Origin of the sequence: Tumidithrix elongata BACA0141, assembly GCF_036349135.1 — a bacterium.
GTDB classification, from domain to species: domain Bacteria; phylum Cyanobacteriota; class Cyanobacteriia; order Pseudanabaenales; family Pseudanabaenaceae; genus Tumidithrix; species Tumidithrix elongata.
Genome location: NZ_JAZBJZ010000004.1, coordinates 1 through 56,948 on the forward strand (window position 1 = coordinate 1; position 56,948 = coordinate 56,948).

54 protein-coding genes, 2 tRNA genes and 1 pseudogene (1 of these 57 running past the window's edge) are annotated in these 56,948 nt (G+C 45.6%); 24 read left to right on the plus strand and 33 right to left on the minus strand.

What is annotated here, in order from left to right:
* Positions 1-31 precede the first annotated feature (31 nt).
* From V2H45_RS01695 to V2H45_RS01710, 4 genes are all read right to left on the minus strand, one after another.
* Positions 32-1,102, minus strand: coding sequence for a hypothetical protein (locus V2H45_RS01695; RefSeq protein ID WP_330481875.1), 1,071 nt, complete (start codon positions 1,100-1,102; stop codon positions 32-34).
* A gap of 133 nt (positions 1,103-1,235) precedes the next feature.
* Positions 1,236-3,968: a CRISPR-associated helicase Cas3' gene (cas3, locus tag V2H45_RS01700; protein ID WP_330481876.1), complete on the minus strand. Its 2,733-nt coding sequence runs from the start codon at positions 3,966-3,968 to the stop codon at positions 1,236-1,238.
* The gene (locus tag V2H45_RS01705) at positions 3,965-4,939 is read right to left on the minus strand and encodes a helix-turn-helix transcriptional regulator (RefSeq protein WP_330481877.1); all 975 of its coding nucleotides are present in this window, start codon (positions 4,937-4,939) and stop codon (positions 3,965-3,967) included. The genes cas3 and V2H45_RS01705 overlap by 4 nt, the downstream gene beginning before the upstream one ends.
* 124 nt (positions 4,940-5,063) lie before the next feature.
* Positions 5,064-5,621: a Uma2 family endonuclease gene (locus tag V2H45_RS01710; RefSeq protein ID WP_330481878.1), complete on the minus strand. Its 558-nt coding sequence runs from the start codon at positions 5,619-5,621 to the stop codon at positions 5,064-5,066.
* A 150-nt stretch (positions 5,622-5,771) separates the two neighbouring features.
* On the opposite strand from V2H45_RS01710, the gene V2H45_RS01715 reads away from it, so the two are divergent.
* On the plus strand, positions 5,772-6,629 hold the full coding sequence (locus V2H45_RS01715; RefSeq protein ID WP_408648694.1) for a helix-turn-helix transcriptional regulator: 858 nt from the start codon (positions 5,772-5,774) through the stop codon (positions 6,627-6,629).
* A 3-nt stretch (positions 6,630-6,632) separates the two neighbouring features.
* Here V2H45_RS01715 and V2H45_RS01720 read toward each other — a convergent pair.
* A tRNA-Val gene (locus V2H45_RS01720) sits at positions 6,633-6,705 on the minus strand.
* Positions 6,706-7,042: 337 nt separating this feature from the next.
* Here V2H45_RS01720 and V2H45_RS01725 point away from each other — a divergent pair.
* Positions 7,043-8,605 carry a glycosyltransferase family 39 protein gene (locus V2H45_RS01725; RefSeq protein ID WP_330481880.1) on the plus strand — a complete coding sequence of 521 codons (1,563 nt, stop codon included), beginning with the start codon at positions 7,043-7,045 and terminating at the stop codon, positions 8,603-8,605.
* Positions 8,606-8,746: 141 nt separating this feature from the next.
* On the opposite strand, the gene V2H45_RS01730 is transcribed toward V2H45_RS01725, so the two are convergent.
* Positions 8,747-10,060, minus strand: coding sequence for an RNA-guided endonuclease InsQ/TnpB family protein (locus V2H45_RS01730; RefSeq protein WP_330481881.1), 1,314 nt, complete (start codon positions 10,058-10,060; stop codon positions 8,747-8,749).
* A gap of 123 nt (positions 10,061-10,183) precedes the next feature.
* On the opposite strand from V2H45_RS01730, the gene V2H45_RS01735 reads away from it, so the two are divergent.
* Positions 10,184-11,980, plus strand: coding sequence for a cation:proton antiporter (locus V2H45_RS01735; RefSeq protein ID WP_330481882.1), 1,797 nt, complete (start codon positions 10,184-10,186; stop codon positions 11,978-11,980).
* A 24-nt stretch (positions 11,981-12,004) separates the two neighbouring features.
* On the opposite strand, the gene V2H45_RS01740 is transcribed toward V2H45_RS01735, so the two are convergent.
* From V2H45_RS01740 to V2H45_RS01755, 4 genes are all read right to left on the minus strand, one after another.
* Positions 12,005-14,554, minus strand: a complete 2,550-nt coding sequence (locus V2H45_RS01740) for a hypothetical protein (protein WP_330481883.1) — start codon at positions 14,552-14,554, stop codon at positions 12,005-12,007.
* Between the two features lie 243 nt (positions 14,555-14,797).
* On the minus strand, positions 14,798-15,277 hold the full coding sequence (locus V2H45_RS01745; protein ID WP_330481884.1) for a DUF4079 domain-containing protein: 480 nt from the start codon (positions 15,275-15,277) through the stop codon (positions 14,798-14,800).
* Between the two features lie 69 nt (positions 15,278-15,346).
* Positions 15,347-15,928, minus strand: a complete 582-nt coding sequence (locus tag V2H45_RS01750) for a late competence development ComFB family protein (protein ID WP_330481885.1) — start codon at positions 15,926-15,928, stop codon at positions 15,347-15,349.
* 34 nt (positions 15,929-15,962) lie between these two features.
* Positions 15,963-18,221: a glycoside hydrolase gene (locus V2H45_RS01755; RefSeq protein ID WP_330481886.1), complete on the minus strand. Its 2,259-nt coding sequence runs from the start codon at positions 18,219-18,221 to the stop codon at positions 15,963-15,965.
* Between the two features lie 58 nt (positions 18,222-18,279).
* Between V2H45_RS01755 and V2H45_RS01760 the strand changes: the two genes are divergently transcribed.
* Positions 18,280-18,912 (plus strand): DUF192 domain-containing protein, encoded by a 633-nt coding sequence (locus V2H45_RS01760; protein ID WP_330481887.1) that lies wholly within the window; start codon positions 18,280-18,282, stop codon positions 18,910-18,912.
* 168 nt (positions 18,913-19,080) lie between these two features.
* Here the strand turns inward: V2H45_RS01760 and V2H45_RS01765 are convergent.
* From V2H45_RS01765 to V2H45_RS01775, 3 genes are all read right to left on the minus strand, one after another.
* Positions 19,081-19,154 (minus strand) — tRNA-Pro (locus tag V2H45_RS01765).
* Positions 19,155-19,370: 216 nt separating this feature from the next.
* Positions 19,371-20,291: a lipoyl synthase gene (gene lipA, locus V2H45_RS01770; RefSeq protein WP_408648695.1), complete on the minus strand. Its 921-nt coding sequence runs from the start codon at positions 20,289-20,291 to the stop codon at positions 19,371-19,373.
* 167 nt (positions 20,292-20,458) lie between these two features.
* Positions 20,459-20,980: a hypothetical protein gene (locus tag V2H45_RS01775; protein ID WP_330481888.1), complete on the minus strand. Its 522-nt coding sequence runs from the start codon at positions 20,978-20,980 to the stop codon at positions 20,459-20,461.
* A 231-nt stretch (positions 20,981-21,211) separates the two neighbouring features.
* On the opposite strand from V2H45_RS01775, the gene V2H45_RS01780 reads away from it, so the two are divergent.
* The 7 genes from V2H45_RS01780 (at position 21,212) to V2H45_RS01810 (ending at position 28,980) form a co-directional block, all read left to right on the plus strand.
* Positions 21,212-22,048, plus strand: a complete 837-nt coding sequence (locus V2H45_RS01780; RefSeq protein WP_408648696.1) for a tetratricopeptide repeat protein — start codon at positions 21,212-21,214, stop codon at positions 22,046-22,048.
* A 311-nt stretch (positions 22,049-22,359) separates the two neighbouring features.
* Positions 22,360-23,691 carry an APC family permease gene (locus V2H45_RS01785; protein ID WP_330481890.1) on the plus strand — a complete coding sequence of 444 codons (1,332 nt, stop codon included), beginning with the start codon at positions 22,360-22,362 and terminating at the stop codon, positions 23,689-23,691.
* A gap of 41 nt (positions 23,692-23,732) precedes the next feature.
* Positions 23,733-24,989: a hypothetical protein gene (locus V2H45_RS01790; RefSeq protein ID WP_330481891.1), complete on the plus strand. Its 1,257-nt coding sequence runs from the start codon at positions 23,733-23,735 to the stop codon at positions 24,987-24,989.
* A gap of 44 nt (positions 24,990-25,033) precedes the next feature.
* Positions 25,034-26,146: an alpha/beta hydrolase family protein gene (locus V2H45_RS01795; RefSeq protein WP_330481892.1), complete on the plus strand. Its 1,113-nt coding sequence runs from the start codon at positions 25,034-25,036 to the stop codon at positions 26,144-26,146.
* Positions 26,147-26,357: 211 nt separating this feature from the next.
* Positions 26,358-27,467: a serine hydrolase gene (locus tag V2H45_RS01800; RefSeq protein ID WP_330481893.1), complete on the plus strand. Its 1,110-nt coding sequence runs from the start codon at positions 26,358-26,360 to the stop codon at positions 27,465-27,467.
* 94 nt (positions 27,468-27,561) lie between these two features.
* A complete protein-coding gene (locus tag V2H45_RS01805) occupies positions 27,562-28,578 on the plus strand; it encodes an SDH family Clp fold serine proteinase (RefSeq protein ID WP_408648697.1) in 1,017 nt (338 codons plus the stop codon).
* Positions 28,579-28,767: 189 nt separating this feature from the next.
* Positions 28,768-28,980, plus strand: coding sequence for a DUF2997 domain-containing protein (locus V2H45_RS01810; protein WP_330481895.1), 213 nt, complete (start codon positions 28,768-28,770; stop codon positions 28,978-28,980).
* Positions 28,981-29,059: 79 nt separating this feature from the next.
* Here V2H45_RS01810 and V2H45_RS01815 read toward each other — a convergent pair whose 3' ends face one another.
* Positions 29,060-30,334, minus strand: coding sequence for a peptidoglycan-binding domain-containing protein (locus V2H45_RS01815; RefSeq protein ID WP_330481896.1), 1,275 nt, complete (start codon positions 30,332-30,334; stop codon positions 29,060-29,062).
* A gap of 241 nt (positions 30,335-30,575) precedes the next feature.
* Between V2H45_RS01815 and V2H45_RS01820 the strand changes: the two genes are divergently transcribed.
* The gene (locus tag V2H45_RS01820; RefSeq protein ID WP_330481897.1) at positions 30,576-30,893 is read left to right on the plus strand and encodes a hypothetical protein; all 318 of its coding nucleotides are present in this window, start codon (positions 30,576-30,578) and stop codon (positions 30,891-30,893) included.
* A 16-nt stretch (positions 30,894-30,909) separates the two neighbouring features.
* On the opposite strand, the gene V2H45_RS01825 is transcribed toward V2H45_RS01820, so the two are convergent.
* The 9 genes and pseudogenes from V2H45_RS01825 to V2H45_RS01860 all read right to left on the minus strand — a co-directional run bounded on the left by V2H45_RS01825 (position 30,910) and on the right by V2H45_RS01860 (position 38,298).
* Complete coding sequence (locus V2H45_RS01825; protein WP_330481898.1) at positions 30,910-31,185, minus strand: MoaD/ThiS family protein; 276 nt, start codon at positions 31,183-31,185, stop codon at positions 30,910-30,912.
* 166 nt (positions 31,186-31,351) lie between these two features.
* Positions 31,352-31,705, minus strand: coding sequence for a four helix bundle protein (locus V2H45_RS01830; protein ID WP_330481899.1), 354 nt, complete (start codon positions 31,703-31,705; stop codon positions 31,352-31,354).
* A gap of 151 nt (positions 31,706-31,856) precedes the next feature.
* Positions 31,857-34,373: an N-6 DNA methylase gene (locus V2H45_RS01835; protein WP_330481900.1), complete on the minus strand. Its 2,517-nt coding sequence runs from the start codon at positions 34,371-34,373 to the stop codon at positions 31,857-31,859.
* Positions 34,374-34,529: 156 nt separating this feature from the next.
* Positions 34,530-34,793 (minus strand): Txe/YoeB family addiction module toxin, encoded by a 264-nt coding sequence (locus V2H45_RS01840; protein WP_330481901.1) that lies wholly within the window; start codon positions 34,791-34,793, stop codon positions 34,530-34,532.
* Positions 34,790-35,032 carry a type II toxin-antitoxin system Phd/YefM family antitoxin gene (locus V2H45_RS01845; RefSeq protein ID WP_330481902.1) on the minus strand — a complete coding sequence of 81 codons (243 nt, stop codon included), beginning with the start codon at positions 35,030-35,032 and terminating at the stop codon, positions 34,790-34,792. The genes V2H45_RS01840 and V2H45_RS01845 overlap by 4 nt, the downstream gene beginning before the upstream one ends.
* 68 nt (positions 35,033-35,100) lie before the next feature.
* Positions 35,101-35,277 carry a hypothetical protein gene (locus V2H45_RS01850; protein WP_330481903.1) on the minus strand — a complete coding sequence of 59 codons (177 nt, stop codon included), beginning with the start codon at positions 35,275-35,277 and terminating at the stop codon, positions 35,101-35,103.
* Positions 35,278-35,292: 15 nt separating this feature from the next.
* Positions 35,293-37,437: a DEAD/DEAH box helicase family protein gene (locus V2H45_RS01855; protein ID WP_408648698.1), complete on the minus strand. Its 2,145-nt coding sequence runs from the start codon at positions 37,435-37,437 to the stop codon at positions 35,293-35,295.
* A gap of 51 nt (positions 37,438-37,488) precedes the next feature.
* Positions 37,489-37,854, minus strand: a pseudogene (locus V2H45_RS25505) (type I restriction enzyme HsdR N-terminal domain-containing protein); the annotation flags it as partial.
* Between the two features lie 186 nt (positions 37,855-38,040).
* On the minus strand, positions 38,041-38,298 hold the full coding sequence (locus tag V2H45_RS01860) for a hypothetical protein (protein ID WP_330481905.1): 258 nt from the start codon (positions 38,296-38,298) through the stop codon (positions 38,041-38,043).
* A gap of 200 nt (positions 38,299-38,498) precedes the next feature.
* Here V2H45_RS01860 and V2H45_RS01865 point away from each other — a divergent pair, with 200 nt between their 5' ends.
* On the plus strand, positions 38,499-39,650 hold the full coding sequence (locus V2H45_RS01865) for an ATP-binding protein (RefSeq protein WP_330481906.1): 1,152 nt from the start codon (positions 38,499-38,501) through the stop codon (positions 39,648-39,650).
* 7 nt (positions 39,651-39,657) lie between these two features.
* On the opposite strand, the gene V2H45_RS01870 is transcribed toward V2H45_RS01865, so the two are convergent.
* Both V2H45_RS01870 and V2H45_RS01875 read right to left on the minus strand, forming a co-directional pair.
* Complete coding sequence (locus tag V2H45_RS01870) at positions 39,658-39,918, minus strand: type II toxin-antitoxin system RelE family toxin (protein WP_330481907.1); 261 nt, start codon at positions 39,916-39,918, stop codon at positions 39,658-39,660.
* A complete protein-coding gene (locus V2H45_RS01875; protein ID WP_330481908.1) occupies positions 39,911-40,189 on the minus strand; it encodes a hypothetical protein in 279 nt (92 codons plus the stop codon). The genes V2H45_RS01870 and V2H45_RS01875 overlap by 8 nt, the downstream gene beginning before the upstream one ends.
* Before the next feature lie 271 nt (positions 40,190-40,460).
* Here V2H45_RS01875 and V2H45_RS01880 point away from each other — a divergent pair, with 271 nt between their 5' ends.
* Both V2H45_RS01880 and V2H45_RS01885 read left to right on the plus strand, forming a co-directional pair.
* Positions 40,461-40,616 (plus strand): hypothetical protein, encoded by a 156-nt coding sequence (locus tag V2H45_RS01880; protein WP_330481909.1) that lies wholly within the window; start codon positions 40,461-40,463, stop codon positions 40,614-40,616.
* A gap of 16 nt (positions 40,617-40,632) precedes the next feature.
* Entirely contained in the window at positions 40,633-43,161 is a 2,529-nt protein-coding gene (locus V2H45_RS01885; RefSeq protein WP_330481910.1) for a DUF5682 family protein, read from the plus strand.
* Between the two features lie 59 nt (positions 43,162-43,220).
* Here the strand turns inward: V2H45_RS01885 and V2H45_RS01890 are convergent, their stop codons facing one another.
* Together V2H45_RS01890 and psbN are read right to left on the minus strand one after the other, a co-directional pair.
* Positions 43,221-43,667 carry a molybdenum cofactor biosynthesis protein MoaE gene (locus tag V2H45_RS01890; protein WP_408648699.1) on the minus strand — a complete coding sequence of 149 codons (447 nt, stop codon included), beginning with the start codon at positions 43,665-43,667 and terminating at the stop codon, positions 43,221-43,223.
* Between the two features lie 20 nt (positions 43,668-43,687).
* The gene (gene psbN / locus V2H45_RS01895; protein WP_330481912.1) at positions 43,688-43,819 is read right to left on the minus strand and encodes a photosystem II reaction center protein PsbN; all 132 of its coding nucleotides are present in this window, start codon (positions 43,817-43,819) and stop codon (positions 43,688-43,690) included.
* A gap of 80 nt (positions 43,820-43,899) precedes the next feature.
* Here psbN and psbH point away from each other — a divergent pair, with 80 nt between their 5' ends.
* From psbH to V2H45_RS01920, 5 genes are all read left to right on the plus strand, one after another.
* A complete protein-coding gene (gene psbH / locus V2H45_RS01900; protein WP_330481913.1) occupies positions 43,900-44,094 on the plus strand; it encodes a photosystem II reaction center phosphoprotein PsbH in 195 nt (64 codons plus the stop codon).
* A 160-nt stretch (positions 44,095-44,254) separates the two neighbouring features.
* A complete protein-coding gene (locus V2H45_RS01905) occupies positions 44,255-44,563 on the plus strand; it encodes a TatA/E family twin arginine-targeting protein translocase (RefSeq protein WP_330481914.1) in 309 nt (102 codons plus the stop codon).
* 39 nt (positions 44,564-44,602) lie between these two features.
* Positions 44,603-45,208, plus strand: a complete 606-nt coding sequence (gene pth, locus V2H45_RS01910; RefSeq protein WP_330481915.1) for an aminoacyl-tRNA hydrolase — start codon at positions 44,603-44,605, stop codon at positions 45,206-45,208.
* A 49-nt stretch (positions 45,209-45,257) separates the two neighbouring features.
* Positions 45,258-46,118 (plus strand): ABC transporter ATP-binding protein, encoded by an 861-nt coding sequence (locus V2H45_RS01915; protein WP_330481916.1) that lies wholly within the window; start codon positions 45,258-45,260, stop codon positions 46,116-46,118.
* 27 nt (positions 46,119-46,145) lie between these two features.
* Positions 46,146-47,288 carry an NDP-sugar synthase gene (locus tag V2H45_RS01920; RefSeq protein WP_330481917.1) on the plus strand — a complete coding sequence of 381 codons (1,143 nt, stop codon included), beginning with the start codon at positions 46,146-46,148 and terminating at the stop codon, positions 47,286-47,288.
* A gap of 8 nt (positions 47,289-47,296) precedes the next feature.
* Here V2H45_RS01920 and V2H45_RS01925 read toward each other — a convergent pair whose 3' ends face one another.
* Complete coding sequence (locus tag V2H45_RS01925; RefSeq protein WP_330481918.1) at positions 47,297-47,557, minus strand: hypothetical protein; 261 nt, start codon at positions 47,555-47,557, stop codon at positions 47,297-47,299.
* A 280-nt stretch (positions 47,558-47,837) separates the two neighbouring features.
* Here V2H45_RS01925 and V2H45_RS01930 point away from each other — a divergent pair, with 280 nt between their 5' ends.
* From V2H45_RS01930 to V2H45_RS01940, 3 genes are all read left to right on the plus strand, one after another.
* Positions 47,838-48,152 carry a 2Fe-2S iron-sulfur cluster-binding protein gene (locus tag V2H45_RS01930; protein WP_330481919.1) on the plus strand — a complete coding sequence of 105 codons (315 nt, stop codon included), beginning with the start codon at positions 47,838-47,840 and terminating at the stop codon, positions 48,150-48,152.
* Positions 48,153-48,431: 279 nt separating this feature from the next.
* Positions 48,432-49,025 (plus strand): phycobiliprotein lyase, encoded by a 594-nt coding sequence (locus tag V2H45_RS01935; protein WP_330481920.1) that lies wholly within the window; start codon positions 48,432-48,434, stop codon positions 49,023-49,025.
* Between the two features lie 46 nt (positions 49,026-49,071).
* On the plus strand, positions 49,072-49,284 hold the full coding sequence (locus V2H45_RS01940; protein WP_330481921.1) for a hypothetical protein: 213 nt from the start codon (positions 49,072-49,074) through the stop codon (positions 49,282-49,284).
* A gap of 127 nt (positions 49,285-49,411) precedes the next feature.
* On the opposite strand, the gene V2H45_RS01945 is transcribed toward V2H45_RS01940, so the two are convergent.
* From V2H45_RS01945 to hemH, 3 genes are all read right to left on the minus strand, one after another.
* A complete protein-coding gene (locus V2H45_RS01945; RefSeq protein WP_330481922.1) occupies positions 49,412-49,948 on the minus strand; it encodes a phycobiliprotein lyase in 537 nt (178 codons plus the stop codon).
* 236 nt (positions 49,949-50,184) lie between these two features.
* On the minus strand, positions 50,185-50,391 hold the full coding sequence (locus V2H45_RS01950) for a hypothetical protein (protein ID WP_330481923.1): 207 nt from the start codon (positions 50,389-50,391) through the stop codon (positions 50,185-50,187).
* A gap of 284 nt (positions 50,392-50,675) precedes the next feature.
* On the minus strand, positions 50,676-51,827 hold the full coding sequence (hemH, locus tag V2H45_RS01955; protein WP_330481924.1) for a ferrochelatase: 1,152 nt from the start codon (positions 51,825-51,827) through the stop codon (positions 50,676-50,678).
* 574 nt (positions 51,828-52,401) lie between these two features.
* On the opposite strand from hemH, the gene V2H45_RS01960 reads away from it, so the two are divergent.
* Complete coding sequence (locus V2H45_RS01960; RefSeq protein ID WP_330481925.1) at positions 52,402-53,589, plus strand: phycobilisome linker polypeptide; 1,188 nt, start codon at positions 52,402-52,404, stop codon at positions 53,587-53,589.
* Between the two features lie 122 nt (positions 53,590-53,711).
* On the opposite strand, the gene V2H45_RS01965 is transcribed toward V2H45_RS01960, so the two are convergent.
* Complete coding sequence (locus V2H45_RS01965; RefSeq protein ID WP_330481926.1) at positions 53,712-54,287, minus strand: NUDIX hydrolase; 576 nt, start codon at positions 54,285-54,287, stop codon at positions 53,712-53,714.
* Positions 54,280-56,948, minus strand: partial view of a DNA gyrase subunit A gene (gyrA, locus tag V2H45_RS01970; RefSeq protein ID WP_330481927.1) — the 3' portion only. The gene runs 70 nt beyond the window's last position; 2,669 of the gene's 2,739 nt are visible here — the last part of the coding sequence; its start codon lies beyond the right edge, outside the window; the stop codon is at positions 54,280-54,282. Before gyrA ends, V2H45_RS01965 begins: the two co-directional genes overlap by 8 nt.

Here is a 56,948-nt window from a genome sequence, read left to right on the forward strand (position 1 = left end):
TTACTTTATCAGCTTTGCTGCTTTTGTCAATTTACCTAGGTTGAGCAATTACCAATAAAGTTGTGTAGTCATTAATATCCTCCTTGCTATTTGGCTGAATCCAGTTCGGCAAACCCAAACTAAAAACCTCTTGAACCCCATATACTTGACCTTTAGAGCCAAAATGAGTACCACTAAAACCAGAGACAAACTCTCGAATTGATCGACCTCTCAACCGAGAACGTTTCTTCGGTATATCTTCGCTGATTTGACTATTATCCTTTGCTGGATGATGTTTAAGTAATTCAAGTGAGAAGTTCAGTACCATCTCTGCATCAAATCGCGCAACACCATAAGCCCCACTTGGAGGGTTAAACTTTCGGAGTTGATCTAAAGTCTCACCGTATTGATCGAGGTTAATTTCCTGCGGTTCCAGTGCAACAACACGCCAGTCATAATCCCTATCGCTAACTTTAATGCGCTCAGAAATTCCATACTGGTGGAGTCCTGCGGCAATTAGCCATAGAGTTAACCAGTCTTCTTTTTGTCCACTTCCTACTTGATTGCTATCTGACTTGATGCGGTTAACACCCTGAACAGAAGTAGGTAGAAAAATCTTAACTGCACTAGCAGGAGTAGGCAACGCTTTACCCGTGAGATCTTTGAAGTGCTTGGCAATAGTATCAACTTCATTACCTAAAATAACTTCTTCAGTATTTCCAAACCCTTTAAGCACCGCAACTGCAAAGGCTCCAAAATCCTCTCGCAATTCTTGCGCTTGTCCCCAGAGTCCATTGTGGTTACGATCGTGCCGCATTGAAGTCAAGATTACGCCATTCTGAGTGCAAGCATTAGGTTCCGTTGGAATGTCTTCCTCAGTCATTTCTCCTTTTCCCTTTTCTTTTTTCTGCTGGCGATTATGTTCCAGCCATCGCTTTCGCTTTTCTGCATGAGAGACAGTATCAAAATAATCTACTTGCTCCCACGCAAAACCTGATATATTTTCCGTTTTAGCACCTTTAACGGGATGAAATAACTGCTCAAACTTAACTTTTGTCTCGGCTGAGTCTAAGTCAATCGCTTCAGCCAATCGAATTTGATAAGTTGCACCAAGATCTTGCAAATGTAGTTTTTTCTTCCGAATTAGTTGAAATTGAATTCTATAGATGAACTGTGCCAGCCCCAATAGAAAGAAGGTATCTGCGGAGGTGCCAAATCGTTTAGGAACTCTGAGGGTAGTAATCATAATCAGTAAATTATCCTCTTTGAAGTTGAACAGATCTACCGTCGCAAATCCTGAGTGCTCGGACAATCAACCAATAAAGTTGCTGATATTTCACATCATCTGGCTCAATTTGTCCTAGTCGAAATTCATCTAGCTGATGAGTTTGCTGAAGTTCAGGTAACTGTTCAGGTAAAACAAATCTTGAAGGCATCATTTTCCGCAGGCTCCTCCAACTGCGTGCAACTTCTATATTTGCCCCTCTGTGAATCTGAATCTTTTCGCTCGATTTAGCTCCATCCCAACCCTTTGCCCAAGCAGAATGATGTCTACCTGCCGCCATCTGGATACTGTGAGCTATATTTAGCAGAACTTTCTCATCATCCTCATTAAAATGATCTTCTAAAACGGGGAATAATACCTCTTCAAGGATTTCCTCACTCAAGAAAGCACTTTCAACTGCATGAGAAGGTCGAGGATTTTTTTGAGTGTAGTCATCATACGCTTGTTTGAAAACTGCATGACTTGGTTGGTGATCTGTGTGCGCTAAAAGTTGATCTTTAGGATCGATCACTTGAAAATTTGGCTTTGGTTCGAGACCGCAATAAAGTTCATAGGCTGTCTTTTGCCATCCTCGCATTGCCTTTTGCCACTCTACTTGCAACTTACCTAAATCATGAGTCAAAATAGAAAAGCATACCAATAGTTCAAAAAGTCCTGTTGCATCATCGAGTGAAGAATTGGGGAAAATTCGCTGATGAATAAATCGACCTCCTGCTTTCAATAACTCACTCTGTGAACTAATCAGTTTGACAGTAGTTGGTTTTCCCTGAATCATTAAATCTCCATCAAAGTCATTCAGCCAGCATTTCCCAATATCAACTAAATGCCTCACATAAGTATCCATGTGATAGCTGTATTCCTTATATAATTTTGGCTTTGCTTGCTTCTGCTGAGATTTGTAATTGCCCTCAACCTCTGCTCCAAGCCTTAATCCCACTTTTGAATCGTAGTCTGCATATTTGGGATTGACAATAATCTGAATACTCTCGGCAATTTGCTTGCAATTTTTAATCGGTATCGCATTAGGTATCTCATATCTCTCACCCGACTTATCTTCTGGGGCTTTAACCTGTTTAAAAAGCCAGTTTTTGTTTTGACTCTGCTGAAATTTCCAGAAAATGCTACAAAGTGTACTCTTAGGAATAGAAAAGGCTTGTAATTGTTTTAAGTCAATTGATTGTGTATCTGAATCAAAGATTACTTGGTCTTCCATCATAAAAATGCTGCGATTATCTACAAATCTAATCAAATCATTGGCAACTGATCGCTTACCTCTAAATATAGCTTCATCAAATTGCTGTTCAAATGAGCTGCGATTTTCAGCCCTCTTACCTGCTTGGGATAAATCCTCCTTGGTATGGACGTGATTAATCCATTTCTCTTCAATCTCAAACCCCACGGACTTACTAACTTCATCCTCGGCGCGATCGCTCAGCACATCCCAAGTCAATTCACAGGAAAGATTTTTATAAGGTAGAAATCTTTGCTTTTTAGATTGTTTTTGAGGCTGTTCCACAGCATCTATGAAATCATCTTCATCTTCTAATTCAATCCATTTTTCTGCATCGTCTCCAACTTTTACTTCACGATAAACTTTAACTAAGCCGTTCTCATTAGCAAATCGCGCACAGCGTCCTGCCCGTTGAAGTAGCGAGTTAGCAGGGCATAGCACCGTATGCATCACCTGACAGGTAATATTTATTCCTGCTTCAATTACCTGTGTAGAAATCAGAACCTGACATTGTTTGTTACCGATCTTCCAATCTTTACCAAATACATTCTCTAGTTGAGATTCCTTAGATTTGCGATCACTTGGGAGAAATCGAGAGTGCAGCAAAGTAATTGATACGGAATCTTTTTTGCAGAGGTTTTCTAAGTCCTGATAGAGTCCTTGAGATTGCGCCACCGTATTACAAATTACAATTACACGCTGACGATCAAATAACTGGATATCCTGCCAGATTTCATAAGCTGATAGAGGCTCAGTCATGGTTTGAAATTGGCGAACACGCTGACCTTCAATCGCTTCAAGATCTTTCCCCGCAACATTCACCAATTGCAGTGCAGTCTTATCTGAGTTTCCCAGTGTTGTAATTTCTTGGCAAATTTGCCCTGCGAGTTCGTGAGTTAGGGTTGCAGTCATTAGTAAAAATGGTGAAATACCTTGTACTTGCTCTAATAACTTCAAGGTTGTTACAAAGCTTCGATCTGGATCGAGCAAATGTAACTCATCGAACACCAAATATGATGCAAACACCACACCTGCATTCACATTCGCTGAACCACGCCCTACTGAGTAGGGAATACTTAGAAAGCTACTGAGCAATTGATCGATGGTGCAGAAAATGATGTCACCTTCAAAGCGCGGATCTTCAGGATTTTCGCCTGTTTGTAAGGTCACAACTAGCGATCTCTTTGGTGGATACTCCTTTTCCCATCGCCTAATCAGTTCTTGAGTTCGATCGCGTAAACTCGTTGCCAAAGTCCTCAGAGGTACAATGTAAATCAACTTATTGGGGAATTCAATCTCCATTTGTTTAGCAAATAAATATGCAGCGATCGCTGTCTCGGTTTTACCTGACCCCGTAGGAGCGCGGAGCAAAATATTTTGACCTTTCAAGATCGCTGCGATCGTCGCTGACTGAAACTGCCTCGGTTCAAAAGTCGTTAACTGTTGAAAGCACTCCTGTATAGCCTTCGTCATAATTTATCCTCACTATAAATGTTTGACATACTATTGATTTCTGAATTGATCATCGTCACAAGTTCTGGTGGTGATAGCACCTTTGCACCCTTGCCATAAAATAAAACCCAGCGTTTAACTTCGTTTAGCCCTCTTACAACAAAATGTAGCTTCAGCGAACCATCAGCTTGTTCCTCAATTTGTTGCGTGGGATGCCAACGTCGTTCGCGAATATAAGGAGCCGTTGCCGTATCGAACCAAATAGAGATCTGCGTGGGAATACCACCCACCTCATGCTGAAAAGCCAGTTCAAAATGTTCTTTAGGGTCGAAAGTCGGATCGATTTCAAAGGTTTCATTCAAAACCTCCAACGATTGAATCCGATCTACACGAAACCAGCGTGGTTCCTTCCTTGTGTGACAGTAACCAGTCACGTATGGATTGTTGCGAGAAAAATGTAGAACGTAGGGATCGAACTTACGTTCGGAGTATGAATTTCTACCCGCCGTGTAGTAACGCATTAGAGTGCGTCGCTTCTGCTGGCAAGCCGTTTCTAATTTGTGCCAGATTTCAGGATCTAAATCGATCTCAGCTCCTGCACGAAAGATCACCTGCTCGTTGGATAATCCTTGCAGATTTACCCAAGTTGTCTCAGGAATACGTCGGCTGAGTTGCTCGATCGCGGATTGAAGCTCTTTCTGATAAGCTGATCCTGCAAAAGCTGCCAGCATTCTTGCTCCCAAGGTCAGAGCAAACAGTTCTCCTTTAGTCAGGGGAACGCTATCTAATCGCCAGTTTGGATCGCCATAGTAGTAGCCTCTTTGTCGATCGCTTTCAATCGGGGCTTGATATCGATCTTTCAAAAAATCTAGATCGTTCCTGACGGTGCGCTCAGATACCTCTAATGCTTCAGCAAGCGTTATTGCTGTGTGACGTTCGGGCGATCGAAGCAGTCGATCTATTTCCAATAGGCGTTCTAGATGTCGAGACATACCATTGCAAGATTTACTTTAGGTACATCTTATGAAGTGTACCCTGCAAAAAACTTGCAGTCTTAATAGTAAAACTTAAATTGCAGCAAATATTCGTTAAATAGTTTAGATTGTTAACCCTTAGTCAAAATTCCACATCTTCATAAATCTCAGATAGCGCGATCGCTAAATCGATTGATCCTAAATGGAGCGTATCGCCTGCATGCAAAGACTGAACCAACCACTTACCATCAGCATCTTTGCGATATAGCTCAACCTGCATTTCCGATTGGGAAACTAAAACGTATTCCTGCAAAGATGGTAGCTTCTGGTAATTGAATAACTTCTCACGCCGATCCAGCAACGCCGTAGATTGAGACAGCACTTCCACTAACAAACAAGGTTTCTGCTTCACATAAGGATCGCTATCTGTGCGATCGCATACAACCATCACATCAGGATAGTAAGTGGCATTATCTGCGGCAGCAACCGTAAGTTTCATATCAGAGGGAAACACGCGACAACCACTACCTCTTAAATGCGGACGAATACCGGCAATCAGATTCCCTACAATAACGTTATGCGTTTCACTAGCTCCCGCCATCGCAAAAGCTTGACCATTGACAAACTCATGCTTGATCGAGCTTTCTTGTTCGTAGCTAAGATATTCCGTATAACTAATAGCACTCTGTTTGGCGAACATAGGTTCTCTCCCAAAACGGATTAGTTGGCTTGTATAGTGGGGCTTCAAAAAATCTGTACTTAACTTGTTGCACTGGATTATTCTGCCATGATTAATTATGAAATACAAGATACTGTACTTATCAAGTGTACGTACACTTACGAGATGCTCATGGGAAGAAAAGGAGACTCAGTTACACTATCGATCGGCGATCGCGATAAAGCCCAGCTAGAAGCGATCGCCCTAGAATTTGGCATGACTTGGGGCGATCGCCCCAATATCTCTAAATTAGTCGAAGCGATCGCACGCCGAGAACTGATCGTTGCGCCTAACCACGATTGGAACAAAGAGCGAATTGATGCCCTAAATCGAGCTAGGACTGCTTTGGTTGATGTAGGCGAGATTGAGATGGCAGTCGCGATCGCTCTTTTGTTGTTAGAGCGTAGCGAACTAACCATTCCCCTCAGAGCAGAACTAGAAGGTTTCGTCACCGAACCCGTGCGCCCTTGGCGATTAGAAGTAGAGCGCTATATTCGCCGTCAGAAACCGTTTCAGCTATCCTATCAAGATGCCGCCGAACGCATTTGGAACTTTACAATTCGCTATGCCGAAATTGCCAAGCATGAAGACCGTCAATACCTAGACTGTTGGTGCGAAGAAACCACAAACAATCAAGATTTACCAGAACTAACCCATAACTGGTGTTTGAGACTCGATCGCATTACAGATGCATCCGTTACACCTGTAACAGGGACGTGGCATTGTGGGTTAGCCACGATTCCCATAGAAATGCACCTATCGGGAGGATTAGCCTTTGCCTATCGCAGCAAATCAAATCAAGACGAGACAAACGAATGGTTGAGCGAACCTCCCCAAGTACGACGGGTAGTACGACGGGTAGCAAATACGTTTTGGTTTACGAGAGAAGTATTGCGATATGGCAAAGACTGCAAAGTTGCATCTCCGCAAAGCGTGCGCGATCGCATCCGACAAGAGATCGAAAATATGCAAGAACTTTATAAGGAGTAGTGATGGGCGCTGAGGGACTCGAACCCCCGACATTCTCGGTGTAAACGAGACGCTCTACCAACTGAGCTAAGCGCCCTTGCTTTTCAGCATTTACAATAGTAGCAGGTGTTATTACTTTCGGCTAGCAAATCCCCAGAAATAATTTTTACCTGTAAATTTCCCATTGCTACTAAACGTTCTGTTAGGGGAGACCTCCTGTGCCTGCCCCTAGATATCTGGGCAACCACAGGGTTCGATCCCCCTGCCCTATCGGGCATCCCCCTTACAAAAGGGGGACAAATAAATTCTCCCCCCTTTTTTCAAGGGGGGCTGGGGGGGATCCTTGGGATGTATAGCGTTTCAGGTTTTCTTATCCTAAACTGACGTAATTTTAGACAAGATGTGATGTACTGAAACATTGCCCTAACCCCTGTATGTCGCAGAGCCTAATCTTCCTCATCCCAGCCTTTCTTTACATTGCCCTCCGCACGATCTTTTGGTTCAACGCCTTTCCTAACCCCGACGAAGCCTATTACTGGTTATGGGGGCAGCATCCAGACCTGTCTTATTACGACCATCCGCCTCTATTGGCTTGGGCGCAGGGAATATTTACCCGCATACTGGGGCAGTCATTCTTTACCCTGCGATCGCCCAACCTTGCCAGTAACTGCGTTTTTTTCTACACCTATTTTCTAATCGCCAAATATCTCTATCGAGGCATCGCCAAACTGCGACTGTGGCAATATTTTGGCGCGATCGCCCTCGCCATTGTTAGCTCTCCTTTATACTTCGTGATGCTATCCCTAGCATGGCACGACCACCTGATGATGACGCTGTCCCTCGTGTCCGCTTATCTGATGGTTACCTTTTTGGATGGTTACGCCAAAGATGGCAAAGGAACAAACTGGCGACTCTACTGCGCCGCGATCGCGATCGCCCTCGCCTGCCTTGCCAAATACAACGCCCTCTTCATGGGTCTAGGCTTTATTGCCGCGATCGCCACCAGTCCCAAACACCGTCCCCTATTTCGCGATCCGCGATTTTATCTGAGCGTAGCGATCGCGATCGGCGGATTTTTGCCCGTGCTGTTATGGAATTTTGGCAATGACTTCCAATCCTTGCGGTTTTATCTGAGTCGGAGTGTCGATGCTGGGACTCCCCTCATGCGCCTTACGGAACCGATAGGATTTTTACTGCTTTCAGTGGTGATGGTTTCGCCCGTAAATTGTTGGCTGTTGTGGCAAGGATGGCAGCGATTCCCGATTTCCCTTGGAAACCCTTCGCGATCGGGGGGTATACCCACGCCACAGATACTTCCCTCGGATTCGATTTATCGATTGCTGGCTGGTTGGACATTCGCGATTGGCACGGGCTTATTGACGGGCATCTCTTTCTTCTCAACTGCCCTCTATTACTGGAATATCACGGCTTATTTGCTGTTATTCCCATTGATTCCTTCTGTTTTATTCGAGGCTCAAGGGAGTGCAGTGGAACCCATCCTCAAGGGAACCGCGAAGCGACTCTTTATGGGTGGTCAAGCCTACGGACTTCTGTTCGCAATTCTATTTGTAATTAATTATAGCTTTATACCGATCGCGGCACTGCTCAGCCCAGATGCCGACCAAGAATCTCGGATTGTGTTTGGCTGGAACCAAGTTGCCCCAGCAATTCAACAGGCTTCAAACCAAGATTTGGCGAAGACTCCATTTCTCACTACCACCGATTATCGTTCTGCCTCCCTGTTGGCTTACCAGTTAAAAGATCGGCAAGTTACAGCCATTTCTCCGCGCATCAGCCAGTTCACTCTATGGAATCTTCAGCAAGAACGTATGGGTCAAGATGCGATCGTGCTTTCTGATGATTGGTATCCTCTGACAGCAACGGTGAAATCAAAATTTGCACGCATGTCCGAGCCGCAAACCGTACCCGTTTCCCTATTTGGCATCTGGCTCAAAAATTACTACCTCACTAAGGGCTACGGATTTAAGGGCTTTTAGGTGCTCAAAGTAACTTGATCTCTTCCCCAACCTCTTCTCCGACACGGAGACGGGGAGCAAATTCAAACCATAGATTTTTCGTGACGGTAAAAAACTAAAGGGTGTTGATGATAACTGCTCTAAATATTAAGTATTCATGAACTACCCCGCACTCCGTAAACTTCGTGACAGGGTTTCTGAATACCCGTCACCTGAGAGTGCGTGTTTTTGACGCTTCTTTGAGCCTAGTTGCTTCATCGATCCACAATATGCAGCCTTTGAAGTAGCGCTTTGCTCTCCACGTTTGACGATGTTCGTTCCAAACACCGCAGAACCATATAGAACCCAGTTGAGCATTACTTGACTGGCGGCTACATCCCTATCGGTTGTATATCCACAATTTCCGCAAATATGTTCGCGATCGCTGAGTTCTTTCTTCTGTTGATGTCCACAGATAGGGCAAGTCTGGGATGGCTTTACTTTCTGAGTAGGGATCTCGATATATTGTCCACCAGATTCAGTCGCCTTGTACTGAATTGCCGATTTGAGCATACCTATCCCTACATCAAGTATCGAACGGTTGAGTCCAGTTTTCTGAGCTTTGCGTTTGCTACCCTTCTTTGCCTTACGGGTCATCCCCTTAAGATTGAGTTGCTCAGTACAAATTAGGCTGTTACCGCTAACTATCTTTGTACTGACTTGATGCACCCAGTCTTGTCTTTGTCTCGCCGCTTTGCGAGTCAGTTTAGAAACTTTGGTTTGTGCTTTTTTCCATCGTTTTGAAGCTTTGAGCTTTTTCTTGTGGTTGGGAGCACGTCTTTTGCGTTTCTGCTTACTTGCCTTTTTGATCTGTTTGGCGGTTTTAGCCAAGAATTTTGGGGCATCAACGATCTCACCATGACTTGTGGCGATCGCATGATGTACGCCAAAATCTAAGCCGATTGCGCCTTCTCCTGTTTCTCTGATTACTTCGCAGTTCACAGTAATCGATGCATACCATTTACCCTGTCGGTTTAGGATAGTGCAAGTTGTGGGGATTCCCCATTGTCTTGCTTGTCCGCGCATCTGAATCTTACCTAGATTCGATAAGTCCAAGTAACCATTTGAGCCGTTAGTCAAGGCTTTCCACCCTGAAATTGCAGGATATGTCCAACCTGAATAATGGCGGATGGATTTGAATCTTGGATAGGCTCCTTTTCCTGCAAAGAATCTTTGATAGGCAAGGTCAACTCGTTTTAGGGTGGCTTGCAGTGCTTGTGAGCCGAGTGTTTTATACTCAGTCCACACTTCTTTGAAGGCGGGTAGTCGGTTTTGTTGATCTAGGTAGTTTACGGATTTACCTTGGCGTTGGTAACTGTCTCTACGATCTGCAAGGGCTGAATTGTAAAGATAGCAATGCAATCGCCTCCACTCATAGAGGGTTTTCTCTTGAGCTTTGGTGGGGTAAAGTCTGTATGTAATCCGCCGTATTACCATATAGTAACTATACTATGGGAATCCCAAAATCCCTACCGAGCTTGCATCCCCGCGCCACGGGTGACGGGGACTTCCCGCACGGAAACGTTAAAGAAGATAGAAATAACAAAGCTGTAAACAACTGTGCAAGAAGATTTCAGATTGATTGTCGATTTGGTAACAGTACTTGCTGCTGCTTCTCTAGGAGGCTTATTGGCAGCAGGTTTGAGGTTACCTGTCATTTTGGGCTACTTGCTGGGCGGCATTGTCGTCGGTCCTACTGGGTTGGGTCTGATTAAAGAGCTGATCCAAGTAGAAACCTTGGCACAATTTGGCGTAGCCTTTTTGCTATTTGCTCTGGGCGTTGAGTTTTCATTGACGCAGCTCAAAAAAGTGCAGGCGATCGCCCTCGGTGGTGGACTCTTACAAATTTTATTAACGATTTCGTTAACTGCTGCCCTATCGGTCTTTGTGGGCTGGGTAAAAACCCCTGTACAGGGTATCTTTTTAGGCGGAATTTTGTCCCTCTCCTCAACCGCTGTGGTGTTGCGCAGTCTCATGGAAAGCAACCAAACCGAGTCGGTACAGGGGCAGGTGACCCTAGGGATTCTCATTATTCAAGATTTGGCGTTGGGCTTAATGTTGGCGGTTTTGCCTGCCCTCGACCACCCCGATGCGGTGGGGATGGCAGTGGCAAAAGCCTTACTCGTCACGGCTTTATTTGCGGGTGGGGCGATCGCGGCTGGAATTTGGCTAATCCCGCCATTTTTACACTGGGTTGCCAGTACAGAGAGCCGCGAGTTATTCCTGCTCAGCGTCATTGTCTTGTGCTTGGGGATTGCGCTGCTGACCGAATATATGGGCTTGTCGATTGAGATGGGCGCATTCGTGGCGGGTTTGATGATTTCCACGCAGGTAGAATATGCCGATCAAACCCTCTCCTATATGGAGCCATTACGGGATGTATTTGCCACCCTATTTTTCGCATCGATCGGGATGCTGATCGATCCTGTGTTTCTCTGGCAAAATCTCGATTTGATTTTGGGGCTCGTCGCGATCGCTATGGTCGGCAAGTTTTTAATCGTCGTGCCCCTGGTGCGGCTATTTCGCTATCCTCTGCGCTTAGCAATCTTTACAGGGTTTGGCTTGGCTCAGATTGGCGAATTTTCCTTTGTATTAGCCAGTGAAGGGCAAAAATTGGGTTTGGTATCTCGCCAAGTTTACTTGCTAATTTTGGGCACAACCGCCGTTACGCTGATGATCACGCCCTTTTTACTCAAGGCAACCCCCCAGATTTTGCTGCTGATGGAGAAGGTTCCTATCCTTAAAGACTGGCTCAATCAAATGGATATCCCACAGGAAATTTCAGATACTGCCGCGCTCAATAACCATGTGATTGTCTGTGGCTACGGACGTGCAGGTCAAAACATTGTCGGTCTGTTGCAGTCGAGAGGCTATCCAGTCCTCGTGATCGAGCAATCCGAGGCGAAGATCCAACTCTTGCGCAGTCAGGGCATTCCTTATTTGTATGGAAATTGTGCCAGTCCACTGGTGTTAGAAAAAGCCGAAGTGGAAAAAGCAAAGTCAATGGTGGTGGTGATTACGGATGCTGGCTATACCCGCCTTTGCGTACAACGCGCGATCGCGATCGCGCCCGAACTAGATATCGTCGCAAGGGCTTCTAGGGATGCAGAAATTGATACGCTCTATCAATTGGGTGCGAGAGAAGTCGTGCATCCTACCTTTGAGGCGAGTTTAGAACTCTCAACCCACCTCCTGTTGAGTTTGGGCGAAAGCCGACAAATGGTGCAGTCAGAAATTATGGCGGTGCGGCAAAGTCGCTATGCCGAGTTACGTCCTGATATTGCTTGCAGTTTGCCCTTAATTAGCCCAGTCGTGAATTCTAACAATGTGATTGAGTTTGAGAGTAAAGCTTCGTAGCACTATCCATTTTCCAGCCTATTGCTAAAGCGCAATCTCAAAGTCCAGATCGTTCCCTCGATCGAGGTTGGGTGGCATAACCGAACGGGTAATCCGAGTTTTATGGCTTTCTCGTTGGGTTTGTACTTCAATCGTGACCGCTTCTAAGGCGACTTCCATGCTGCCGAGAGGTATGGAAATTTGCATGGTTGTTTCCACAAACTCAGACTCGGTTTCAGGTTTAAAATCGACCAACCACCGAGGCCCATCAATGGTGGCACGGGTTTGGCAATCCTTGATCCAAAATTTGACAAACAGTTGCGGTGCGATCGCGGGCAATTTAATTCTGGCTGGAATCGGTGTCCCCGCCACCAGATTGCCTAGGGGAATTTCGACGATCGGCAGAGGAATCGGTTCCTGGGGAGCCAAGGTAGGAAGATTTTGGGCTGGTGCTGGCGCACTAGCAGGATTTTGGGTAGCTCCTCTGCCATCATCGTAAATCTGACCCGTTCCCTGTCCGTAATTGGGATTAGCCAGATCGGGGGAAAGCGCAGTTTGTCTCTGCCTCAGTGCCTCGTTGTATTCTTGGTTGAGAGCTTCGCTCAATTGTTCGTTGGGATCTTGCCAGAGCCGCTCTGCCTGTGGACTACCCGACTCGGACGATGACAGCAACTGTTCTAATTCTCGATCTAGATCGGCAATGGCATCCGTTGGCGCTGGGGGACTACTGACAATGGGAGGATCTGTGGGAGTGGTTGGGCTAATTTCTTCGGGTTTTACTGGTTCTGACTCCACAGGATCTGAGCTAACCGCATCGTCTTCTGCTTTCTCAGCGATCGCATCTAAAGACAGATTTTGCAGCTTACTTAAAAAGCGATCGCCGATATTTAATGCGCCCAACAGGGAAGGTTGCTCGCTACTAGGAGATTCCTCAAGCATTTGCTCGTAGTTGCTGGGCAAATCCTCTTCAAACAGGTAGAGCAAGTCGGGCTCATCGGCGTCAGAGATTTGAGCGCTCTGAGAAGATGGAGGATATTTGACATCTGAGTCTAATAGCTCTGACTCAAAAAGCTCGTTAAACTCATCGTAGTTTTGAGGTGGATTTACCTCCTCTTGCGGTTGAACGCTTGCAATTTCTGGCTGTAAATTCTCTGTCAAAGCAGGTTGAATGGGGGGCGGCAGATTGGGCAAACTTGGCGACTTACTCGCCGTCGCAGGTTGAGAGGGCTTAGAGGGTGCAGAGGGTGCAGACTTTTTCGTGGGACTTGATATGGGAGAAATGGGAGGCAACTCTAAAGCAGGCGTATTCTTCGCTGAGGCTTTTGAGGCAGGTTTCGCTTTGCTGGAGGTTACTATGGTCGCCGAGGTCTCTGCCATAGAGTTGGCGATCGCTTCCATTTCTCTAGCAACATCTGCAAGTAGGGTGGGAGATTGGTAGGTAACTGTAATCGCTTGACTGAGCTGATAGGTTTGTTCGTCCTGTAGCGAATCATCGGTCGGATAAAGCCTGATTTCGCCGATCAGCACCTGCGGACGGGATTGGTGAGGGATATTAACAATGTGCTCAAAAGGGAAAACGTTAGAACTGAGAGAATCTGTCGCCTCTTGAGGTACAAAATGGCAAACATTGACCAAGATTTCGAGATTCTCAGGGTTTTTGAGCGTGATTTCTAACTCACCTGCGGTGTATGCTTCGCCTGCGATCGTAATGTTGCTTTGCGCCGAGACTAAATATTGGGCTTGACTGAGGTTGAGTAAAACCTGAGGGAGTGAGGAATCTGGAGACGCACTGGATTCCTCACTTTGGGGCTGGACTGGACTAGATATGGCTGGCGCACGAACGGGTTCGTCCACTGGGGCGGGATTTTCTGACCCTAGGTCGATCGCTGAATCGCCCAACTCGTCCACAAAGTCATCATCGTCAAAGGGGGAAAACTCATCCAATAAAGACTGTACCAATTGCTCTGACATTTGCTCTGCCATCTGCATCATGGGAGAGGCATAAGCAGTTGGTGTGGGTGTTGCAGCCGATCTAGGAGTGGCAGATGGAAGAGATGACGATGGAGAAACTACAGGTTCTGTATCGGCAATCCCTAAAACCCGATCTGTGTCCGTAGCGTCAAAATCAAAGTCCGTAGCGTCAAAGTTCGTAGAGTCAAAGCGATCGGGTGCTGTACGGGCTGTATTGGTTTCTACTACGACTAAATCTGGGTATTGCCATTCAGATGCTAGCTCAGGGGAAACGGCTTGAACGTCAAATTTGACGCTGGCTTTTAAATTAGCGGACTGCTTGGGAGCCGGCTGCGGCTCCACCATTTGGCAGCTAACTTGCCAAGCCCCTGGGGCAAAGTGGGTGTAAGGCATCACAATCAGCAAACCATCTGGGCTAACCCGCTTCGAGATTCGTTGCTGATTGGGATGATGGCTAGATTCTGAGCTAGGCTGATACACGATCTGAATCCCAATCATGGCATTGGCTAACTCAGATCTTGCTGCCAAACGATATTGCCCCTCTAGAATCTCTACGGTTGGCGACTCTAGGGGTAACCAGGACTTGTCACCTTTCTTTTGTAACAAAAACTCCCAGTTGTCCATAAGGCTTGCGATAAAAACTTGCAACAAATATGCCAAATACTAACCCATAGTTACGGATTAGGCACAAATTTATTATTCCGTCTTTATGAAGTTTAGTGTTTAGCGATTAGCAGCTAGTAATTAAGGATTTTTTAAAAGGTCTATAATTCAGCACCCAAACAGCGATCGCTCTTTCAAACTTCAGGTCAAAATTCGGCGCTAGTCAAGAATTACAACGGGTTACCGACCATTCGGTTAGATCGCTTAGATCGCTAGTCCCAGTTTTAGCCCTAATGCAGCGTGAACAAATAGCAAAACGAGAATAGCACTACCCACATACGCATGGATGGTTCGGAGAATGGCTTTATTGCCTGCAAAGCCTGTAAGCGAGAGTGTGGCGTTAATTGACAGCAAAATTAAAACCGTCGAGCCCGTCCAAAAGTGAGGACTTTCTAACAAAGGTTTGTCTTGCATGACCAAGGACAATAAACCACCCGTATAGCCTGCTGCTAAAAATGCAGACATGAAAGGGGCAAGCTTACGGTGATCGGCTTTACTTTTTGTAACAATTTCTGGATCGGTAGCAATACGACTGCGCCATCCTGCATAACCGACATAGCTGCCCATGATAAAAATTACGATCGCCATAAAAAAGGGATGTCCCCAATGCACAATGGGCTCAGGTGTACCCAACTTCTCAAATTGATTGGCGATCGGCTGGAGGACTTGGGTGAGTTTGGTCATTTGAGCGGATAAAGGTTAATTAAGGTTATTGGTTATCGTTTTTGGGGAATTGAGACTAACAACAAATAACTAATTTTGTTGAGAAGGATCGTTCTCGAAGTTTGAGGCGATCGTTTGTAACAGGGCACTGATTTGTGTAAGTACCGTATCTTTGCCCGTTTGCCCAAAGCTGGAGCGATCGGGGAAAAACTCAGGACGGTCGAGGTTGCGTTCGATCGCTTCTTTAACCTGTTGTACGATCAAATGCTGGAGATCGGCTAAGGCACGCTCTCTTTGGTAAACCGCTCCCTGCTCGGTGGTGGCATAGAGGGGGGGCAAGCGATTCAGCGCGTAGGCAGCAATGTCCCCTAAATCGAGAATCTTACCGCTATGTTCTTCAATCTCTGCAACCCTAGCGACAGCTTCGCTGAGGACTAACTCCTCCATAACGTTGATAAACTGTTTGCGCGGGACTGCAACCACTTCACCTGTTAGTAAAGCACCCATCAAGCGATCGAGCGCCATATACTCCTCTACAGACAGTTCAAAAGCACTGTCACAGATGCGTCCGACTTCAGCCTCCATCGCAGGAGTTAGATAACCGTCTTGCAAAGCTTGCTCAACGATTTTCTCTATACTGGTTGAATTGGATTTTTCCACAGAACTTGACATTTCTAAAGATTTCTCTCTCTAAAGTTAAGGTAACTCAGGGCACTTCAATTGGAATAATCGTGTATTCTGGCAAAGATGTTTGAAACTGACCGTTTCGGCTGAGCATAACGACTAATCGGGTTAAGGACTGAGGTTTTACTACAAGATCGCACCAAGGTACAGCAATTTCTAAACATTGATCAAGTCCCATTTTCGCCTGTGTGGGCATATTTTTCCACTGATGATCTTCGATCGCTTCTTGAAAATCGATGGAATGATTGGACAGATCGATAGTTAGATGGTGATGAAACAAGTAATTTAACGGCGAAATATATGGCAAACCTGTTAATTGAATAGGGCTATTGTAATTGGTTTGTTCGGGATAAAACCATAGTAAATGTAAAGTCGATTGAGATTCTGTTAATAATTTCTTATTTAACTCGCCTTGATGAAGATCGGCATGAAAGTCCAATCTTAGATAAACGTTAAAGTGATCGACCCCATACCATAGACGTTGCACCAAACTGGCTTGATGCATTGTTCCGCGCATGCCACCTATTTCTAGCCGTCCTGCCCCATCCCAATCTTGTTTGTCAACCCGTCCGTCAATCACTGGATGAATAAAACTGGTGGGGCGATCGCTGGGCGAGACATCATGGGGTTCTAAGGGGTACATGAGTCCAGTGGGCACAGGCTCATTCAGGGCACGGTACACTGCCTGCAAATGCTCGCGAAACAGTTGGTCAAAAACGTGATCGTGATCGGAGTTGTGTCCGTCACCAAACCACCAAAACCAATCAGAGCCTTCCGCTGCAAATAGATTTTCCCAAGCTTCAGGATTATTTTCTTGGGTTGCTTCGGTATGATTTGCTAAAACCTGTCTCGTTTCTGCCAATAGATCCCAAGCCCGATTTTTGATCGGGTCGCCGATCCATGTGGTGAAGTTGGCATCAATCCAAGAACCGCTATGGAGTTGGTGCGGCGGAATTTTATCCACGGGAGGAAAGTGCTCGACAAACTCTGACACAGTGACTAATTGAATGTCGTCGGTCTTTGAGAAACGCTCGTACAGGGTTTCTAAAAATGGCTTGCCATCTTGTGGGTAATATTCCCAGCAATTTTCGCCATCAAGGGCGATCGTCACAAGCCAAGGTCGCTTAGAGTCAGCCGATGGGTTATTTTGCAAATATTCTTGCTGAGCCACATGAATACTCTCCAGGTGATCGTATAGATCGTCGCAGGCTGCTTGGGGTGACATGGAGCTATAACTAAACCCAATCAGGTCAGACAAGCGCCGATCGCGAAATACGATCGCTAAGTCCCCATGCATGGTTTCTAGGCGATAGGGCTGATAGAGTAGATGGGGCTCTAGGACGCCGCCTCGTTCGTCGCGACGAAAATAATGACCTAAACTCCAGCCCAAGACACCTTCATCAGAACACAACCAAGAAAAGCCATGCTTGGCAACATGGGGCAAGATGGCAGGGCTGACCGATTGTTCTGAGGGCCATAGACCGCGTGGCTCGCACTCGAAATGTTTTCGGTAAATCCGCTTCGATTTTTCTAGATGCAGGTTGATGTCAGCGTCCCAACGATAGCGAATTCCTGGGAGTAGCATGTCAGACACAGCAACCCTACCCGCATAATTGTCTGCCAACAAAGGCATGATCGGGTGCGTATAGGGGGTTGTGGTGAGTTCGAGCTGCCCCTGCGCTTGCATCGCATGGTGTTGGGGCAAAATTTGAGCGATAATCTCTTTTTGCTTGGTATAAATTAACTGGCGATCGCTGAGGGTAAAGCCTTCACCGCGATCGAACCAAGCCTTAATCTGAGGATCGGTTTCGCGAAATAGAGGATCGATCCAAGTCAGGTTGTGCCAAGCTAAGAGATCGCTAAAGTCTTGATGCGTCCAGTTTGCCACACACCAGTCCGTACCATATTGCTTCTTTTGGGCTAAGAGCTGGGCATAGCGTGGATAGGGCTCGACCATCGTGTGATGGTAGGCATCAAAAAAACGCTCTGCCACAAAACGCCGCTGATCTGCGTCAAAATTAGCAACGGGTGTTAGGGTTAGCTCTAAGTATGGATCGAAGGCATTGCCTTCACTATAATCTTGTAGCTGAGCAATGAGGGAAGGGACTAAATTGACAGTCTGGTGCAGCTTTGGGTATTTTGCTAAGAGCAACACCAAGTCTAAATAGTCTTTGACCCCATGTAGCCTCACCCAAGGCATACGATATTTGCCAGCGATCGGACTCTTATAGAGTGGTTGATGCTGGTGCCAGATAAATGCAACGTATAAGGGAAGGGACATAGGTATGGCAGGCTCAATATTTAAAAATTGTTACATATCCTTAATGGATAACACGAACATGAAAAATCCAAAGGCTCTGAAAAATCGGTATCGAGCTTATTTTTGGCGTTTGCCCCTTTACTTAATTTTGCCGCTTTACTTAATGGGCTGTACGCAACCCGTAGTGTCTGACGCTTCTAAGCCTAGCACTCTACCTGAACCTAGTGCTAAACCCAATCTCAATACAACCACAAAACCCAGTTCAACCCCTACACCCCCCGCATCTAGTAAACCCCAATTGCCCCAGCCCAACCCTCAACTGGCACAATCCCTACCCATTACTGCCAAAGCTGAAATTGCCGGACGCACCGTACAACTAGAAGTCGCCCGCACTTTTGCCGAACAAGCCAAGGGGTTAATGTATCGCCCCGCTTTGCCCGACGATCGCGGCATGTTATTTCCCTTTGACCCAACTCGGCAAATCGCCTTTTGGATGAAAAATGTACCCGTCGATCTAGATATGGTGTTTCTGTATAAAGGGGAAGTGAAAGCGATCGCGCATTCCGCCCCGCCCTGTGTGGCAGAGCCCTGTGCAATCTATCCCAGCGAGGGCGTTGTTGCCGATCAGGTGATCGAATTGCGCGCAGGTTGGGCAATGCAAATGGGTGTAAAGGTAGGCGATCGCATTGTGGTCACCCCGTTAACACCCTAGCGATCGCATATCAAAAAAGGTAAAACGCATGGGCAAAGTATTCCCACAATAATTATTGGTTTTCAGGTTCCTTAACTATATTCTGTCGGTCTTATTGCGAATAGAGCGAAACGACAAGAGTAGACCTAAAAACAGTAAAACCCTCTCAATGAGAGGGTTTCGATCATATCGGAGCGACACGATTTGAACGTGCGACCCCCACTACCCCAAAGTGGTGCGCTACCAAGCTGCGCTACGCCCCGAAACCTGCAAAAATTGCTGGCTTATTATTCTAGCAATAGATTGTCCCATCTTTAAAGATCTTTAGCAAAAAATTTAGCGCATCATAAATTCTAAGATTAATTTCACTGTTGGTCGAGCCAAGCCAAGTGAACTAAAATTCAGTGGCGACTTGAATGCATTCCAGAAGTTTTTGAGTTTGCTTTGACTGTAGCTAAGATTTTGGCATTCGAGAAAAATTAAGGATTTAAGACTAGAGGCGATCGCGGAAAGCGTTTCATCAGTACCTGTACCTGCTCGGCGTGATAGGAACTGCGGGTGAGCGGAGAAGACACGACCTGCAAAAATCCCATGTTTTCGCCCTCTATGCGCCACTGCTCGAACTGGTCGGGATGAATAAATGCTTGCACGCCTAAATGCTTTTGGCTGGGCTGTAAATATTGCCCAATCGTGAGAATATCGCAATCAACCTGACGTAAATCCTGCATCACTTCTAGAATTTCTGCGCTGGTTTCGCCTAAGCCCACCATCAGCCCTGACTTGGTATAAGTCCAAGGTGCGATCGCTCTGGTCTGACGAAATAATTCCAAAGTACGCTGGTATTCCCCTTGAGGACGCGTGCGCTTATAGAGACGCGGCACAGTTTCAGTATTGTGGTTGAGCACATCGGGACGTGCCGATAAAATTATCGCCAAGGCTGACCAATTACCGCACAGATCTGGGATCAGAACTTCGATCGTAGTTTGTGGCATCACTTGACGAATCTGCTCAATGCATCGCACAAACTGCGATGCGCCACCATCGGGTAGATCGTCTCGATTGACAGAAGTAATGACAACATGTTTAAGCCCAAGACGTTGTACGGCGATCGCTAAGCGATCGGGTTCAGTTGGGTCAAGAGGTTGGGGCTTTTTCTCAAAGTCAATATCGCAGTAGGGACAGGCGCGAGTACAGGCTGGCCCCATGATTAAAAATGTAGCCGTACCGATGTTAAAACATTCGCCAATATTGGGGCAGGATGCCTCTTCGCATACTGTATTTAGTCCCAGATCCCGCAAGGTTTCTTTAACGCTACCCACCCTTTGCCACTGTGGGGCTTTGACACGTAACCATTCGGGCTTGACTACCATAGATTTTCTTGATTGCGATCTTTGAGAAATGACAAAAAGCGGCTGTACTACATCTATTGTACAGAGCCTGTTTCATTGTACATATTCTCTCTGAGCATAGACTAATATCTCAACACCACCTTCAGCAGATTTATAAAGGATTGTCCACCCCACTATCTATGAATCTATCCACATTTTAGAGATCGAATGTTTAAGTATCAATTGCGAATGTGCGAAGTTCGCATCAGCGATCGCTTGATAATTCGCAAATAGCTTAGGAGTGGAAACTGATAATAGTCGGCGGCGATCGCGAGAACGAAGTATAAATGACAGATAAACGTTAGGATAGTCCACACTAAAGGAACCCAAGCGAGCGATACATCAGGCTCTGGTGCAAAGGCATAGGCTGAGAGTGCCATGATTGTAGTTGGGAACACGACCAGTGCAATTCCTGCCAAGCCTAAACCCCAACTGAGTTCAGCAAGTTGGCGGTTGGCATTTTGCCAAGTATTTCCATTCCATTCCCACACCAGTGACGCGTTACTATCTGCCATCTTGAGCGTCTGTTGTGGCGGCTCGAAGATAAAAATGTGATTGCAAAAGTTACAGCCGAGTGTATCCATGAGCGGCATTGTGGCAATTTCACCTCGCCAACACACAGGGCAGGGATATCGACGATCGGCATTAAACTGTGAAACTAGATATCGCGATCGCGCCATAAAGCAATTTTCGCAAGCCAAGATAGTTTATATAGCTACATCAAAGCACAAAAAACCCAGCATTGCTGCTGGGAGGGTGTATCTGAGATGGAACAGTTACACTATTTACAATAGGGCGCGATCGCAGGCTAAGCATCCCCATCTTGGTTCATCCAGTTGGGCGATCTATATTCAGATGCTGGTCAACCGATTGCTCCCACATAAAGCTAATAAAACGTTTTGGACTCTTTTACAATAAAAATCATGCGCTGGATTTTCTCATTACTCGCGATCTTTCTGCTGACTTTTGGTATGGCTCATGGTGCGATCGCGCAAACCCAAACTCCGCAATCCCAAGATGCCAAAATCCCAGTTCAAATCGCAAAGCCACTCAGCAAAGTAGAAATGCAGCAACTTGAGGATCTGGCAAAACAAGCCTTTGCTGCCACCAATGCAGGGGATTTCCCCAAGGCAGAATCTTATTGGACAAAAATGATTGAGAGTTTTCCTGAAAATGCGGCAGCTTGGAGTAATCGCGGCAATGCCAAAGCCAGCCAAAACAAACTCGAAGCTGCAATCTTGGACTACACCCAAGCTATTAAGCTCGCCCCGAGTGCCACCGATCCCTATTTAAATCGCGGTACAGCGTTAGAGGGGTTACAACGTTGGCAAGACGCGATCGCCGATTACGATCGGGTTTTAGCCTTGGATGCCAAAGACGCAGGTGCTTTCAACAATCGCGGCAATGCTAAGGCGAGTTTAGGGAAATGGCAAGAAGCGATCGAAGACTATCAAACCGCCACAAACCTAGACCCACACTTTAGCTTTGTTCGTGCAAATTACGTGCAGGCACTCTACCAAGTCGGAAAAACCGACGAAGCGATTAAGATGATGCGCAATATTCTGCGTAAATATCCCAACTTTGCCGATGTGCGTGCAGCGCTGACAGCAGCATTGTGGCAGCAAAATAAGGCAGGTGAAGCCGAAAGCAATTGGGTATCTGTAGAGTCCCTCGATCCACGCTATCGAGATTTAGATTGGGTAGCAAATACCAGACGTTGGTCTCCAGCCATGACGACAGCCTTAGAAAATTTTCTCAAGCTGCAATAGTTGCCACAAGATTTCTTGTCATGTATGTTTTTCTCAGCTTTGCGATCGCTTTATGAATCTCATACAATAGCGGCTGTTTGGGAACGAAAAATCTCATGCCCAACGTCTAAGCGTTGCATCAGCTTTTCTTAAAAACAAGAAAAATTTCCCTAGGTGCAAAGCGGCATGTTTTAGAGCTAGAGGATGCCGATTGGACGAAGGGTTTGGCGCAAACAAACTTAATTTGATTTGCCCCAAAACTCTGTTCCCAAACGCAAGTTAGGGAACTAACTTTAATTGCCTGCGATGTTTACCAAGCCTGATTTGGAGCAATGAACGTAGACTCAAGTCCAAGGAAAATTGACTTATTTACGGCTACTTGTCTCGTAGTAGCCAATACGATCGGTGTAGGAGTATTTACTAGCTTGGGCTTCCAAGTTACGAGTATTACTTCTGGCTTTGCTTTGCTGGCACTCTGGATTGTGGGTGGCATTTTTGCCCTATGTGGTGCGCTTTGCTATGGCGAACTCGCCTCGGTTATGCCGCGATCGGGAGGAGAATACCATTACCTATCAAAAATCTATCATCCGATTGTCGGCTTTTTGTCCGGCTGGGTATCGGTAACGGTAGGATTTGCAGCCCCGATCGCGGCGGCGGCGATCGCTTTAGGCAAATATTTCAGCCATGTAGTGCCTAGCATTGATGCGAAGGCAACGGCCCTGATTGCCGTTATAGCGATTTCCCTAATTCATACGCGGAATATTCGAGTGGGTGCTTATTTTCAGGGGATTTCGACCACCCTCAAGGTAGCGCTGATTTTGGTTCTGATCGCCTGTGGTTTTTTAATTCAACAACCGCAAAACTTGAGTTTTCTGCCTTCTGCGGCAGCTTTTTCTGACATTTTTAGCGCGACCTTTGCCACTTCATTGGTGTTCGTTACCTATGCCTACTCAGGTTGGAATGCCTCGATCTATATCGCCAATGACATCAAAAAACCAGAAAAGAACATTCCTTTCTCTTTACTGCTGGGGACGCTAGTGGTTTTGGTACTGTATGTGTTCTTAAACTTTATCTTCCTGTTCACAACTCCCATTGGTGAATTGGCTGGGCAATTAGATGTGGGTTATGTCGTTGCTAACCGCATTTTTGGGGCTGCCGGCGGCAATATCATGAGTTTTTTGATTTCTTTTGGGTTGGTCTCAAGCATCAGTTCGATGGTTTGGGCGGGACCAAGGGTGACGCAGGTAATAGGAGAAGACATTCCCCTATTCAAATTGCTATCCAAACGCAACCAGTATGGAGTGCCCCTTTATGCCATGCTCTTGCAGTTGGCGATCGTCATCTTTCTAACGATTAGCTCTTCCTTTGAGGTTGTGATTACCTATCTCGGTTTTACCCTGACGCTCTCCTCCTGCATTACGGTTTTAGGCTTGTTTGTCCATCGCCTCCGATATCCCGATATCCTTCGTCCTTATCGGACTTGGGGCTATCCATTGACACCCCTGATCTTCCTCGCCATCAGTCTGTGGATGTTGGTCTTCATTTTTCGCGATAAGCCCGCAGAGTCCCTTGCTGGGTTAGGAACTATTTTATTAGGAATTCCGATTTATCTATGGGGAGCGCGGCAAAAAGCTCCCATGCTCGATTCTACTGAGATCGAGTGATAGTCCACAAATTGTTACTATTTGCAAGAGGTTTAATAAGTATGGTAGAGCCCCATGTTTCGCGATTCCTTTCAGGACGCGTCCCGCCGCTGCTGATGGCATTTCTCGGTTTGGTCATGTCTTTGGCAGGTTGCACGGAGTCGCAACGTCAAAACACTGCTGTTACGAATGCACAGCCAACTCCATCAGCGCAATCGAAACCAACTCCTGTAGAGAGCAAAGCTCCTGATAAACCCGATCTGCTTGCCAAGTTCGATCGCGCGGAAGCCGAGCGGCTGACAGATACAGCCAAATTTATTGCAGGGATCAAGTTAGAAGACAAAAGTAAGCTGGCGAGATTGACGAAAAACGGAGCTTGGATAGAGTACAACAAATTTTTTGAGGAGGCTTGGAGCAAGTTAGAAAGCCAACAGCTTTCCCCAATTAAGAAATGGTCGAGTACGGAACTCAAATCTCTCAGCCAGACCAGTAAACCGATCTTTTATCCATTTGCGGGGCCTGATTTCCTCTATGCCTATACCTTTTTTCCCAATGCCAGTAACTATCTGCTGATTGGCTTAGAGCCAGTGGGGAAATTGCCCTCCCTGACTACCCTCTCTGACGACGAGATCTCTCAGAAATTACGCGAGATGAATGGTGCAATGTTCTCGCTCCTCCAGTTCAGCTTTTTTCAGACTAAATCGATGCAGGTTGACCTAGCAGACAAGGGCACGCTACCCATTCTATTTGTGTTTTTGGCAAGAACCAACAATCAGATCTTAGCGATGGAATATGTTGGTATGGATAAGAATGGCGGTCTCAAGACTTTCCCCGATGGAAACATCGATGAAGCTTATCTTAAAGGGGCAAAGATCACTTTCGTGCAGGCTGGAAAATCCGAACCGCAGTTTCTATACTACTTTGCGATCGACCTATCTGACGAGGGCTTTGAAGCCACACCCGCACTGAAAAACTTTGTGGAAAAGAATTTCAAAGAATCGATTACCTATACCAAAGCAGCGTCTTATCTGATGCATTATGAGAACTTCTCGCAGATTCGAGATCTCGTATTGGCGAAGAGTAGCGCGATTTTACAGGATGACTCAGGCATGCCCGTCCGTTTTTTTGAGCCCAAACAGTGGAATTTGCAGTTTTATGGCACTTACACAGGCCCGATCGCACTATTTGCTAAGGAGTATCAAGATGACCTTCGCCAGATCTATGAAACAGGCGCAAACGTGAAGGCGCTCAATTTTGGCATTGGCTATAAGTATGGGCTCAACGAGTCAAATTTGATGCTAGCCACCAAAAAGAATTAGGATTAGATTAAAGAAAGACGATCGCTAGTTTAGAGGTACTTGAGATGAGAGTACAGCGAATGCTTTGGTTGATGCTCCTTGCCATTTTGACCGCGATCGCGGTTAGCCAGTTCGCCGATATCAAAGGATCTACATTGTCTCCCCTGTTGGCGCATACATCTGCCGCATTATTGCGAGTCGAACAAGCTATGCCCTCAGCACAACAAGTTTTGCTGGCTTCGATGCCCAATCCAGCCACCAAATCAGAGGCCAAATCAGAACCCATATTGGCATCAAAATTAGAACCCAAATTCGATCGCGTGGGCAAGTATGCCACCACGATCCCTGCCAATGGCGATCGCGCCGATGTCTACTATCCGATCGCAACACCCAGCAAGCCTACTCAGGCGATCGCAAGCAATTCTAAGCCGACCTTTCCCGTTGCTCTGTTGTTGCAAGGCTTTAATGTGGAAAAGTCGGTTTACTCCAAGTTTGCAACCCAGATCGCCAAACATGGTTTTGTCGTCGTACTGCCCAACCACTATACGAGCGTGCGCGGTCAACGCGAACTGTTCGCACAGGTAGGAGAAGTGCCCGATGTTCTTGCCTATGCGCGCGCAGAGAACCAGAATCCTAAATCGCCGCTAGCGGGTGCGATCGATGTCACGAAACTCGTCTTAATCGGCCATTCCCATGGTGGGTTTATTGGCATGGATGCAATTCGTAATGCCTGCGATCCGCCTTGGTGTGTGGGAACCTATTCGCGTCCACCAGAACTACTGGCAGGCGTCTTTTATGGTTCAGATTTGTGGTACGACGGCAATTTTATTTCGATTAAAAACGATCGCATTCCCATTGCGTTTATGGTCGGGAGTAAAGACAGTTTGATTGCCGATAGCGCCGTAAAGAGCACCTACGATATCGTGCAGACACCGCCCAAAGCTTTTGTCCGCGTTTTGGGCGCTAATCACTACGGTATTGCCGATCGGGACAATCCCTCTGGTTCGCCCAAGGAGAAAGCCCGCCCTGAGATCGACCAAGAAGCGGCGATCGATACCATTTCACGGTGGGCAGCGGCATTTTTGCGCGCCTATGCCACCGATGATGGGGTAGCGATGGACTATTTAAAAAGTGGTGCGCGCAGCGATCGCGGCGTCAATGTGCTCTGGCAGGGCTGAGCAATCCCTATTTGCCTGAATTCTCGCCAGATTAAGGTTTGAGTTCTTCGCAAGGCGGCAGAATGCATCCCCAATAGGGGAATCGCTTTTCCCAACCATACCAAGCCGTAAGAATTCTGAAAAACGCTCGCTAAGAGCTTTTCATCGTTTAGGTTAAGATAAAGTTAATCTTGAGGCAACAAACCTCTTTGCTTAGGAATTTAACTGAGGTATGCAACTAAGTCGTAGGTTACTTGCCCTGATTGGAATTGCTTGTGCGGTAGGTATTTCCGCGCTCTCATCGGTTTCGCTATCAACAGGCGATCGGAATACGTCCCTATCTTCCACCTTAAAAAAAGATCCCTTAAAAATCCTCAAACGCACAGGCGGCTGCCGCGATGAGGTCTTAACTTGCCTTTCGCAAGCAGGGTCGCGTTGGACGCGATCGACACAATATGCCCTCGTGGCAGAACAGCAACAGTCTATGCTGGCGCTATCCAAAATCGACGATCTAGCTGCCAGCAGCCGCAAGCACATCACTGCGGATGCCTATGCCTTAGAAGTTAAGCATTCAGAATTTTTAGCCCAAATTGCGACAGAAAGTGGGTTGTCCTCCAAGACCATGATTACGGTCTGTCAATTAGGCGGCGAGTGTCGCCATTTGAGGGGCAACCAGCGTTTAGACAATCCAGCCAGTTTGATTAAGGTTCCGATCGCTTTGTTACTGTTGCATAAATCGGATGCAGAGAATCTCAGCCTCAATACCAAAACCTTGGTTTCGCCCGATAACTTTACTGAAGACAAGAGTGATATTGGGGTTGGCGAGGAACTGCCGCTCAAGACGCTCCTGTTTGAAATGATTACCCATAGCAGTAATATTGCCACCAATCAGTTGATCGATTACCTCGGCTGGGATTACATGAATCGGACGCTGCACGATCTCGGTTACCCATCGACAGAAGTTAATTTTAAAGTTGTAGGCGAAGAAACCATGCCTGCCGACCCAGGGAATGACTCAAATCGGTTGACGAGCGATGAGCTTACCCAGATCATGCTAGATACCTATAGTTTCAAGTATGCGAGTGCCTATCTCTTGGTGGAGGCACTGCGGTTGCAGTCCGATCTCGATCTTGGTTTTGCCGCATTGCAAAACACCCCCGCAGAGTGGTTGGGTGAAAAAACAGGACAAACTTCGGACGTGCTAGGAACAACCTTAGCCATGCGCATCGCGGAGAAAATTTATATCGTGACCGTAATTGATGACAATACAGGAGGTGAGGAGGGTTTGCGAGATTGCATTCATCGCATTGCCCAATATATTAGCGATCGCGAAAATTTTTAGCGCCATGCGATCGCGATCGCATCGTTGAGATGACTCGAAGCACCTAACCCTTTTCTTTTGCCGCATATATTGAACTCAATCTTTGAATGAAATAATCATGAACGAACCTTCTGAGCCCAAAAGAGTCAAGCAACCTCCACTGCTTTTTGATGAGACCCAAACAATAATTGCAAAGCTAGAGATACTGACAGGATACAAGATATTAGCTTACTGGACTTCTGCGCGGGGTGGTGTCTGTTCAAACGACGTTCTAGCTTTGTATGAAGTTTTCAAAAAAATAGGACCAGGCGAAAAGATTGCGATTTTCATTAAATCTAGTGGTGGGAATGTCGAAGCTTCACTTCAATTTGTGAATTTGGTCAGAGAATATTACAAGAATATGATTGCCCTCGTGCCGTTAGAGTGCGCTTCGGCAGCGACGATGATTGCCCTGGGTGCCGATGAGATCCAGATGGGGGCATTGGCATATTTAACCGCGATCGACTCTTCGCTAACCCATCAACTTTCGCCGATTGACGAGCTGCATAATCGTAGAGTCAGCGTGAGCCAAGATGAGCTGGCGCGGATTGTGGCATTGTGGAACAGTAACTCCCAAGATGGTCAGGGCAATCCTTACACGGATATTTTTAAATACGTTCACCCTTTGGTAGTCGGTGCGATCGATCGCGCTAGTTCTCTCTCGATCAAACTCTGCGAAGAAATTCTTTCCTATCATATTGAAGATCGAGAGGAGTGCGAACGCATCAGTAAAGTTCTCAATTCTAATTATCCTTCCCATAGCTATCCGATCACGGTCAGGGAGGCAAAGCGTATTGGATTAAAGATTTCTAGCTTAAGCCCAACGGTCAACGATCTGTTAATTGATTTGAACACCTTATATTCAGAGATGGCTCAGAAAGCGATTACTGATTTTAATGAATATAATTACCATGACAATGAGATTCTAAACATCCTAGAAACAATCGGAAGTCAAGTTTATTACCAGAACGATCAAGATTTAGCCTATATGAAGGAAGAACGTCGTTGGCAGTCCTTGAATAATGAGAGTTCTTGGAGAAGAATAGAACTGCTTGATGGTGAGAAGGTCATGTCTCAGTTTCATATCAGATGAGAACGTACAACTACGAAAGATTACGTTTCTATAGATAAACAACCAGCTCGAACGCAATCCAAGGCTAAAATCAATTGATCTACTTTAGGTTATGTTTAATTTACCGTTAGCCCCATATTTTAAGCCTAAGCCAAAGATCGGCAGTAAACCACAAAACCTTTGCTAGCAAAACATTCTAGGAATAATTATATGTCTGAATACCAAAAGATTGAATACCTAATCGGTAAAGACGGCAAGATTACTGAAAAAGTGATCGGCGGCTCTGGTCAAGCTTGCGTTTCAGCAACATCAGGCGTTGAGGCAGCTTTAGGAGAAGTTGAAAATCGCGAGCTACTGCCAGAATATTATGAAGACACCGTAACAGAGTCTGTAGAGGAAAACCAGTATCAAAGCCAGTTCTAGCCTTTGAGAGCGTAAAAATTTGCGCGTAGACTATTCGGCAAACTTTCTACGCGCAAATGCTGGCTGAAAATGAGAGATTTTAGGACTTTAAGGCAGCAATCGTTTTGGCACCTGCAATGCCATCTTCGGGTAAATCCAAAAAGCGTTGAGCATCTTTTACAGCTTGAACGGTCGATGCGCCATAAATACCATCAATTGGACCATCGTAAAAGCGCCCAAAGCGCCCTTCAGTTAATAGTTTTTGCAACTCAATTACATCAGCTTTACTCATGCTATTTGGGTTGCTGCTGGTCGAACCACCACTCGTAGCAGGGGGCTTCACATCTCCACTGTTGGCAGCAACGGGTGTAGCATCGCCGCTACTCGGAGCAGTAGGTTTAACATCTCCATTGGCTTTTGTATCGCCGCCACTGGTAGGAGTCGTAGGTTTGACATCTCCAGTAGTGGCAACGGGTTGAGATGCCCCATCACGCTCTAGTGCCGATCGCGTTTTTACCCCAGCAATACCATCTACCTCTAAGCCATAGAATTTCTGTGCAGCCAGAATTGCGGCGTGGGTTGCGGGGCCTTTAATGCCATCGATCGCCCCACGATAAAAACCTCGGGTCGATAGTAAAGTCTGCAAATCTATAACGGACGAACTACTGACATTCGTGATAGGAGGTGTGGTAGAAGCAGGCGGCGTAGAGGGATTAGAGTCCCCTGACAAATTATAGGGATCGGCTTGGAGTGCGGCGATCGTTCGGGAACCTGCAACACCATCTACCTCTAAGCCGTAAAATGTTTGCGCTTGTAGTATTGCGGCTTCGGTTGCGGGACCTTTAATGCCATCGATCGCCCCGTGATAAAAACCTCGACTCGATAACAGGGTTTGCAAATCGACGGTAGTTGAACTACTAACAGGCGTCACAGGTGTAGGATCGGGCACAGAAGGATTTGAGCTGCCCCCAAGGTCATAGGTATCATTTTGGAGTGCGGCGAGGGTCTGAGAACCCGCGACACCATCCACCTCTAAGCCGTAATAGGTTTGTGCTTTGGCGATCGCGGCTTCCGTTGCCGAGCCCTTAATGCCATCGATCGCCCCGGGATCGAAGCCTCGTCTTGCCAATAGACTTTGCACAAAAGATATATCAGAGGAGGAACTACCTGAAGCCAAGGCTGCCCGAACGGGAACTGTACTAAGGCTAACCACTAATGTACTTGCTGCGAGTCCCGTACATAGGATCGTTTTTGCTGCGCCTGCTGACTCAAACGTTGCATTCAAGGCTGCACAATTTAAGTTAGGCTCAATGTCAATTCCTTGCTCTACTTGCTCTTGTACTAGCGCACCATGGAGATAAGCGTCAAATTCCATACTGATACATCCACTCAGGTAAGGCGATGGTTATATGAATATTTTAGGGGAATTTACATGACAAAACATTAAAGTGCTAGAAAAAGTCATCGATCGCCACTTTTAGTTAAAAAAATTCGTCATACAGGTAAATTCTTCCTAAAATCATCCGCGCCAGCCTTGAGCACGAATTTAAAGTGAATTCAGGTTCTACGCTTACAATGAATTTCGGTACTCGATTACACAGAACGTAGGCTTAATTATGAACGCAGCATTATTACTCGGAGCACTTGTAGTTTCCGTTTTGCTGATTTGGGGATTGCTGAGCATTATCAAAACCACTTTTAAAACAGCCCTATTCGTTGCTCTCGTGGTGTTTGGGCTACAAATTGCTACAGGGATTGGCCCCATGCAGGTATTTCAGCAAGTGGGAAATTTTGCTGGCGGTGCGCTCAGTGGAATTTCAGAATGGTTGCGAAACTGGGGTGGCAACTACAAACCACCCTCAGATTTTAACAAGGGCAAGCAAGCGCTTGAGTGGGTATTACAACAAGCGCTTGCTTCACTGTCGTCAGATTAAGCAATTAACTATCGACTCAACCGCCTGCGATCGCAGGAATAATGCTGACTTCATCGCCATCGCTGAGCGCCGTATTCGCACCATCAAGAAAACGAATGTCTTCGCTATTTACGTAAAAGTTAACAAAGCGGCGGAGATTACCTTGCTCGTCGCAAATACGAGCTTTGATGCCAGGACAGTTAGCCTCTAAGGAGTCCAGCATTTCTTGAACATTTGCCCCTTGACACTCTACAGTGGCTTGATTGTTGGTGAGTTGTTGCAGAGGTGTGGGAATAAGAACTTTAACAGCCATATCGTTTAATAAATTCCGAACAATTAAAACAGGCTTATCGATTATAAACTACTAGCCCACAAGTTCGGGATTATTGAGGTTTTCTTTAAGCGGCAAAAAACTTGATAAATCGCTTGGTAACTGCGAATTGATAGTATTTTTTTAATTACGAATTATCAATTACGAATTACGAGTTGATTTTTGTGCTTTTTTGGATGCTGCCGATAATGCGACATAGTTCTTCTACGTCGGGATGTATGCTTTCAAATTCTTTTTGTGTCAGATAATCGGTATCTTTTAGCAGCCTTAGCCAGTAGCTTGTTTCACGGGCTTCTTTATAGGCTATGGATAGTTTGTGGATAAAGTCAGCTTTTGATTGTCCTCCGATCGCTTCTTCAACATTTGCGCCGATGCTGGTTCCCGATCGTAATATTTGTTTAGACAGCACATATTCTTTTTTTGTGCTTGTCAAATATTGGTAAAGCTTCACGATCCGAACTGCAAAAGCGTAGCTTTTTGTTTGGACGAGGTTATCTTTCATGAGCAATGGAGATGAAAAATTACGAATTACGAATGAGGGAGGGGAATTACGAATGAGGGAGGGGAATTACGAATGAGGGAGGGGAATTACGAATTACGAATGAGGAAATTTTAACTCGTAATTCGTAATTGATAATTCGTAATTAAAAAATTTATCCCTCTCCCCAAATTCTATTCAGGACTGTTTGAATCTTTTTCTCAAATCTCTCGATGAGTTCGCGATTGGCATTGACAAGGGCTTGCTCAGCTTTGATTTCAGCGACTATTGCTTTTTGGGTTTCGAGAGGTGGAACTGGAATGGAGAAGTCTCGCAATGTAGATAGTGAAACTGTTTTTTGTGCGACTCCTGTTGCAGCAGAATCCGCTTGATTGAGAATAAAACTAGAACTAAGTAGATAGTACAAATAACGGGTGTTGATTTTTGCAGATGGACGAATTAAGCCGATGTGTCTTTGAAAGCAAAATTTGATGTCAGCTTCAATCAAAACGGGAATACCGTAAGATCCTGTTACCGTGTAGAGAATATCGTCTTTTTGTGGCTTTCGGTGTGATTTCAAAGCTTCATAATATTCTTCGGGAACGAAAAATGTTTTTGAAAAATCAATTTGATTATTTTTGTTGATATTTGAGATTGTTATAAAAGGGATTCCATTTTCTGCTTTTGGTGGTGGCATATGATCGCCGTCACTAATGCTTTCGGTTACATCGGATAACTTCACTACTTCCCAATCAGGATTAATCGCTATATGAGGTCGATAATTATCAATGACTGCACGAGCGCCGTTGATGACTTTTTGGTAGCCTTCGATTTCGGCGACTATTTCTTTTTGGATAGCGATCGGGGGCAAAGGGATTTTAGAATTTTCTACATAATCCCTTGGTACGCGCTGTAAACCTCCTGTACCCGTCATTTGGGCAACTGCTGGATCTCTAAAAAATGGATGATTTATGCAGAAATAGAGAAATTCAGGCAGCACTTGATCTGAGCTTCTTAATATATAGAACTCACTAGAGCCAAATCCAATTCCGTTAATTAGTCCTTTTGCAATACCAGCTTTTCCATTTTCAAAACATGGCGTAACTTTAGCAAATAGAACATCATTATCTTCAAAGTATGTATAACTTGATGTCACTTCCGAAAGCAATTTTTCTGCAATAGGTTGAAATGTCATCTGATGCTCGTTAATATCTGCCATTGGGACAAATGAGACGAGAGTATCAGGGCTAAGATCTGATAATTGATTCTTGCGTGGATTAATCGTGCAAATATCACCAATTCTAACTAATGGAAAAACATTACTGGTTAACGTACTTTCCCTATACCTTTCTCCACTCAAATTATATTCACCATTAGCCGCAATCTTAGACTTCGGTACAATCAAAACCCGATCATCATTCGTAATTCCTAATTCGTAATTCTCCCCCACTCCCCTCGTAATTCGTAATTCGTAATTCCTAATTTCCTCCAACACAAACGGCAAATCATCCCCCACCACCGCCCGCCTCTGCGCTCCCAAACCAAACCCATCATTCTCCACCTTAAAAAACGCAATCTTATCCGTCTTCTTCGCCAAAGACTTATCGAGAATCAAAATCGAAGTCTTTACCCCAGAATAAGGATTAAAAACCCCAGCAGGAAGTGAAATCACCGCCACTAGCGAATTCTCAACTAACATCTTACGCAAATCCTTATAAGCAGTCTGACTCTGAAAAATAATCCCCTCAGGCACAATAATCCCCGCCCTACCCCTTGGCGTGAGATGTTCTGCCATATAGTCCACAAACAGAACCTCACTCCGTTTTGCCTTAATCGAAAAACGTTTATGGGGCTTAATCCCACCCTTCGGCGACATAAACGGCGGATTCGCAAGGATCACATCTGCAAACTCATTCCACTTATCCTCAGAAGTCAAAGTATCGTATTCTGCAATCTGCGGACTCTTAAACCCATGCAAATAGAGATTTACCAACGACAACCGCACCATATCGGGCGAAATATCATAACCCTTAAAATTAGTCGCCATCAGCCCCTTCTCATCGGGCGTAAGCGTACTATTCCCATTCGCATCCTGATTGTTTCGCAAAATATGCTTATACGCCGAAATCAAAAAACCCGCCGTCCCACAGGCAGGATCGAGAATCACCTCACCCTTTTGAGGGCGCAAAATCTCCACCATAAAATCGATAATATGGCGCGGCGTGCGAAACTGCCCCGCATCCCCCTGCGAACCCAACACGGAGAGCAAATACTCAAACGCATCCCCCAACCGTTCCGAATGATCGTATTGGAACTCATCAATCACCTTCAAAAAACTCTTCAGCGTCTCAGGATCGCGATAGGGCAGATACGCATTCTTAAAAATATCTCGAAATAACGCAGGAATCCCCGCATTCTGCGGCATCGTGCTAATGCCTTCACTGTAAAGGTTTAGCAGCTCATGCCCACCCACACTCGGACTCATCAACAGCCCCCAACCATACTTCGCAAACTCCCCCTTAAAGAAAGTGCGATCGCCCCCCAACTCCTCCACCTCCGCATCCATATCATCCATGAACTTGTAGATCAGCGCGATCGTAATCTGTTCCACCTGCGACTTTGGATCGGGAACCTTCCCCACCAAGATGTCACGAGCAGTATCAATGCGGCGTTTAGTTTCAGAATCAAGCATTTTTCATTAATTACGAATTAACAATTGCGAATTACGAATTAATAATTGATAATTACAAATTGGTACAATATTATAGCTCCTAAGCCATACCCAATCCCCACCCCGTAATTCGTAATTCGTAATTTCTCCAAATTCGTAATTCTCCCAAATTCGTAATTAATCATAATGCGTCCACATCCGAATCACCTTAACAATGCGATCGCTCTCTAAAACTTGATAAACCAAGCGATGCTGAATATTTATCCTGCGAGAATATGCACCCGCCAAATCACCGACTAACTTCTCATAACTTGGGGGCGTTTGATAAGGATTCTCTTTGAGAATATCTAGCAATTTATCAGCCTTAGATTTTAAACCAGCCGACACCAGTTTTTGAGCATCCTTCTGAGCTTGCTTTGTATATACAACCCTCCAAGTCACCAGTTCAAATCCTCATCACAATCAGCGATCGGCGTAGCTAATCCTGCTTGAATAGATTCCCTCATATTCGGTATCGACAACAAATAGAGCGTCTCCTGAATTCCCCGCCAATCTTCCTCCGACAACAAAACCGCATTGCCACGCTTCGCCGTAATCAAAATCGGCTCATGGGACTGATTAGCCTCATCGATGAGACGATAGAAGTTAGCCCTAGCCTCGCTAGCTGTAAAAGTTGGCATTTTGAATTATTTAGAAAATATCTTCAACTATAACCGTACGCTATCTAGTACGTCAATGGTTTTTTAAATTACGAATTACGAATTAACAATTGACTTGCGGCTTGCGGTGCAAGCAATCCCAAACCTAAACCTGAAAAAGCTTCCCAATTCGTAATTCCCAATTCGTAATTCCCAATTCGTAATTCCCAATTCCCAATTCCCAATTCCCAATTCCCAATTCCCAATTCGTAATTCGTAATTCCCAATTCGTAATTCGTAATTCACCCAGCAAATCTCTCCAAAGAAACAAACTCCCTCACATACTGAGGAATCAAATCGCGATATGACTTCGGCACAGCCTTAAAATCATCAAGTGAAAAGAACGCATTTGTCGCCAATTCAATATAGTTCTTAGCCTCAATAATTTTACGAGTTTGGTCATTAGTCACATAAGCCTTAAAGTAATTTTTAATTGCTGGAATTGCCTCCTCTGGCTGATTGTCCGCCACAAACTTATTAAACTCCTCCTCCAATAACTCATCCTTAGACTTAAATCTCGGAATCAAACCAAAAATCTTTTCCAATATCTCGCGCAGTTCCAACCGCCGATCTACTGCCGCCGCCTTCCGCAACTTCTCCAACGTATAAAACTGCTCGGGATCGTTAAAAAACTTTTGATTTACATAGGCGATCGCTCTTTCCCAATATCCCATTTCCACTGCTGCCGCTAACTCGCGATCGCTGCGAATTACCTCCTCAAACCGCTCGTAATACAAGCGATCGATCTTCATCCCCCCATAGCCGATCGCCTCTTCCTTGAGACTCAACAAAATATCGCTTCCGAGATGCTCATAACTGGCAATTCCTTTCACCGTCTCACCGTCATCATCTCCATCATCGCGATCGTCCGTAGTCTCACCTTTAGGCTTCGGTAACGCCAATACCTCATCATATTTAAAATCCTTTTCAAAATATTCACAGTTCGCAAAGAAATCAAACAACTTATAACAAGTCTTTTCTGGCTCCCTTATGCTGCCTTTAAGATCTTCGTCATGCAAATCATTCAAAAAATTATGCTTACGAGTTCCCCGTCCCTTGATTTGAATAAAATCTGTTGGTGAAAAAATTGGACGAAACAACCCCAAATTCAACAGATCGGGGCAATCATAGCCCGTTGTCATCATCCCCACCGTCACACATACCCGCACCTTGCTAGTGCGATAGGTTTCCAAAAAGTTAGCCGAACCGCGTAAATTATTATTTGTAAAATTACTCGTAAACTGTTGAGCATCCTTAATTTGCGAAGTCACTTGCACGGCAAAATCCGATTGATATTTATTGGGAAATATCCGATCTGCCATCTCATTTAAAATCTGTGTAAGTTTAGTCGCATGGGGCTGACTCACCGCGAAAATAATCGACTTGCCAATCTCGCCACTAATCGGATCGCGCAGAGCCTTCTCTAAAAAAGTCTTACAAAAAACCTGATTTGTCGCAGTCGAAAAAAAGCGCTTCTCAAATTGTCGAATTTTAAAGCTCTCTTCTGTATTTTCACCTTCCTCATCGGTAAACTGCACAACAAAACCATCCTTAGACAAAAGCTCTGTCGTTACCTCACTCCTTGCATCCACCACCGTCGGCTGAATCAAAAAACCATCCCTAACACCATCATTCAAGCCATAGGCAAAAGTCGGAATCCCATCCTCACAGCCAAAAGTACGATAGGTATCTAACATCATTCGCCGCTCATATTCTCGCGGATCTGTAGTCGTGGGGTTTGCCTTGTCAAATTGCTTCAGATAATCCTTTGGTGTTGCGGTCAGTCCCAATTTGTAGCCAATAAAATACTCAAATACCGCCCGTGAATGCCCACCAATCGAGCGATGTGCCTCATCGGAAATCACCAAATCAAAATCCGTCGGTGAAAAGCGATCGCGATATTTATTACCCGTCAGCAATGACTGCACCGTGGTCACCACAATAGGCGCACGTCGCCAATCATCTCGATTTTCCTTGTAAATTACTGCCTTAAAATCATTTTTGAGTAGTAGGTCGAAAGCTTTCTTGGCTTGCTCCTCTAACTCAATGCGATCGACTAAAAACAAAACCCGCCGCGCATTACCTGTCCTCAAAAACAACTTGATTACTGCCGCCGAAGTCAGCGTTTTCCCCGTTCCCGTCGCCATCTGAAACAAAAAACGCTCTTTCCCTGCTTGCACTGCATCCTGTAAAGCTGCGATCGCCTGTTTTTGATAACCTCTCAAAAAGCGTAACTTATTCTTCTCAATAAAACTCGCTCTTTCCAGTTCATTCTTCCATCCTGCATCATTTTCATAATTAGGATATTGCGTCAACACCACATAGTTATCATCAATCACCTCATCGACAAGCTGTTGCGGCTCAGCAATCACCTTTTGATAACTCATCACCGATTGCGGTGTAGGGAAATTAACGATCTCATAGGGATTGCCCTGTTCCAAATCCCAAAAATAATGCAAATTTCCATTAGATAAAATTACAAAACGACACTTCTGCGAGTTCGCATAATCCCGTGCTTGCTCCTTCCCAACTAGGGGATCGAGATTTCTCGCCTTTGCCTCCAAAACAATAAACGGAAAGCCTCTTTCATTCAACAGCAGAAAATCAACAAAGCCCTTTCTCGTTTTCTCAAAATCCTCCCCAAACTCATCCAGTTCCAATGATGTAATCTGCACGCCAGATTCAAGACAAATATTCGCAGGCTGTTCCCCTTCCGCAAAAAAACGCCAGCCAGCCGACTCAAGCAGTCTATTGATCTTAATTCGGGCTGTAGCTTCATTATTTCCCATGGAGAACTCCAGCATTAACACTGAACGCCAGACAGTATTTTTCTGTTTAATCTCACTATAAAGCAATTTAGATATAGAAATAGCGTCTAACTACCTTAAAACAAGCTTTTAGGCGAATTTTGGGTTAATTTATTCAGCTTTGAGACTAGTGCCGATCGCGATCGCAGCCCTTAGCACCCGTGTCAAGAATGATACGCTGACTCATGACTGACCATATCCTTCCATATGTTGCTTATTAAAGGAAAGATCGTCTACCCCACCTTCAATCACCCCTTCCCATTTTTTCAATAAATCGCGTGGAGAACCTTCAGGTTTTTTTGCGGTTGAGTTTTCAGGAAATTGCCTAATTTGGCGATCGCCTAACTTAAAAGCAAGAAATTCAATAAAACTTAATGCCTCTTGCTGTTTTTCGATTGGCAACTGCTGAAGCATACTCACAGCTTTTTCCACAATCGTCATCGCTTTAATCCTCTTAATATTATGCAGAATTTTGAGCTAGTTATTCTAAACTAACATTTAATTTTTATCTGCGATCGCGATATATCCCAATAAATACCTAATCGAAGATTGCAGTCCTTTGGCTTTGTAATCCACCACAAATGAAAATCCCCTCTCTAATTGTTTGAAGAATTCCGCCCAACATCAGAGTCTCAAAAATAATGCCCCAAATAGAAATTCAAAAAGACATCCAAAATGCAGTGCGATCGCCTGCTGAAATCAGATTTGCTCAGGAACTCCACGCCCTTGCTGCCACCGATACCGACGCTAAGCCCCCTGGATGGCTGCTCTCACCCCGTGCCGTGCGCACGTTTATTCTGGGCTCCGATGGCAAAGCCCTCTCCCATAAATGGCAAAACAAAAAGACCAACACCGTCATCACAGAAAAATTTTATGGCGATGATGCTCTCGTCGATCGCTGCATCGTCACGCTAGCGGGAAATCGCGGCTTGATGCTCGTAGGCGAACCTGGTACAGCAAAATCGATGCTTTCGGAATTGCTGTCCGCTGCGATCGCGGGCGATTCCACCAACACAATTCAGGGAACCGCAGGTACGACCGAAGACCAAATTAAATACTCATGGAACTTCGCTCTATTACTATCAGCAGGACCGAGCTTACAAGCACTGGTTCCCTCTCCCCTTTATACAGGCTTAAAAGCTGGAAAACTCGTGCGCTTTGAAGAAATCACCCGCTGTCCGCCAGAGATTCAAGATGCTCTTGTCAGCATTCTCTCGGATAAAGTCCTACATATTCCAGAACTAGCCGACAATGATTCGATTCTATTTGCCAAAAAAGGATTCAATATTATCGCTACGGCAAATATACGCGATCGCGGCGTGCATGATATGTCTAGTGCGCTCAAACGTCGCTTTAACTTTGAGACGGTCAAACCAATTTCTGACAAAAAATTAGAACTCAAGCTGGTGATGGAACAAACCCAAGCATTACTGGCAGATGCCGAGGCGAATGTAAACTTAGATATTGATGTGATCGATTTACTCGTCACTACGTTCCACGATCTGAGAGAAGGTAGAACTGAAGAGGGAACCGTAATCGAACGTCCTTCTACGGTTATGTCCACCGCCGAAGCCGTAGCTGTGGGCGTATCCGCTGGCTTGGATGCCTGTTATTTTGGTAACGGTGCGATCGAAGGCGAACATATTGTGCGAAATCTCGTGGGTACGGTTCTCAAAGACAACCCCGAAGATGCCAAGAAACTCAAACACTACTTTGACGTCGTGGTCAAAGCAAGAGCCCAAAAATTCCCAATTTGGGAAACTTACTATAAGGCACGAAAATGGTTGCGATGACATGTTCCTAGTCGTATGCCTCACCGCGATGGGCAATCGCTACAACAAATACCTGCACGAGTTTATCTTCTACTGAATAGATAACCCTATAGTCTCCTATGCGATAGCGATAGTATCCTGCCAAATCTCCCTTAAGAGCTTTAATATTGGGATGAGAAAGAGGAGTTTGCTCTAATTGCTGCAAACATCGAGCAATTTTCTTCGCTAAAACTTTGTCAGCATTGGCATAAACCTTTTGAGCATCAGGATGGAGAAGAACTTCATACATCTGACCGAATAGTTCTCCAGTTTATATATTGGGTCTTAGGGGTTGCTTGATTTTGCTTAATGCGATCTAGCAATCCAGGAATTGTTAATAGTTCTTGGTTTGCAGCTTCGCTTTCAGCGTTTGCTAAGTAAGCTGCAAAATCGACAAGCACCTGTAGTCGTTCTGGTGATAGTTGCTTCAGCGATTCATTAAGCTGTTTTTGCAGCTCTGTCACTGATACGATACTTAACGACGACCTATCTTCTACTGGGAAATTATCCGTGGTATTCATCGCAAATCTTGATGAGTTATCTGGCTGAGAGTGGATGGGAAAAGTGGGAACACGCTTAGTTTAGCTCATAGCATCTAATGTAATCCATTATCTCCAAAGCAGCAACTTTCTGTCATCTGTGACTCAAATCATTCTCAAGCTAGTTGTCTTTGAGGAATTTGGTGATTGACTCGCTGAAAATTTTGGTGCGCTACGACCAAATCTCAGGATATCCATAGCCAATTTGATATGCTAGGTTCAAGTTAGAACTCACTTGCCTTGGCGTGCCACTATGACAATTTCTGGCGATCTCAAGCTCATCTCGACAATTGAATACCCTGACGAGGACTTTCAGCCAATACCCAAAGGCGACAAACAAAGGCGCAATCTTAGCTATACGGCTGAAGCACTAAGGCTATTGAGTTACCTTAATATTCACGTACTGTAAGCGATCGCCGATCGTTATGAAAAATTCTGCTCCTAACCCAAAAGAACTCGATCGCTTCCTGCGATCGCTGACAGAGTGCGTCAAAAACAATCTGATTTTCTTTCCGATTCGGCATCATAGTCCTGCTTGCGCTTGGCATATCCAACAGCTCATCCTTACTGAGAAGCCTGCGGTCATTTTAATCGAAGGGCCTGCCGACATGACGGAGCTGATTCCATTTATGCTGCACGAACGGGCAAAAGCACCCTTTGCCGTTTATACGACCTATATCGATACGGCTAAGCGACTGGGAGAACTGCCAGAGGGAAATTCGCTCAGCTCAGATGCCCAGAGATTTGCAGGATATTATCCCTTTTGTGACTATTCTCCCGAACTCGTAGCTTTGCGAGTGGGAGCCTCTGTCAATGCCAAGCTTGAATTTATCGATCTGACCTTTGCTCAACAAGCGATCGCTTCCCATAAACATCCGAACCTCGATCGTGCGACACAAACCCGCGCGTTATTGGAAGAGAGCTATTTTCGGCGCAGTGCCTATCTGACAGCTTTAGCAAAAAAGACGGGTTGTCGCGATGTCGATGACCTCTGGGATCACCTGTTTGAAGCGAATTTTCAGACAACTTCCACCTCTAGCTTTATCCAAAATGTCGCAGCCTATTGCTTTATGGCAAGACTTGACTCGCCAGAACCAATCCTAGAAACAGATGGAACGCTGGCAAGAGAACGAGCGATGGCATCAGCAATTCAATCGATAATTCAATCGACTCAGCAAAAGATACAACCAGCAGAAAAGATACTCGTGATTACGGGAGGATTTCATACTGTGGCGTTACCGTTTTTACAAGAATCTATTCAACCTCTACCCAAACTCATTCTAAAACCCGAAGAAGGACAAACCGTATTGATGCGGTATAGCTTTGAGCAATTGGATGCCCTCAATGGTTACGGTGCAGGTATGCCTGCTCCTGAGTTTTATCAGCGCTTCTGGCAAGAATTGCAGAAAGGAACTTCCAATCCTCTTTTGGAAACCGCAAATCAGATTTTAGTGGAAATTGGCAACAAAACCCGTGCCCAAACTGCAGGAACGGCGCTATCTACTGCCGATGCGATCGCTGCCCTAGAACAAGCCCGTCGCCTTGCCGCCTTTCGCCATCATCAAGCCCCCACCCGCGAAGACTTGCTCGATGGCATTCGCAGTTGCTTTGTCAAGGGAGCTATGGATGGCGAAGGTACGATCTTGATGAGTCTGGTAAGGCAGATGTTGACAGGCGATCGCATCGGAGACTTGCCGCCCGATGTGGGAGTCCCGCCGATTGTGAATGATTTTCGCGAGATTGCCCGTCGTTTGCGCTTTAAAATTGATACCTCCCTACCGCAGTCGCTCACCCTAGATATTTATCGGAAAGTTGCCCATCGCCAAGCCAGTCGTTTCTTACATACTCTGCATTTCTTAGAGATTCCGTTTGCACGTATTGTCGCGGGGCCTGATTTCGTCCAAGGCAGACAACTCGATCGCCTGCAAGAAGTATGGGAATATCGTTGGATCCCCCAGACAGAGAGCAGTTTAATCGAGCGATCGCTATATGGAACCACCCTCGAAACCGCCGCAGTTTATCTCTTACAACAGGCGATCGCCCAATTGGAAGAGATGGGAAAATCGCGATCGGCATTAGAAGCTGTGCGTATCTTGCTCTCTGCCTGTTGCATGGGCTTACATGCTCATACAGAGCGCCTATTGGACTTGATTGCCACCAATATTGCTGAAGATCCTGCCTTTATATCTTTGGTCGATGCTGTGAGTCAGTTAGTCTTGATATGGCAATCCCGCGAACCTTTAGAAGCCCACGATCTTACCCAAATTCCCGCATTGAGTGCGATCGCCTATCGACGCCTCTGTTATTTGCTGCCCGATCTTTCTAACTGCTCGGAGGAAGAAGGGATGGGTGTTTTAGGCAGATTTGGCACGGTTCTTGAACTGTGCCAGAGCGATTCTACAGCCTTCGATCCCGATCTGTTTTATGACGGACTCCATCATTTGTTAGCCACACCGCAGAGTCATCCCACGATCGCTGGAGGAACTGCAGGCATCTTGTATCGTGCAGGCTTATTGTCCGAGTCAGAAATTGTGACCCTAGGGATGGGATATCTTCAGAGCTCCATAGGAAGTTCTACAGGACGATCGCCAGCAGGAACCTCTGGACAGATTACAGGTGGGGCGGGCTTTTTGCAAGGACTTCTCTATACCTGCCGCGAGGTGGCATGGAATGTATCGCGCCTTTTAGAAGCGATCGACGCCCAACTTCAGGTTTGGGATGATGACGAGTTTCTGCATGTCCTACCAGAATTTCGCCTAGCATTTGCAGATTTAACCCCTAGAGAAACCGATAAGGTCGCCGCGATCGTCGCTGCTTTTTATCAAGAGAGCGATCGCCAACCAGAACTAGGCGATCTCACAAATCGCCACTTTACGGAAGCCGATTTACAGTTTGGGCTGCGTTTAGAGCAACTACTCACAGAATCCCTACAACACGATCGCTTGATTCGGTAGTCCCAATTGCAATTAAAAATATTACCGCTCAATATTTGAGTTCTGCGCCAAGTGTTTTTTCAAGGGCAAAGCATTTGGGCATTCATCCCCTTAACCCAAGTGCTGTCGCCATCTAACCAATATTCTTTTTTCCAGATCGGGGCATTTTGTTTGAGGCTATCAATGGCATGACGGCAAGCTGTAAAGGCTTCGACACGGTGGGGCGAACCTACCGCGATCAGCACGCTAATTTCACCCACGCGCAACTTACCCAACCGATGGTGAATTACAACACGGCTGAGATCGGGGCATAACTGCCGACATTCTTGAGAAATTTGCCCAAAAACCCGCAAAGCCATCGCGTCATAGGCTTGGTAGTCGAGATAATCAACCGCTCTACCATCCGTGCGATCGCGTACCATGCCACTCATCAAGACCACTGCCCCATTTCTGGCAGTATCCGCAGCCTGATAAGCCTCTGACACGTCTAGCGGTGCAAAGGTCAGCTTAAAGTCGTCGGGGTCAATAGCCATTCTAGGAAAATGCCTTAATCTTCATGATCTTCGTAAGGATCGCCCAGTTTTTTGCTAGGAGGGCCAAAAGCTGTATAGATGGATAAGCCCGTTAAGCAAACCAAAAAGACGGCGATGGTTAAAGAAATCGAAGTTGCATTGTCCATGAATTGAATTGGTGCTTTAGTAAGTGCTTTAATATTAGAATTATACTATTTCGTAACAATCGCTGTTTTAAATAATCACTATGTCACAACGCACTTGGCTAGGAGATATCCTCAGACCACTCAATGCCGAATATGGTAAAGTTGCCCGTGGTTGGGGAACGACACCCGTAATGGCGGTATTTATGGGGCTGTTTTTCGTATTTTTGTTGATTATTCTTCAGTTGTACAATTCTTCCTTGATTCTTGAAGGTGTGAATCTCAACTGGGGTGGCTAGATCGCAAAGCTCGCATTTTTTGTTTGGATGAGTGCTAATTAGTCAAATCAGTCATAGCGAACAAACACCAGCTTTAACAATGCCCTGCTGCATGGCGGGGCTTTGCCGTAAGTTTGGGACAATATATTGGCAAAGTTATTAAGGGAGTATTTCAGGAAGTATGAATATTTTTGGCATTGGCTTACCCGAAATGATTTTGATTATGATCGTGGCATTGCTGATCTTTGGACCTAAAAAATTGCCAGAAATCGGCAAAAGTATGGGCAAAGCAATTAAAGGATTTCAAGATGCTTCCCGCGAATTTGAGTCAGAGTTTAAGCGCGAGGCAGACTTACTAGAGCAGCCCAAAACTGTGGCAACCACTCCTGCTCCTCAGCCCAAAGTCGAGGCTAAAGAAGAGCCCATAGAAGAAATTAAAGAACCTGCAAAAGAGCCAGTTAAAGAAGCCGCTGAAGCGATCGAAACCTAATCTAAATACTTTGAAGCAAGATTCATTGATAAACGATTCATGGCTGACTCATCTCCGATCGCGTTGATTGTGGGCTTAGGAAATCCGGGGGCTGAGTACGAACGCACTCGGCATAATATTGGCTTTATGGCGGTCGATCGCTTAGCCCAGGCTTGGGGCATTAAACTCGCAGCCGAAAAGCGATTTCAGGGCATTGTCGGTGAGGGTAGAGCCTTTACGGGTGGCAAAATTCGCTTACTCAAGCCCACAACTTTTATGAATGCTTCGGGACAATCGGTGCGATCGCTGATCGATTGGTATAAATGCGAACCTGCATCGGTTTTAGTAATTTATGACGATATGGATCTGCCACTGGGCAAGATTAGGCTGAGGCAATCAGGTTCAGCGGGCGGGCATAACGGCATGAAATCGATCATTGCTCACTTAGGAACCCAGGCATTTCCACGTTTGCGTTTGGGCATCGGTCGCGGTAAACCAGAACATACTTCATCTACGATTAGCCACGTATTGAGTGGGTTTTCCGCCGAAGAGGCTCCGATCTTGCCCGAGTTATTTCGACTGACTGAGTCTGTAGTTACAGGCATCGGCAAAGATGGCATCGAAAAAACCATGAGTTTGTATAACAGTGCCAGTGTCAGTATTTAAATTCTCACGCTCAAACACCCAACACCAAAATCCTGAATCTCTTTCAACCATGAATCAACCTGTAGTACTCCTCGAACATGTCTATAAGTACTACAACCAAGTGCCCGTGGTGCAGGATTTGTCTTTAGAGATCGCTTCAGGCGAAATGTTTGGTTTACTCGGCCCCAACGGGGCGGGTAAGTCTACGACAATCAGAATGTTGACCACGCTGACCTCACCGAGCCAAGGACGGGTGGCGATCGCTGACTATGATGTGGTCAAGCAAGCGCAGCAGGTTAAGCGTCATATCGGTGTCGTGCTTCAGCAAATCAGCGTCGATCCCGATCTGACCGTCTGGGAAAATATGGAATATCACGGTAGACTGCACCACATTCCCAACCCCGAACGCCAAGCCGTCATTCGGCAATATTTAGATTATGTCGAGCTGAACGATCGCCGCGATACGCCCGTTAGAAATCTGTCAGGGGGGATGAAACGGCGGTTACAGATTGCCCGTGCCCTATTACACCAGCCTGAGATTTTATTTTTAGACGAGCCGACCGTAGGACTCGATCCCCAGACTCGCCGTCGGCTGTGGGAAATCGTTCGCGATCTCAAGTCTCAAGGCATGACGATTTTGCTCACCACCCACTATATGGAAGAAGCCGAGTTTTTATGCGATCGCATCGGGATTATGGATGCAGGGAAGCTGATCGAGATTGGCACACCAGAGTCATTGCGACAAAAACATGGCATGGCATTGGTTGTCACCCAAAGCGAAAGCGATCGCAAACTGAGCTATAAATTCTTTCCTGATTTTGAGCAAGCCAATACCTACTTAGAGCAACAACCAGATAAGCGCGGTATGATGGTTCGAGCTTCTAATCTAGAAGATATTTTTGTAGAACTGACTGGACGTAAGCTAGATTAAGTGTTGATCGTAGAGGAGAGATAAACTATGAAAGCCATGATCTTGGCGGCGGGCAAAGGTACAAGAATTAGACCAATTACAAACATAATGCCCAAACCCATGATTCCGATCATGCAAAAGCCGGTCATGGAGTTTTTGGTGGAACTGCTGCGGCAGCATGGGTTTGACCAAGTTATGGTGAATGTCAGCCATCTATCCGAAGAAATCGAAAACTATTTTCGGGATGGACAAAAGTTTGGCGTGCAGATGGCTTACTCCTTTGAGGGCAAAATTGTTGACGGTCAGCTTGTGGGTGCTGCCCTTGGTTCGGCAGGTGGACTCAAAAAAATCCAAGATTTTTCGCCATTTTTTGACAGTACGTTTGTGGTCATGTGCGGAGATGCCCTGATCGACTTAGATCTAACCCAAGTTGTGAACTGGCATCGACAAAAAAAAGCCCTTGCCACGGTAGTGATGAAGACTGTACCAAAATCAGAAGTTTCCAGTTATGGTGTCGTAGTCACGGATGATGACGGCAAGATTTTACAATTCCAAGAAAAGCCCAGTGTAGAAGATGCACTCAGTAACAACATCAACACGGGGATTTATATCTTTGAACCTGAAATTTTAGACTATATTCCATCGGGTATGGAGTTTGACATTGGGGGAGATTTGTTTCCTAAGCTCGTAGCAGCAGGTGCTCCTTTCTACGCTACGGCGATGGATTTTCAATGGGTAGATATCGGAAAAGTGCCTGACTACTGGCAAGCAATTCAAGGAGTTCTAACGGGCAGTATTAAGAATGTGAAGGTTCCAGGACATGAAGTCAAACCTGGCATCTTTACGGGGTTAAATGTATCGGTCAATTGGGATAAGGTCGAAATTGAAGGGCCTGTCTATATTGGTGGCATGACCCGCATTGAAGATGGCGCCAAAATTATTGGACCGACGATGATTGGTCCTAACTGCCATGTTTGCAGTGGTGCGTCAGTGGAACGTAGCGTGATTTTTGAATATTCTCGCCTTTCGGATGTGCGTCTTGTCGATAAGCTGGTGTTTGGTCGCTATTGTGTCGATAAAACGGGGGCTACCATCGATCTTCAGGCGGCAGCTCTAGATTGGCTGATTACTGATGCGCGTCAACTTCAGCAGGTCAAAGTCCCCCCTGAGATCGTGAAACTTCAAGCCTAATTCCTGACCTAGCTATGTCGGTTTACTTCAGCTTGTAGCCAAGTGTCTACAGGCTCTCCGTCTTTTCGCCGCAGCTCAATTTCTACCAACGCGATCGCACCTGAACCCACAGGTGCCATTTTGGGATGAAATAAAATTTCGTACTCTTTGGGATTATGCCCGCGCTCTTTGAGCCAGTCTTGCACTTTGATCAGGGCAAACATAGATTGTCCCTGCTCGATCAGGCGATTGACTTGCATTCGGAGTGTGATCGGATTAATTTGTGGCATGGTGTTTTTAAAGGATGGGCAAGCGATCGCGTAAACAAGCCTACTCGGAGAAAGCCTGATTGATTAAAAAAGTATAACTAAATACCAAAATGTCTAAATCTACTTAAACAATATTTATCATCAGGACTCACGCACGAGCATCATAAAACTCACTAGACCACAGGAAACCCCATCTTTTTAAGGCATGGAGTTTTGCTGTTGCTATGGAATACCAATCTTCAAGCAAGCCCTGAAATATAAAAACAAACAATCACAATAATAAACAAACATTAAGAAACCTATGGCAGTTTATAACGTGCGATTAATTGGTGAAGCGGAAGGAATTGATGAAACGATCGAAGTGGATGAAGACGAGTTTATTCTAGATGCAGCGGAAGCCGAAGGTATCTCACTCCCTTATAGCTGTCGTGCGGGTACCTGTTCCACCTGCGCTGGCAGAGTGATCGAAGGAGATGTGCAAGAGTCAGGTGGAAATCCTGACATGTTCTTTAACAAAGGTCAACGCATGGCTGGCTTTCGCCTTTTATGTATTGCCTCGCCAACCTCTGACTGTACTGTTCTAATTCATCAGGAACCGAATATTCCTAAGTTTTGACTTAGAGCGTAGATAAAGGGCTCTTGATTGGGGCTCAGCAATTTTAATTTTAGGCTCTTAGTACATTGAAAGAGAAATGTTCTGGGAGCCTTATTTTGTAGCTGATTTAGGTGCATAGGCAACCGAGAAGAAACAATCGCTTAGGTCATTTACATTAGCCGCAATTATATTGTCGTACAATCGAGTAGAACCTTTTAGTAACGAATCATGCCTAGCTGCTCTTAGCGATCGGCGATCGGCGAATCATATTTATTTGACCGATGTAGGCTCATAAAATTTATGAATATCGTAGAATTTTTCCAGCAAAGAGCGGGTTCTTGGATCTCGCATCGCACCAGCCATCATTTGATCATCAAAAAAGCTGAAGATGGCACATCAGAGATCAATCTGGAAATGTTGTCATTGCTCGATCCAGAGGTAATAGAGCTTTGTAATCAGCATGGGTTCGATCCTGAGAGTGCTTTGTGTGCAGCCAAAGTTACATGGGATGGCACGATGGCATGGGATACAGATAAGAACGATAGCAAGCATAAGGGCTTTACCATATTTGTTCCGATCGCAAATGATGGCGATATCCAACAGGGAAAACTGCTGCGCCATCAAGGCTATGCCGAAAAAGCACCCGTAGTTGGACGCTATGTTATGGGAGATGACGATGTTCTCAGTCTGATTACTGAATACGAGACGCTCTACTCAGAAGAGAAATTTTGGTTCCCCAACCCCGATCTATGTTTGCGTGCGGGTTTGACCACGGGCCTATCAAATGTTTCTTCATTTTGTACGGAAATTCGTAAAGCCCCACCCAATCCCCCCGAACAGACTGAGAGCCCTATCGCACAAACAACAGAGTATTTTTCTCTCTTTGGTGGGTGAGCTAGTTGCACCAATCGATAGAATATTTAGCTAAGGTAAAAGTACTATGTCTCAAAAACATAACGAATACATATCGCCATCAAGACAAGTATCAATTGAAATAAATGGTCAGATATACAATGGTTCTTACACTGTTGTAAGTGACATAATCACTGTCTCGTACAAGATGGAGAAGGAAACCACACAAGTAGGCGGAACTCCTCCTGACATCTTGGCTAGGGTGCTACTTAGCGAGCTTGTTCACAAAGAAAACGCTTAGTTAAAATTACAAAACCTTAGGCAATTATTGCGCTGCATAAAGGAGCAGCCCAATGATTTTGGCTCACGTAATCACTAGGATTCGGCTTTTTCTCCGAAGCAAGCTGTTCGCTAGTGCTAATAGGGTGTTAGATTCTTGTTTCTAAGTATTGCCCGATCATTTGCTCTTCTCCAGCACGGGAAATAATGGACTGGCGCGTGCGATATTGCGTGCCGATCAGCTTGATTTCTTCTTCAAACATATTGCCGCTATATTCAGTGCGCAGGCACATGGTCATAGCATCTCGCATAGAAAATTGGGCAATGACTGGTTTGCTGGTGGCAAAGCCGCGATCGCGATAAAGTTTTGTACCTTCTACGCCAAAGACCGTTGAGCCTTTGGTTTGGCGATCGCTAGGCCCAATATAGTTACTCTCCCAAGTGGTCAGAGCGCCGCAGGTTAATGCCGCTTCATCTGTTAAATCATGCAAACGGGCAAGTTCGCGCAAATCTTCACTACCGCCTTCAAGAAATTTGACTGTCAAAAGACTCACAACTTCTTGGGTTTCACCATCCTTGAGGGTGTAGTAACGACGTTGCGATCGCCAGTTGCCTTCCGATCTTTGAAAAAAAGTTTGCACTAAAAATTCGAGATCGGATGGAACGGTTTGCTGTTGAAACATCATGGAGATTCACTTGCCTCAGAAAACGACATTGGACTGGATTCAGTGCGTCAATTTGTCTATTACTCTTAACATTTTGTTACATACTTAGCAATCCAACAAGAGATGGAGAAAGGTAGAAAAAGAGGGGGCATTGCCCCCAATCACTCATCTATAAATCAAATCCCAATCTACAAATCTAAATGGATCGCAACGTTGTCTCGCCGTGACAACGTCCATTGGATGGGTTTCTAGCTTGTCTAGGCTTTAGTCGCTGTCCAACCTTTTTTTAGTAATGCTAGAAACGTGGTAATCCCTTTAGAAAAGCCTAGAGGATCGGGTAGGGCGTACTGTGGAAACTCTTCATAGGGACGCCATTGCTCGATATTGTTGTGCCGTAGGTGCAAAACCCGTTCGTTATTCTCTAGCTTCCAGAGCATTTGCCCGCCATTAGATATTTCAGCCATAGCTTTCTCCTCACGTGTAAAAAACTAAGCAACGATTTGCTTGTTACGATTCTGCCAGCTTAAATATTAAATTCTGTAAATATTGTAACCTTTCCACTAGACATTTGGCGCAAAGTATTATACGCAAAAGTATAAAACTCAAGTGAGTTTTAAGGAGACAGTTGTTCTGTTACAGCACAAAAACTAGAAAAGACAAGCTTTCCAACATCAAGGATGATGCGGATAATTCAAATTGGGCATTTCTGACGAAATTATTCTGGAGAAATTTTATTAAAGCTTTAGGTTTACAGATGTAATAGCCCACGCCCAAACCATAGCTCTAATAGCAAGATCAAAAAGCCCAGCATAGCAATGCGACCATTCCAAACCTCGGCGGAGGTGGTCATACCCCATTCCCATCGTTCTTGAGGGTAGAGCTTGACGTTGTTTTGCGTGCGAATTGTATCGGTGAAGAGAATAGGGCGATCGCGTAACGCCTGCATCACGATATCTGCCAATGCCTTAATAAATGTCGGATCGGTATCTGGAGCAGGCACGCGGGCAAAGGTTTCAACTCCAGCTTTTTCGGCGATCTCTCGATATTCCATATCGATTTCTTCTAGGGTTTCGATATGTTCTGAAACGAAGCTAATAGGGATAACGACCAACTCTTTAACCCCTTGATGGGCGAGTTCTTCGATCGCCACATCGGTATAGGGCTGCAACCATTCCACAGGGCCAACACGGCTTTGATATGCCAGGGTATAGGCATTCGAGCGGTTGAGTTTGCCCATGATCAGCGCTGCACAGGACTCAATCTCTTTTTGGTAGGGATCTCCCGCTTCCTCAATGTAACTGACTGGCACACCATGAGCGCTGAAAAAGATGTGGGCTTCGTTGGGATTCTTTACGCTGTCGAGTTTTTTCTCGATCAGACTCGCCATTGCTTGTAAATAGCCTGAGTTACTGAACCAAGAGGGAACAACGGTATATTTAATTTTTTGCAACACTGGATCGGCGTTCCAAATTCTTTCGAGTAAGCGAAAACTGGAGCCTGTCGTGCTAATCGAAAATTGTGGATATAGGGGCAAGATCACCAATTCTTCGATTTGGTCGCGTTTGATTTGGGCGATCGCTTCTTCGGTAAAAGGATGCCAGTAGCGCATCCCAATATAGACATTGACCTCATGTCCGTCTTGCTGGAGCTGCGATCGGAGGGCTTGCGCTTGGGCTTCGGTAATGCGGCGTAAAGGGGAGCCCCCACCAATCTTTTTGTAATTTTCCTGAGATTTTTTGGCGCGTAGGGTAGAAATCAGCCAAGCCAATGGTGCTTGAAACAGCGGCGATGGTATACGAATAATTTCTGGGTCAGAAAATAAGTTATACAAGAAGGGCCGAACATCCTCTAGCTTGTCCGGTCCTCCTAGATTTAGTAGTAAAACTCCAATTCGCCCCATATCAATTGTCCATTCCTACTTTAAGCTCAGATTTGTCCATTACTTAACAATACAATTCTTTGGTAGACAGCAGAATCGCGATCGTGTGTCACCAATCATAATCTAAATTCATAAATAGTAACTTTTATTCAAACTATTGCCGAGCTCGGCAATTCCGACCAAAGGCGAATATGGGTCTTTGAATAATTCTGAATAACGATAATGGGGCCAATTAGTCTCCCAACCCTCAAGCAGTAGGAGTTTGCCGCAGTAATTCAGTTAGCTTGCGCAGCCGGTTTCCACTTGCCGATGTAAACAACGGGAGGATCTGCGCGAAAGTAACAATCCCAATTTCGATTGAATTCGTAACAGTTCGGAATTTGAGTGCCATTTTTTGTAGGGTCTTTGCAAAAAGTACGGCGCAGTTTTTTGGAAAATAGTATAAGATCGCACAGCATTACTGAAGCAGCTTAAAGGCATTACCCTCAGATAGGGTGCGACTCGTGCGAGATCTGAGGAGAATCTTTTTTGCAAACAATTTAATTAAATATTTAATTTGCGATCGCAAACGAGCGATCGCTAGGATGAGGTTGGTATGGTAAGTATAAATACGGATTCTGACAGTCGCCGAGTAGCCATTGAGGTAAAAGGTGGAAGTTATGCAGAAATGATGCGAGTGGGAACCTATACAATTACAGTTCCCTACGCCCAGTTCTCGCAAAAGCTGCGATCGCTGCATCGAATGGGTAGCAAGATTACGAATATCACAATCTCACCGCCTCATGTATTAGAAAATCTAGTAGAGATTGAGAACCTTCAGACCCATGCTGCGATCGCCGAGATCGTTCCTGAGATTGTTTCCGTAGAAATCCCCGATCGCATTCCAGAATTCGTTTCAGCGATCGCTCCAGAAGGCGTTCCTGAAAGTATCCCTACTCATATTGCTGAAACTGTTCCTGAAATTGTTCCTGAGGAAGTTGTAGCTCAGGTTCCTGAGATCCTTGCAGAACATATCCCTGAGGATGCTCCCGAAGAAATTGCCGTACATATTCCTGAGCCTGCCTCAGTGAAAGTTCCTGAAGTTATTCCTGATGTTGTTCCTACTGTTATTTCTGAGCATATTCCTGAACCCGTCTTAGGGATAGTACCTGAAGCTATTTCTGAGACTATTCTTGAGCATACTCCTGAACTTGCCTTAGGAATAGCACCTGAGATTATTCCTGCGGTTATTTCAGAGCATGTCTCTCAGAAGCCTGTATCAACCTCCACAAAAAAGGTAGAAGCAATTCCTTCTTTACGAAAATCACAGAAGCCAAAAAGCAACACCAAAGCTGGTCGTGGGTTCAGTAAACCGATGAGTGTTGCCAAAGACCTGCGATCGCCAGAAGTAATTCCTGAAGTCGCTTCAGAATCCGTTTCAGAACCCATCCCTGAGATCGTTCCACAGCTAGCCTCAGAAACTACTCCTGAAGTCATCCCATCAGTTATTCACGAAGCCGTCCCAGAAGGTATTACAGAAAGTATTTCCGAGCAGATTGCTGAAGTGATTCCGCAAGATACTACTGCGGATATTCCCGAAACAGTTTCAGAGGTTCTTCCTGAAGCTGTTTCTGAGAAGGTTCCCGAGATTGCTCCTGAAAAAACAGTACCAAACCATACGAAAAAAATAGAGGCTGTTCCTTCTCTATCGAAATCTCAGAAGTCCAAAAAATCTTCTAAGGCTGGACATGGGTTTAACAAACCAACCGGTGATGCTCAAGGAAAACGGAAGCCAAAAAGTTGATGTATATCAGCTCTCAGCGCCTAGATGTCACGACTTCACAGTTTAATTGATTGAGGCGATAACCCGTTCCAATCAATTCTTCGGAGACTCCCACAGCCTATAGCTATAGAAACAAGCTTCACTTACAGTTTTAGATGTTGCAAAGCCAGATAAAAAGCCGTGATTGATTTTGCATCCAAGCCTGTAGACGCATTACCAGAGTGGATGAGGGCATCGAGTTCGTGGCGATCGTACTGGACTACCTCAATTTCTTCATCATCATCTTGAGCAGGAGGATGTTCTAACTTCTCTAAATCTTGAGCGAGATAAGCATGAATCACCTCATCGGAATATCCTGGGCAAATAAAGAACGTGCCTAGTTTTTGCCAGCGATGTGCGCGGTAACCTGTCTCTTCCTCTAGTTCTCGATGAATTGTGATGCCGGGGGCTTCGTTGACTTCTAGCGTCCCTGCGGGAAATTCTAGCAAGTAACGTTGAATGGCAAAGCGATATTGTCTGACTAGGATAAACTTGCCGTCAGCGGTCACAGGAACGGCTAAGCCCGCACCAGGGTGTTTGATGTAGGCATATTCACCTGTGACACCATTGGGCAGCAGAATTTTGTCAACACGATAGCTAAATTTTTTGCCATTGTGTTGCAAACGATTGTCGAGCAGTTGGCTGGGGACAATCGTTTCTTTGGCAATATCTTTAGGCATCGGTATCAGCCTCTTCGGTATCATCGATATCAGCCGTACCATTCGCTTCTGAAGTCTCTTCTAGATTAGTTTCAGGATTTACTTCAGAATTCGCTTCAGAATCGGTTTCCAAAGCTAGATTGGTACTTTCTTCAGCATCTTCTTCCTTAGCTGGAGGAACGAGGGTGACACCCACGATCGCATCCTCTGAATCTAATCTTTGCAAACGAACACCGCGAGCGGTACGAGATTGACAAGCGATCGCATTCGTCACCTGACGCACGACGATGCCCCGACCCGTAGCGATAATCATTTCATCGTCGGCATTGACCAAACGTAAAGCGGCAAGCTGATCTGCGCCAGTTTTAAACTTAGTCACCCGAATGCCTTTACCAGCTCGTTTTTGAATTCGGAACTGATTCACAGGAACTCGTTTCCCGTAACCACCGCGCGTTACCACGAGCACCCAAGGACCTTGAGCTTTATCATCCTCTGGCGTTTCTTCTTCGCTGTTGATTTCTTCGTTAGCATCCACGACGACTTCACTTGTGACTTCCACCGTTTCTAGATCTTCATCATCCACAGCTTCAATTTCGGCTAGCCCCGCAGGCAAGATATCCATACTGATAATTTCATCACCCTGACTCAGCCGCATCGATCGCACGCCACGCGTATCGCGACCCATGGGACGCAACTGTTCGTGATCGGTACGGAAGCGAATCGCCATGCCTAACTTTGAGCCTACGATGATGCTGTTATCGGCTTTTGTGCGTCTGACCCAACGCAGTTGATCGTTTTCTTCTAAGGAAATGGCAATCAAGCCATTGGTGCGAATATTCGCAAAAGCCGAGAGCTTAGTTTTTTTGATGTAACCACCTTGGGTCAACATCACCAAATATTCATCATCGGCAAATTCGCTCACGGAAATTACAGAGGTGATATGTTCGTCCCCAGCAATTTGAAGCATCTGGACAACGGCTGTCCCCCTTGCGGTGCGGCTGGATTCGCTAATTTCATAGGCCTTGAGACTGTAGACCTTACCCCGATCTGTAAAAAACAGCACGCTATCGTGGCTGCGACAGGCGAGGAAATGTTCTACCGCATCATCTTCTTTCATGGTCGTGCCTGATTTACCTCGGGTGGCACGGCTTTGTGCCGCAAAGGTATCCATCGGCAAACGTTTGATATAGCCCTGTTCGGTTACTAAGACCAAGGTTTCACGATTGGCAATCAGGTCGGCTGTATTGATGTCTCCTTCCGTAGGCAAAATGCGGGTGCGGCGGGGTGTGGCAAATTCAGCTTTGATCGCTAACAGTTCTTCACGGGTAATCGTCAGAATGCGCTCGCGATTTGCCAAAATATCTCTTAGATCGGTAATTTTGGCGATTAATTCTTGGTGTTCTGCCTCAATCTTGTCCGCTTCTAAGGCAGTTAATCGGCGCAACTGCATTTGCAAAATAGCATCGCATTGTAATTCTGACAGTCCAAAGTTGGCGATCAAGCCCTCTTTGGCGGCTGCCGAATCATCTGCCGCCCGAATCAGGGCAATTACGGCATCTAGATGGGAGAGGGCTGCGAGTAGACCTTGCAGGAGATGATCGCGTTCTTCGGCTTTGCGGAGTTCGTACTGCGTCCGCCTTGTAATCACCTCATAGCGGAAATCTAAAAATTCTTGTAAGGCACGGGAGAGGTTGAGCGTGCGGGGTTCTCCATTGACCAGCGCCAGCATGTTACAGCCAAAATTTGACTGTAGGGGTGTGGTTTTATAGAGATTATTCAGCACAACTCTAGGGTAGGCATCGCGTTTTAGCTCGATCACCAAGCGCATCCCGTCGCGATCGCTTTCATCGCGAATATCAGAAATGCCATCCAGCTTTTTGTCATTGACCATTTCGGCAATTTTTTCAATCAAAGCTGCCTTATTGGTTTGGTAGGGCATCTCGGTGATGATAATTGCCTCTCTATCTTGGCGACCGGGCGCAGTAATCGTCTCAAACTCTGCGACTGCCCGCATGGTGATCGAGGCACGACCCGTGGTGTAGGTGTCTCGAATCCCATCTGTACCTAAAATCAAGGCACCCGTAGGAAAGTCAGGACCTGGGATATAGCGAATTAGCTCGATATCGGTCAAACTCGGGTCGGCAATTAATGCCACCAGACCATCGACGAGTTCGCCTAAATTGTGGGGAGGAATATTGGTTGCCATGCCCACAGCAATGCCCGACGAACCATTGAGCAGTAACTGGGGTACACGGGCAGGTAAAACCAAAGGCTCTTGTTGCGAACCGTCATAGTTGTCGCCAAAGTTGACCGTTTCGCGATCGATGTCTTGCAGTAAACCAACCTGAGAAATTCGGGTCAAACGACACTCGGTATACCGCATCGCAGCGGCGGGATCGTTGTCCACACTGCCAAAGTTGCCATGTCCATCCACAAGGCGATCGCGCATCGAAAAATCTTGCGCCATGCGTACCAAGGCATCGTAGACGGCGGTGTCACCATGGGGGTGATATTTACCAATCACATCCCCCACTACACGCGCACACTTCCGAAAAGGTCGCTCTGCACTTAACCCTAGCTCGTGCATTGCATACAGAATGCGCCGATGCACGGGTTTGAGTCCGTCTCTAGCATCGGGAAGAGCGCGACCGACGATCACGCTCATGGCATATTCTAAGTAAG

What these genes read in the sequence shown, in the direction of transcription:
- cas3 (WP_330481876.1), bottom strand. Translation starts at nt 3,968, where the DNA reads ATGACGAAGGCTATACAGGAGTGCTTTCAACAGTTAACGACTTTTGAA.
- V2H45_RS01705 (WP_330481877.1), bottom strand. Translation starts at nt 4,939, where the DNA reads ATGTCTCGACATCTAGAACGCCTATTGGAAATAGATCGACTGCTTCGA.
- V2H45_RS01710 (WP_330481878.1), bottom strand. Translation starts at nt 5,621, where the DNA reads ATGTTCGCCAAACAGAGTGCTATTAGTTATACGGAATATCTTAGCTAC.
- V2H45_RS01715 (WP_408648694.1), top strand. Translation starts at nt 5,772, where the DNA reads ATGGGAAGAAAAGGAGACTCAGTTACACTATCGATCGGCGATCGCGAT.
- V2H45_RS01725 (WP_330481880.1), top strand. Translation starts at nt 7,043, where the DNA reads ATGTCGCAGAGCCTAATCTTCCTCATCCCAGCCTTTCTTTACATTGCC.
- V2H45_RS01730 (WP_330481881.1), bottom strand. Translation starts at nt 10,060, where the DNA reads ATGGTAATACGGCGGATTACATACAGACTTTACCCCACCAAAGCTCAA.
- V2H45_RS01740 (WP_330481883.1), bottom strand. Translation starts at nt 14,554, where the DNA reads ATGGACAACTGGGAGTTTTTGTTACAAAAGAAAGGTGACAAGTCCTGG.
- V2H45_RS01745 (WP_330481884.1), bottom strand. Translation starts at nt 15,277, where the DNA reads ATGACCAAACTCACCCAAGTCCTCCAGCCGATCGCCAATCAATTTGAG.
- V2H45_RS01750 (WP_330481885.1), bottom strand. Translation starts at nt 15,928, where the DNA reads ATGTCAAGTTCTGTGGAAAAATCCAATTCAACCAGTATAGAGAAAATC.
- V2H45_RS01755 (WP_330481886.1), bottom strand. Translation starts at nt 18,221, where the DNA reads ATGTCCCTTCCCTTATACGTTGCATTTATCTGGCACCAGCATCAACCA.
- V2H45_RS01760 (WP_330481887.1), top strand. Translation starts at nt 18,280, where the DNA reads ATGAAAAATCCAAAGGCTCTGAAAAATCGGTATCGAGCTTATTTTTGG.
- V2H45_RS01785 (WP_330481890.1), top strand. Translation starts at nt 22,360, where the DNA reads ATGAACGTAGACTCAAGTCCAAGGAAAATTGACTTATTTACGGCTACT.
- V2H45_RS01790 (WP_330481891.1), top strand. Translation starts at nt 23,733, where the DNA reads ATGGTAGAGCCCCATGTTTCGCGATTCCTTTCAGGACGCGTCCCGCCG.
- V2H45_RS01795 (WP_330481892.1), top strand. Translation starts at nt 25,034, where the DNA reads ATGAGAGTACAGCGAATGCTTTGGTTGATGCTCCTTGCCATTTTGACC.
- V2H45_RS01800 (WP_330481893.1), top strand. Translation starts at nt 26,358, where the DNA reads ATGCAACTAAGTCGTAGGTTACTTGCCCTGATTGGAATTGCTTGTGCG.
- V2H45_RS01810 (WP_330481895.1), top strand. Translation starts at nt 28,768, where the DNA reads ATGTCTGAATACCAAAAGATTGAATACCTAATCGGTAAAGACGGCAAG.
- V2H45_RS01815 (WP_330481896.1), bottom strand. Translation starts at nt 30,334, where the DNA reads ATGGAATTTGACGCTTATCTCCATGGTGCGCTAGTACAAGAGCAAGTA.
- V2H45_RS01820 (WP_330481897.1), top strand. Translation starts at nt 30,576, where the DNA reads ATGAACGCAGCATTATTACTCGGAGCACTTGTAGTTTCCGTTTTGCTG.
- V2H45_RS01825 (WP_330481898.1), bottom strand. Translation starts at nt 31,185, where the DNA reads ATGGCTGTTAAAGTTCTTATTCCCACACCTCTGCAACAACTCACCAAC.
- V2H45_RS01830 (WP_330481899.1), bottom strand. Translation starts at nt 31,705, where the DNA reads ATGAAAGATAACCTCGTCCAAACAAAAAGCTACGCTTTTGCAGTTCGG.
- V2H45_RS01835 (WP_330481900.1), bottom strand. Translation starts at nt 34,373, where the DNA reads ATGCTTGATTCTGAAACTAAACGCCGCATTGATACTGCTCGTGACATC.
- V2H45_RS01845 (WP_330481902.1), bottom strand. Translation starts at nt 35,032, where the DNA reads ATGCCAACTTTTACAGCTAGCGAGGCTAGGGCTAACTTCTATCGTCTC.
- V2H45_RS01855 (WP_408648698.1), bottom strand. Translation starts at nt 37,437, where the DNA reads ATGAGTTATCAAAAGGTGATTGCTGAGCCGCAACAGCTTGTCGATGAG.
- V2H45_RS01860 (WP_330481905.1), bottom strand. Translation starts at nt 38,298, where the DNA reads ATGACGATTGTGGAAAAAGCTGTGAGTATGCTTCAGCAGTTGCCAATC.
- V2H45_RS01865 (WP_330481906.1), top strand. Translation starts at nt 38,499, where the DNA reads ATGCCCCAAATAGAAATTCAAAAAGACATCCAAAATGCAGTGCGATCG.
- V2H45_RS01870 (WP_330481907.1), bottom strand. Translation starts at nt 39,918, where the DNA reads ATGTATGAAGTTCTTCTCCATCCTGATGCTCAAAAGGTTTATGCCAAT.
- V2H45_RS01875 (WP_330481908.1), bottom strand. Translation starts at nt 40,189, where the DNA reads ATGAATACCACGGATAATTTCCCAGTAGAAGATAGGTCGTCGTTAAGT.
- V2H45_RS01880 (WP_330481909.1), top strand. Translation starts at nt 40,461, where the DNA reads ATGACAATTTCTGGCGATCTCAAGCTCATCTCGACAATTGAATACCCT.
- V2H45_RS01885 (WP_330481910.1), top strand. Translation starts at nt 40,633, where the DNA reads ATGAAAAATTCTGCTCCTAACCCAAAAGAACTCGATCGCTTCCTGCGA.
- psbN (WP_330481912.1), bottom strand. Translation starts at nt 43,819, where the DNA reads ATGGACAATGCAACTTCGATTTCTTTAACCATCGCCGTCTTTTTGGTT.
- psbH (WP_330481913.1), top strand. Translation starts at nt 43,900, where the DNA reads ATGTCACAACGCACTTGGCTAGGAGATATCCTCAGACCACTCAATGCC.
- V2H45_RS01905 (WP_330481914.1), top strand. Translation starts at nt 44,255, where the DNA reads ATGAATATTTTTGGCATTGGCTTACCCGAAATGATTTTGATTATGATC.
- pth (WP_330481915.1), top strand. Translation starts at nt 44,603, where the DNA reads ATGGCTGACTCATCTCCGATCGCGTTGATTGTGGGCTTAGGAAATCCG.
- V2H45_RS01915 (WP_330481916.1), top strand. Translation starts at nt 45,258, where the DNA reads ATGAATCAACCTGTAGTACTCCTCGAACATGTCTATAAGTACTACAAC.
- V2H45_RS01920 (WP_330481917.1), top strand. Translation starts at nt 46,146, where the DNA reads ATGAAAGCCATGATCTTGGCGGCGGGCAAAGGTACAAGAATTAGACCA.
- V2H45_RS01925 (WP_330481918.1), bottom strand. Translation starts at nt 47,557, where the DNA reads ATGCCACAAATTAATCCGATCACACTCCGAATGCAAGTCAATCGCCTG.
- V2H45_RS01930 (WP_330481919.1), top strand. Translation starts at nt 47,838, where the DNA reads ATGGCAGTTTATAACGTGCGATTAATTGGTGAAGCGGAAGGAATTGAT.
- V2H45_RS01935 (WP_330481920.1), top strand. Translation starts at nt 48,432, where the DNA reads ATGAATATCGTAGAATTTTTCCAGCAAAGAGCGGGTTCTTGGATCTCG.
- V2H45_RS01940 (WP_330481921.1), top strand. Translation starts at nt 49,072, where the DNA reads ATGTCTCAAAAACATAACGAATACATATCGCCATCAAGACAAGTATCA.
- V2H45_RS01945 (WP_330481922.1), bottom strand. Translation starts at nt 49,948, where the DNA reads ATGATGTTTCAACAGCAAACCGTTCCATCCGATCTCGAATTTTTAGTG.
- V2H45_RS01950 (WP_330481923.1), bottom strand. Translation starts at nt 50,391, where the DNA reads ATGGCTGAAATATCTAATGGCGGGCAAATGCTCTGGAAGCTAGAGAAT.
- hemH (WP_330481924.1), bottom strand. Translation starts at nt 51,827, where the DNA reads ATGGGGCGAATTGGAGTTTTACTACTAAATCTAGGAGGACCGGACAAG.
- V2H45_RS01960 (WP_330481925.1), top strand. Translation starts at nt 52,402, where the DNA reads ATGGTAAGTATAAATACGGATTCTGACAGTCGCCGAGTAGCCATTGAG.
- V2H45_RS01965 (WP_330481926.1), bottom strand. Translation starts at nt 54,287, where the DNA reads ATGCCTAAAGATATTGCCAAAGAAACGATTGTCCCCAGCCAACTGCTC.